51 protein-coding genes and 2 pseudogenes (2 of these 53 cut by a window edge) are annotated in these 57671 nt (G+C 58.6%); 44 read left to right on the forward strand and 9 right to left on the reverse strand.

What is annotated here, in order from left to right:
- Window positions 1-1073: the start of a LuxR C-terminal-related transcriptional regulator gene (locus T3A99_RS05810; RefSeq protein ID WP_322834077.1), read on the reverse strand. It extends 1579 nt beyond the left edge of the window; 1073 of the gene's 2652 nt are visible here — the first part of the coding sequence; the start codon lies at window positions 1071-1073; its stop codon lies off the left edge, out of view.
- Between the two features lie 393 nt (window positions 1074-1466).
- Here T3A99_RS05810 and T3A99_RS05815 point away from each other — a divergent pair, with 393 nt between their 5' ends.
- A complete protein-coding gene (locus T3A99_RS05815; RefSeq protein ID WP_322834078.1) occupies window positions 1467-2708 on the forward strand; it encodes a thiolase family protein in 1242 nt (413 codons plus the stop codon).
- A gap of 320 nt (window positions 2709-3028) precedes the next feature.
- Window positions 3029-3826, forward strand: a complete 798-nt coding sequence (locus T3A99_RS05820) for an SDR family oxidoreductase (RefSeq protein WP_322834079.1) — start codon at window positions 3029-3031, stop codon at window positions 3824-3826.
- Between the two features lie 374 nt (window positions 3827-4200).
- On the opposite strand, the pseudogene tnpC reads toward T3A99_RS05820, so the two are convergent.
- Both tnpC and T3A99_RS05830 read right to left on the reverse strand, forming a co-directional pair.
- A pseudogene (gene tnpC / locus T3A99_RS05825) lies at window positions 4201-4788 on the reverse strand (IS66 family transposase); the annotation flags it as partial.
- Between the two features lie 655 nt (window positions 4789-5443).
- The gene (locus tag T3A99_RS05830; RefSeq protein ID WP_322834080.1) at window positions 5444-6106 is read right to left on the reverse strand and encodes a GntR family transcriptional regulator; all 663 of its coding nucleotides are present in this window, start codon (window positions 6104-6106) and stop codon (window positions 5444-5446) included.
- 149 nt (window positions 6107-6255) lie between these two features.
- On the opposite strand from T3A99_RS05830, the gene T3A99_RS05835 reads away from it, so the two are divergent.
- The 5 genes from T3A99_RS05835 (at window position 6256) to T3A99_RS05855 (ending at window position 10621) form a co-directional block, all read left to right on the forward strand.
- Window positions 6256-7197: a 3-carboxyethylcatechol 2,3-dioxygenase gene (locus T3A99_RS05835; RefSeq protein ID WP_322834081.1), complete on the forward strand. Its 942-nt coding sequence runs from the start codon at window positions 6256-6258 to the stop codon at window positions 7195-7197.
- Window position 7198: 1 nt separating this feature from the next.
- Window positions 7199-7636 (forward strand): nuclear transport factor 2 family protein, encoded by a 438-nt coding sequence (locus T3A99_RS05840; protein WP_322834082.1) that lies wholly within the window; start codon window positions 7199-7201, stop codon window positions 7634-7636.
- Window positions 7637-7654: 18 nt separating this feature from the next.
- On the forward strand, window positions 7655-8053 hold the full coding sequence (locus T3A99_RS05845) for a cupin domain-containing protein (RefSeq protein WP_322834083.1): 399 nt from the start codon (window positions 7655-7657) through the stop codon (window positions 8051-8053).
- A gap of 46 nt (window positions 8054-8099) precedes the next feature.
- On the forward strand, window positions 8100-9701 hold the full coding sequence (locus T3A99_RS05850) for an FAD-dependent monooxygenase (RefSeq protein WP_322834084.1): 1602 nt from the start codon (window positions 8100-8102) through the stop codon (window positions 9699-9701).
- 62 nt (window positions 9702-9763) lie between these two features.
- Complete coding sequence (locus tag T3A99_RS05855) at window positions 9764-10621, forward strand: fumarylacetoacetate hydrolase family protein (RefSeq protein WP_322834085.1); 858 nt, start codon at window positions 9764-9766, stop codon at window positions 10619-10621.
- Between the two features lie 612 nt (window positions 10622-11233).
- On the opposite strand, the gene T3A99_RS05860 is transcribed toward T3A99_RS05855, so the two are convergent.
- Window positions 11234-12247, reverse strand: a complete 1014-nt coding sequence (locus tag T3A99_RS05860; protein WP_322834086.1) for an AraC family transcriptional regulator — start codon at window positions 12245-12247, stop codon at window positions 11234-11236.
- A gap of 307 nt (window positions 12248-12554) precedes the next feature.
- Here T3A99_RS05860 and T3A99_RS05865 point away from each other — a divergent pair, with 307 nt between their 5' ends.
- The 9 genes and pseudogenes from T3A99_RS05865 to T3A99_RS05905 all read left to right on the forward strand — a co-directional run.
- Window positions 12555-14471 (forward strand): FAD-dependent monooxygenase, encoded by a 1917-nt coding sequence (locus T3A99_RS05865; RefSeq protein WP_322834087.1) that lies wholly within the window; start codon window positions 12555-12557, stop codon window positions 14469-14471.
- Window positions 14472-14481: 10 nt separating this feature from the next.
- On the forward strand, window positions 14482-15279 hold the full coding sequence (locus tag T3A99_RS05870; protein WP_322834088.1) for a 2-keto-4-pentenoate hydratase: 798 nt from the start codon (window positions 14482-14484) through the stop codon (window positions 15277-15279).
- A 16-nt stretch (window positions 15280-15295) separates the two neighbouring features.
- The gene (locus tag T3A99_RS05875; protein WP_322834089.1) at window positions 15296-16234 is read left to right on the forward strand and encodes an acetaldehyde dehydrogenase (acetylating); all 939 of its coding nucleotides are present in this window, start codon (window positions 15296-15298) and stop codon (window positions 16232-16234) included.
- A 20-nt stretch (window positions 16235-16254) separates the two neighbouring features.
- Window positions 16255-17331 (forward strand): 4-hydroxy-2-oxovalerate aldolase, encoded by a 1077-nt coding sequence (gene dmpG, locus T3A99_RS05880; RefSeq protein ID WP_322834090.1) that lies wholly within the window; start codon window positions 16255-16257, stop codon window positions 17329-17331.
- A 23-nt stretch (window positions 17332-17354) separates the two neighbouring features.
- A complete protein-coding gene (locus tag T3A99_RS05885; RefSeq protein ID WP_322834091.1) occupies window positions 17355-18290 on the forward strand; it encodes a SphA family protein in 936 nt (311 codons plus the stop codon).
- A 50-nt stretch (window positions 18291-18340) separates the two neighbouring features.
- A complete protein-coding gene (locus T3A99_RS05890; RefSeq protein ID WP_322834092.1) occupies window positions 18341-19231 on the forward strand; it encodes a VOC family protein in 891 nt (296 codons plus the stop codon).
- On the forward strand, window positions 19224-20048 hold the full coding sequence (locus T3A99_RS05895; protein WP_322834093.1) for an alpha/beta fold hydrolase: 825 nt from the start codon (window positions 19224-19226) through the stop codon (window positions 20046-20048). The genes T3A99_RS05890 and T3A99_RS05895 overlap by 8 nt, the downstream gene beginning before the upstream one ends.
- Window positions 20045-21586 (forward strand): bifunctional 3-(3-hydroxy-phenyl)propionate/3-hydroxycinnamic acid hydroxylase, encoded by a 1542-nt coding sequence (locus T3A99_RS05900; protein WP_322834094.1) that lies wholly within the window; start codon window positions 20045-20047, stop codon window positions 21584-21586. The genes T3A99_RS05895 and T3A99_RS05900 overlap by 4 nt, the downstream gene beginning before the upstream one ends.
- A gap of 383 nt (window positions 21587-21969) precedes the next feature.
- Window positions 21970-22173 (forward strand): annotated as a pseudogene (locus tag T3A99_RS05905) (conjugal transfer nickase/helicase domain-containing protein); the annotation flags it as partial.
- A 52-nt stretch (window positions 22174-22225) separates the two neighbouring features.
- Here T3A99_RS05905 and T3A99_RS05910 read toward each other — a convergent pair.
- Window positions 22226-23275 (reverse strand): patatin-like phospholipase family protein, encoded by a 1050-nt coding sequence (locus T3A99_RS05910; protein WP_322834095.1) that lies wholly within the window; start codon window positions 23273-23275, stop codon window positions 22226-22228.
- A gap of 117 nt (window positions 23276-23392) precedes the next feature.
- Entirely contained in the window at window positions 23393-26845 is a 3453-nt protein-coding gene (locus tag T3A99_RS05915) for an adenylate/guanylate cyclase domain-containing protein (RefSeq protein WP_322834096.1), read from the reverse strand.
- 862 nt (window positions 26846-27707) lie between these two features.
- Here T3A99_RS05915 and T3A99_RS05920 point away from each other — a divergent pair.
- The 11 genes from T3A99_RS05920 (at window position 27708) to T3A99_RS05970 (ending at window position 37449) form a co-directional block, all read left to right on the forward strand.
- On the forward strand, window positions 27708-28457 hold the full coding sequence (locus T3A99_RS05920; protein WP_322834097.1) for a hypothetical protein: 750 nt from the start codon (window positions 27708-27710) through the stop codon (window positions 28455-28457).
- A gap of 115 nt (window positions 28458-28572) precedes the next feature.
- Window positions 28573-28803, forward strand: coding sequence for an AlpA family transcriptional regulator (locus T3A99_RS05925; RefSeq protein ID WP_322834098.1), 231 nt, complete (start codon window positions 28573-28575; stop codon window positions 28801-28803).
- A 4-nt stretch (window positions 28804-28807) separates the two neighbouring features.
- On the forward strand, window positions 28808-29650 hold the full coding sequence (locus tag T3A99_RS05930) for a ParA family protein (protein ID WP_322834099.1): 843 nt from the start codon (window positions 28808-28810) through the stop codon (window positions 29648-29650).
- An 86-nt stretch (window positions 29651-29736) separates the two neighbouring features.
- Window positions 29737-29946 (forward strand): hypothetical protein, encoded by a 210-nt coding sequence (locus T3A99_RS05935; protein WP_322834100.1) that lies wholly within the window; start codon window positions 29737-29739, stop codon window positions 29944-29946.
- 14 nt (window positions 29947-29960) lie between these two features.
- Window positions 29961-31547: a ParB family protein gene (locus T3A99_RS05940; RefSeq protein WP_322834101.1), complete on the forward strand. Its 1587-nt coding sequence runs from the start codon at window positions 29961-29963 to the stop codon at window positions 31545-31547.
- Window positions 31544-32092 (forward strand): DUF2857 domain-containing protein, encoded by a 549-nt coding sequence (locus T3A99_RS05945; RefSeq protein WP_322834102.1) that lies wholly within the window; start codon window positions 31544-31546, stop codon window positions 32090-32092. The genes T3A99_RS05940 and T3A99_RS05945 overlap by 4 nt, the downstream gene beginning before the upstream one ends.
- Window positions 32089-33417 (forward strand): STY4528 family pathogenicity island replication protein, encoded by a 1329-nt coding sequence (locus tag T3A99_RS05950; RefSeq protein ID WP_322834103.1) that lies wholly within the window; start codon window positions 32089-32091, stop codon window positions 33415-33417. Before T3A99_RS05945 ends, T3A99_RS05950 begins: the two co-directional genes overlap by 4 nt.
- A gap of 101 nt (window positions 33418-33518) precedes the next feature.
- Window positions 33519-34274 (forward strand): PFL_4669 family integrating conjugative element protein, encoded by a 756-nt coding sequence (locus T3A99_RS05955; RefSeq protein WP_322834104.1) that lies wholly within the window; start codon window positions 33519-33521, stop codon window positions 34272-34274.
- Entirely contained in the window at window positions 34271-34789 is a 519-nt protein-coding gene (locus tag T3A99_RS05960) for a DUF3158 family protein (protein ID WP_322834105.1), read from the forward strand. The genes T3A99_RS05955 and T3A99_RS05960 overlap by 4 nt, the downstream gene beginning before the upstream one ends.
- Entirely contained in the window at window positions 34786-35241 is a 456-nt protein-coding gene (locus T3A99_RS05965; protein WP_322834106.1) for a single-stranded DNA-binding protein, read from the forward strand. The genes T3A99_RS05960 and T3A99_RS05965 overlap by 4 nt, the downstream gene beginning before the upstream one ends.
- Before the next feature lie 240 nt (window positions 35242-35481).
- The gene (locus tag T3A99_RS05970; protein WP_322834107.1) at window positions 35482-37449 is read left to right on the forward strand and encodes a DNA topoisomerase III; all 1968 of its coding nucleotides are present in this window, start codon (window positions 35482-35484) and stop codon (window positions 37447-37449) included.
- Between the two features lie 33 nt (window positions 37450-37482).
- On the opposite strand, the gene T3A99_RS05975 is transcribed toward T3A99_RS05970, so the two are convergent.
- Window positions 37483-37740 (reverse strand): hypothetical protein, encoded by a 258-nt coding sequence (locus tag T3A99_RS05975; RefSeq protein ID WP_322834108.1) that lies wholly within the window; start codon window positions 37738-37740, stop codon window positions 37483-37485.
- Between the two features lie 209 nt (window positions 37741-37949).
- Here T3A99_RS05975 and T3A99_RS05980 point away from each other — a divergent pair, with 209 nt between their 5' ends.
- The 13 genes from T3A99_RS05980 to T3A99_RS06045 all read left to right on the forward strand — a co-directional run bounded on the left by T3A99_RS05980 (window position 37950) and on the right by T3A99_RS06045 (window position 49249).
- Complete coding sequence (locus T3A99_RS05980; RefSeq protein WP_223510747.1) at window positions 37950-38291, forward strand: helix-turn-helix domain-containing protein; 342 nt, start codon at window positions 37950-37952, stop codon at window positions 38289-38291.
- Between the two features lie 899 nt (window positions 38292-39190).
- Window positions 39191-39772: an STY4534 family ICE replication protein gene (locus tag T3A99_RS05985; protein WP_322834109.1), complete on the forward strand. Its 582-nt coding sequence runs from the start codon at window positions 39191-39193 to the stop codon at window positions 39770-39772.
- A gap of 70 nt (window positions 39773-39842) precedes the next feature.
- The gene (locus T3A99_RS05990; protein WP_322834110.1) at window positions 39843-40100 is read left to right on the forward strand and encodes a hypothetical protein; all 258 of its coding nucleotides are present in this window, start codon (window positions 39843-39845) and stop codon (window positions 40098-40100) included.
- A 100-nt stretch (window positions 40101-40200) separates the two neighbouring features.
- The gene (radC, locus tag T3A99_RS05995; RefSeq protein WP_322834111.1) at window positions 40201-40695 is read left to right on the forward strand and encodes a RadC family protein; all 495 of its coding nucleotides are present in this window, start codon (window positions 40201-40203) and stop codon (window positions 40693-40695) included.
- A 52-nt stretch (window positions 40696-40747) separates the two neighbouring features.
- Window positions 40748-41494 (forward strand): ABC transporter substrate-binding protein, encoded by a 747-nt coding sequence (locus T3A99_RS06000; protein WP_322834112.1) that lies wholly within the window; start codon window positions 40748-40750, stop codon window positions 41492-41494.
- 106 nt (window positions 41495-41600) lie between these two features.
- A complete protein-coding gene (locus T3A99_RS06005) occupies window positions 41601-42143 on the forward strand; it encodes a PilL N-terminal domain-containing protein (RefSeq protein ID WP_322834113.1) in 543 nt (180 codons plus the stop codon).
- Window positions 42140-42811 (forward strand): chemotaxis protein, encoded by a 672-nt coding sequence (locus tag T3A99_RS06010; protein ID WP_322834114.1) that lies wholly within the window; start codon window positions 42140-42142, stop codon window positions 42809-42811. The genes T3A99_RS06005 and T3A99_RS06010 overlap by 4 nt, the downstream gene beginning before the upstream one ends.
- Before the next feature lie 9 nt (window positions 42812-42820).
- Window positions 42821-43540, forward strand: a complete 720-nt coding sequence (locus T3A99_RS06015; protein WP_322834115.1) for a TIGR03759 family integrating conjugative element protein — start codon at window positions 42821-42823, stop codon at window positions 43538-43540.
- A complete protein-coding gene (locus T3A99_RS06020) occupies window positions 43522-44070 on the forward strand; it encodes a lytic transglycosylase (protein ID WP_322834116.1) in 549 nt (182 codons plus the stop codon). The genes T3A99_RS06015 and T3A99_RS06020 overlap by 19 nt, the downstream gene beginning before the upstream one ends.
- Window positions 44067-44582, forward strand: coding sequence for an integrating conjugative element protein (locus T3A99_RS06025; protein ID WP_322834117.1), 516 nt, complete (start codon window positions 44067-44069; stop codon window positions 44580-44582). The genes T3A99_RS06020 and T3A99_RS06025 overlap by 4 nt, the downstream gene beginning before the upstream one ends.
- Before the next feature lie 9 nt (window positions 44583-44591).
- Complete coding sequence (traD, locus tag T3A99_RS06030; protein ID WP_322834118.1) at window positions 44592-46697, forward strand: type IV conjugative transfer system coupling protein TraD; 2106 nt, start codon at window positions 44592-44594, stop codon at window positions 46695-46697.
- Window positions 46698-46785: 88 nt separating this feature from the next.
- Window positions 46786-47517 carry a TIGR03747 family integrating conjugative element membrane protein gene (locus T3A99_RS06035; protein WP_322834119.1) on the forward strand — a complete coding sequence of 244 codons (732 nt, stop codon included), beginning with the start codon at window positions 46786-46788 and terminating at the stop codon, window positions 47515-47517.
- A gap of 1447 nt (window positions 47518-48964) precedes the next feature.
- The gene (locus T3A99_RS06045; RefSeq protein ID WP_322834120.1) at window positions 48965-49249 is read left to right on the forward strand and encodes a hypothetical protein; all 285 of its coding nucleotides are present in this window, start codon (window positions 48965-48967) and stop codon (window positions 49247-49249) included.
- Between the two features lie 32 nt (window positions 49250-49281).
- Here the strand turns inward: T3A99_RS06045 and T3A99_RS06050 are convergent, their stop codons facing one another.
- A complete protein-coding gene (locus T3A99_RS06050; RefSeq protein WP_322834121.1) occupies window positions 49282-50457 on the reverse strand; it encodes a sensor histidine kinase in 1176 nt (391 codons plus the stop codon).
- A gap of 5 nt (window positions 50458-50462) precedes the next feature.
- Window positions 50463-51152 carry a response regulator gene (locus tag T3A99_RS06055; RefSeq protein WP_322834122.1) on the reverse strand — a complete coding sequence of 230 codons (690 nt, stop codon included), beginning with the start codon at window positions 51150-51152 and terminating at the stop codon, window positions 50463-50465.
- Between the two features lie 97 nt (window positions 51153-51249).
- On the opposite strand from T3A99_RS06055, the gene T3A99_RS06060 reads away from it, so the two are divergent.
- The 4 genes in view from T3A99_RS06060 to T3A99_RS06075 are tightly spaced (at most 16 nt apart) and all read left to right on the forward strand, a layout consistent with a single transcriptional unit that may run on beyond the window.
- Window positions 51250-52731 carry an efflux transporter outer membrane subunit gene (locus tag T3A99_RS06060; RefSeq protein WP_322834123.1) on the forward strand — a complete coding sequence of 494 codons (1482 nt, stop codon included), beginning with the start codon at window positions 51250-51252 and terminating at the stop codon, window positions 52729-52731.
- Window positions 52728-53537, forward strand: coding sequence for a MipA/OmpV family protein (locus T3A99_RS06065; RefSeq protein ID WP_322834124.1), 810 nt, complete (start codon window positions 52728-52730; stop codon window positions 53535-53537). The genes T3A99_RS06060 and T3A99_RS06065 overlap by 4 nt, the downstream gene beginning before the upstream one ends.
- A 16-nt stretch (window positions 53538-53553) precedes the next feature.
- On the forward strand, window positions 53554-54672 hold the full coding sequence (locus T3A99_RS06070) for an efflux RND transporter periplasmic adaptor subunit (RefSeq protein ID WP_322834125.1): 1119 nt from the start codon (window positions 53554-53556) through the stop codon (window positions 54670-54672).
- Window positions 54669-57671, forward strand: partial view of an efflux RND transporter permease subunit gene (locus tag T3A99_RS06075; RefSeq protein ID WP_322834126.1) — the 5' portion only. The gene runs 48 nt beyond the window's last position; 3003 of the gene's 3051 nt are visible here — the first part of the coding sequence; its start codon is at window positions 54669-54671; its stop codon lies off the right edge, out of view. Before T3A99_RS06070 ends, T3A99_RS06075 begins: the two co-directional genes overlap by 4 nt.

The raw sequence follows: 57671 nt of genomic DNA on the forward strand, positions 1-57671 counted from the left end.
GCGACGTACCAGTTGGAGGCCCTTTTTGCCATGTTCTGCCTCTCAACCTCGGGTAGCTGTATCAAGCGTTCGTGCAGCACTTCACGTGCAAGGGGGTGAAAGCGCATCCAATCGCTGTCCTCAGCCTGCAACAACAGAGGCGTCTCATCCTGAAGCCGATGCAGGTGCTGAACCATCTCTTCGCCGCCCAAGACCGCTGAACACAGCTCTGGATGTATCAAGTCAAAATGAGCCAACCGAACTAGCAGGTGAACTGCTTCGGTGGGTTGACGATCAATCAAGCTATCGATGAAGTAACGGCGGATATCCGCCGTTCCTGATGAAAGAAGCTCTTCCATATTTCCGCTGCGATGCGCTGTCGCCGCGGCCAGTTGAACACCTAAAGGCCATCCTTCGGTCAGTTCGTGAAGGCTGACACCTGCTTCCGGATTGCAGCGGCTACCAAGCGCCGCCGACAGCACCGTCATTGTTTCATCAAGGCGAAATCGCAGGTCGGAAGCCGTCAAGCGTGTGACTGTGGACGCGTTAAGGATTCCGCTAGACATCAGGGCGCTTGTCGGGCGAGCGGCTAATGCGACATGCAAATTTGCGGGGGCATTCCTCAGTAAATATGTCAGAACCTGATGGTGGGTGGCGGTGGGTAAAGATTCGGTGTCATCAAGCAGCAGTACGACATCAACCGCGAGCATTGATACTTCTGCCAACCAGCCGGTCGTCGCTTCCTGCGGGTCGGAGCATTTCTCTATCCATCGCATAAATGGTTCCGCAAAACCACGCTTGCCACAGGATGCCTGAGCGGATTGGGCAAGCCCCTGAACCAACCTCAATGGAGTATCGCGACTGTCGAGACTAAGCCAGAAAGCCAAGCCTCCCTGGGCGAGCACCTCACGCCGCCACTGGATCAACTGAGAGGTTTTTCCGAAGCCGGTAGGCGCCAAGAGAATAGTCGCATTGCGTCCAGCCAGCTCAATGCGGCTCAATTTCAGACGTTCGCGATCCAGGAAGTTTCGAGCAATACGCGGTGGGGTAGATTTAAGCACTGTAGCTGGATCTCGGCGCAGAATACTGATCACCGTCTTCTCCGTTACCTTTACTAGCCCTTTTTGTCGACCTGCCCTAAGACTTAGATGCGAATCATCGGTGCAAGGATGTGGCAGAGGCTAGCTATTGTTATTTTCGACAGCCTGCACTGCCTCGAATCAATGTCCTTCGTTAGCAGTCTTGCTCGAAGCATTACAGGCGTGCTTTTTATCATCCTATAGTACGAAGACTGAACATAGAAGCCGGTAAATTCAGAGCCTTCAGATGGTTCCTCAAGGCTGACCCCACCCGTTAATGGGGGGGGCGATAAACGCCAAGTAATTATAATTGACGTAGCACGCTGTGGTCAGCGAGCTGCACCGCGGGTGTCGCCGTCAGGCTTCTGCGGTGGGTGTTTTCACGCTGTCGCATGGAACCTTAAAATAATGAACTCCTCCGTGTATATCGTTGGCGTTGGTATGACTCAATTCGGTCGCCATCTGGAACGTAGTTTACAGTCGCTGGCTGATGAGGCGCTCAGTGCGGCTCTACGCGATGCTGGTGCGACGCTGACTGACATTAATCAGGCCTTCTATTCGGGCGTTACGCAGAGTCCGTTGCAAGGTCAAATCGCTGTTCCGGGTCAGGTGCTGTTTTCCAAGCTCGGGCTGGTCGGGCTACCTGTCTGGAATGTGGAGAATGCTTGTGCATCGGGGACCAGTGCCTTTCAACTGGCCGTTCAATCTCTACGGGCCGGTGCCTGCGATGTTGCTCTGGCTCTAGGGGCAGAGAAAATGAACGTCGAAGATAAAAGGCGCGCGCTGGCTCTGTTCGAAGGTGGTTGGGACGTGCTTACTGCCGATGAAAATGCCGAGCGGCTGATCGAGCTTGGTGCGGGTGTCGAGGTTCCGCCGGGAAGTGAATCGGACCGTCCATACAGCCGCTTCATGGCCATCTACGCTGCTATGTGCCGATACTGGATGAAGACCTTTGGTACAACGCAACGGCAGATCGCGGCCGTTTCTGCAAAAAACCATATGCACTCGGTACACAATCCCCTGTCGCAGTATCGCCAGCCCTTCACTATTGATCAGGTTTTGGCAGCAGCGCCTATCACCTATCCGTTAACGATGCCGATGTGCTCGCCACTATCAGACGGAGCGGCTGCCGTAATCGTATGTACCGAAGCCGGCTTGAAGAAGCTAGGTGTAAATCGGCGGCGAGTGATTCGTGTGGACGCTACCGCTATCGCCACCGCAACGCCTAGAGCAGCCGATGAGTTCGACCAGGCGGTTTGCCGACGCGCTGCGCAATCGGCTTACGAACAGGCCGGGATAAGCCCTGCAGATGTATCGGTGGCTGAGGTTCACGATGCAAGTGCCATGGGCGAAATCATGGCAGTGGAATACCTCGGCCTCGCCCCGATGGGGGGAGCCGGCGCAGCAGCAGAGGCCGGCGAACTGTCCGTCGGCGGGCGTATTCCAGTCAATCCGTCGGGAGGGCTTGAGTGCAAGGGGCATCCGATCGGAGCAACGGGACTTGGTCAGATACATGAATTGGTCACCCAGTTGCGTGGTGAGGCAGGCGCTCGTCAAGTGATGGATGCAAAGGTGGCCTTGCACGAGAACGGTGGCGGTTTGATTGGTTTCGAGGAAGCCGTCGTGACGGTCAACCTGTTAACGCGCTGAAACCCATTGCTTAAAAGCTATTCATTACTGCATCAGTTGCCCGGCAAGAGTTCTGAGAACTCTTTCGTATGCTCGATGCATACGAAGGAGGTGCGGGACTCTTGTCTATCGAGCGTCAGCACGGCATGTCCCGCTACCCCTCGTATCCACCAGAAACGTTCAGTCACTGACTTCTAAATATGTTCCTCAACTGCTGTAGTCACCTTAGACGCGAGCGTATGCCTGAGTGCAGGCATCCATCCTTTGGATCAGCAGGGTTTAGTTGATGGGCATATGACGTCGCACGCAGACTTTCATATCAACAGAAAAAGGAGATTGCAGTGTTCCAGAATAAAGTCATAGCCATTACAGGCGCTGGATCCGGGATCGGACGCGCGCTAGCCATTGAATTGGCTGCTCAGGGCGCCCGACTGGCGCTAGCAGATGTCAACGACGTAGCTTTGGAAGAGTCGATGACACTACTCCCTCAGGGTATAGAGGCAAAGTCCTATATCTTGGACGTTTCCAATCGCGAGGCGGTTTTTCGATTCGCCGACAATGTGCTACGCGACTTCGGACGTGTGCATTTCATCATCAACAACGCAGGGACCTCGGTCTTGGCCACGGTTGAGCACACGACGATTGAAGAGTTCGAAAAAGTGCTGGCAATCAATCTGTGGGGCGTGATCTACGGCACCAAGGCTTTCCTCCCAATCATGCTGCAACAGCGAGAAGGGTGCATTGTGAACGTTTCCAGTGTCTTCGGGCTGGTAGCTACTCCCTGCTCAGCAGCATATACGATCACCAAATTTGGCGTTCGCGGACTCACGGAGACGTTGTGGCAAGAATTGGACGGTACCGGCGTGCGCGCCGTGCTAGTGCACCCGGGCGGCATTAATACCAATATCAGCAAAGTGCAGCAGGCCGTCTGCGAAGGAGAAATGGAGCGCACAATAAAAAACGCGAACATTCGTCAGATGACCACTACACCACAGGAATGCGCAAGACAAATCATTGATGGATTGCGGCGTAGAAAACCTCGACTTTTGGTTGGCAACGGCGCAAGCATTCTGCATTGGATATCCCGACTGCTCCCCAATAGTTATGGGCGCCTGGTACGTCGAAAACTTGGCGTTTAAGCAATGATCTTTTTGCTACGCCCCCTCGCCAAGTACCAATGCGATTGGAGCCAATGGCAGCGAAAAAGTGCCAAAAGCGGCGCGAATGCATAGTAGGTATAAGGATTCGTTCGGAAATGGGTATCATCGCCCGGCAAGCATCGCCGGGCTTGGAACTGTCGGCACACTCTCCCTCCCGCTCAATGGCGGATAACGCCAGCTGACGCGGTGTCGATCACAGATACGATGCCTTCGTTAAATGACTCTGTGGGTGCGGCACAGTCGGAAGGGAACGCATCCTCCCTTCGGTATTTTATCCGAACCCGCATGGTCATCTCATTACGGCGCCGATCAGCCGAACTGCCACGTCAGATTGATACGGACGTGCGCTTCACAGCGCTGTAGCCAGCGAAATCGTCGCACACCAACTCGCCATTCCACGGGCGGAGGAAGTTGCCCGCATGCTCGCCCGCCTGGCTTGGGCTGAAGTTGTAAACGACGGCCTTGAGTGCCGAGAATGGCGTGGTGCTGTAGGCTCAGACGTAAGCCCGATGAGTTTTCTTCTCGCCTGGCGCAAGCATTTGAACCGAGGTCTCATCGGCGTGGATCACACCCTGGGTCAGCACCGCTTCGCGCAGCGCATCGACCAAAGGTTGGGGCTGAACGCCGGTTTGCCCAACCCACTGCGCCAGTGTCGAGGGAGTAATCGTCAGCCCGGCGCGGCCAAAGATCTTCTCCTGCCGGTATAGCGGCAAGTGGTCAGTGAACTTCGCCACCATCACGTGGGCAAGCAGGCCTGCGGTCGGGATGTCCTTGTCGATCACCTGGGCCTACACTGGTGCCTGGATCAGTGTTTCACACGTGCGGCAGACCCATTTCTCACGCACGTGCTGCTCGACGCTGAACACGCCCGGCGCGTAATCCAACTTCTCGCTGACGTCTTCGCCAATACGCAGAAGCTGGCAGCTACAGGCGCACTGGGTGCAACGCCTCAGTCGGCCGTTTAGGCGAAGCCCTCAAAGGAACAAACGCCGGCAGCGCCGCTGCTGACTGAGCCCGGTAAAGCGGCAACCACCTGCGAATGACATTGGCGTTGATGCCGTGGCTGATGGCACGCTGGAGATGGTCGCACCGGGTTGCAGGCATTCCTGAACAACTTGGGCTTTGAACGGTTTGGGGTAAGTGCTTCGTTGGTAAGGGCTATCGCGTCCGCTTAAAATACGCGGACACCGTCGTCCTTAATGCTGGAGTTCGGAAGGTATGTTGGCTGGACGCTTACCCTACATCCTGCTCGGTGTCGCAATAAACCCGAGTAGATCCTGACCGAAGACAACATTGACCGCTCGCCCCTAAGCTGCGCACACCACTGCAAATCCAACTGCATCTCGGGGGCTGCCTGACCCGGCGAGTAGCCCTGCTGGCAGATCTCATACTCTCGGTGCTGTCGCGCCACTGGATAACCTGAAGCCGCCCTCTCACGTCTCGGTTACCGCTTCAAGGACCTGGTGGAACAGTTCGATGCCAGACCCACCAACATCAAGGCGTTGTTCAGCAACACGCTCGCCCCGACTCAGGCGCCGTCGAATAACGCGAAAAATGTTTGGCCTAGCTCTTGCCTCGGCAGAAGCGTCAGCCCAATCAACTCACCAAACCCGCAACTAGTACCATCCGCGCAGTTTCCTCATAGTGATTGCGCAGCAATTCACCAGCTCGGGCCGCGTCCCGCTGCAGAACGGCATCGAGGATGTCGCGGTGCTCCTGCTCCACATCCCGCTGCAAGGTAGCCGGGGCTGGCGCAGCCCAGCACCGGTAAAGGTCCGTCGACTGCGAAAGGTTGTTGGCGATCCGTATCATCGGCTCGCACTGGCAGCCAATGATAAGAGCTTGGTGAAACGCCCTGTGGGCCACCGACCAGTCATCGCTGATCCGCTCGGGATCACTACTGTTGCGGCGTGGAGTACGAGCTAGGCGGTGGTGGGCGGCAATCAGCTCAGTCTCCCACTGCAGGTCGCCGCGCTCGATGGCCAGGCGCAGCGCCAGCGCTTCGGTAATGCAACGCAATTCGGTTATATCCCGGAATTCCCGCAGCTCAAGCTTGGGCACAAAGAAGCCACGGTTTGTCTTGGACACCACCAGATTCTCTCCGACCATGCGGGTGAGCGCTTCCCTCACCACTGGCGTGCTGGTATCGAAGCGCTGCGACAGCGCGACCGGTGCCAGCCTGTGACCAGGTGGCCAGACACCTGCCAGGATCGCGTGGCGAATTCGTTCAAAGACGGATACATCGGATGAAATGCTCATTTAACATTCTACCATCGACAAAATAATATATTATTCGTTGACCAGTATTGTTTTGCTGGCTTAGTATTTATTCTATCACGCAGCAGCGATCGACCGCCAAGCCATCGCGGCAGGCGCACGATTAGAGACAATAAGAATAAGGAGACGCAATGACACTGGCCCTTTGTGCATTGTCACATTCACCACTTTTCGGGATCAACAACCCTGGCCCGGAGACACTGGACTGCGTGGAAAGCGCGCTCGGCACGATGCGCGCATTTGTGCGCGACTTCGATCCGGAACTCACCGTGATCTTCGGCCCCGACCACTTCAATGGTGTCTTCTATGACATGATGCCGGCGTTCTGCATCGGCTCCGGCGCCATCTCCGTCGGCGATTGGGGAACCGAGCCGGGCCCCCTGCCGGTCGATCGAGAGGCGGCCCGTAAGCTGGTACGCGCCGTACTCGACGCGGGTATAGATGTAGCTCAGTCGGAACGCATGCAGGTCGACCATGGCATCGTCCAATCGCTTGAATTCCTGTTCGGCAAACAGATGGTGCAACCGCTAATCCCGGTCTTTGTCAATGCCGTCGGGCTGCCGCTGGGTCCATTACAACGGATACGGCTACTGGGAGAAGCCATCGGCCGCGAGATCGCTTCCTGGGACCGCCGAGTATTGGTAGTCGCATCCGGTGGCCTGTCGCACGATCCGCCCATTCCGCGCTTGGAAGGCGCAACGCCCGAAGTCGCCGCGCGCCTGATCGACGGTCGTAATCCCTCGCCCGAAACCCGCACACTGCGGCAGCAGCGCGTCATCGCGGCCGGCAAGGCTCATGCACTGGGTGACAGTGCGTTCCAACCGATCAACCCAGCGTTCGACGCCCAGATCATGGCCACCTTAACTTCAGGCTGCCTGACCGACGCCGACCATTGGAGCAACGAATGGATCGAGAGTAGCGGTGGCCATTCCGGTCACGAGATCCGCGCATGGCTCGCTGCGTTCGCCGCGCTTTCGGCGCGTGGTCGTTACCAAGTGACAAACCAGTGGTACTGGCCTGTCGATGAATGGATGACGGGCTTCGGAATGATGATTGCCCAGGAGGACATCTGAGATGAAGAGTACCGCAAAGGACCGGCCGGATCCGAGCCTAGAACTGCGCCTGGAGATCCAAGCGCTCACTGCGGAGCACGCCTATCGTCTGGACCACGGTGCGGCGGACGCCCTACACCAACTGTACACGGCGGATGGCCAACTGCTGGGCCTGCCGCCGCGCGACCTGATTGGCCGAGAAGCTATCGCCACCTGGGGCACCGAGCGCGTCAAGCTCCCCCGCGTCTCGCGCCATGTCGAGACCAACCACCGGCTGTGGTGGAGCGACGAGGGGTTGTGCGCAACCCTGTACGCCAGCGTCTTCCGCAGCGAGACAGTTGATGCCGTCGACACCACGCCACTGATGGTGGGCGACTACGAGGACCTATATGCGCAGGAGGATGGCCAATGGAAGATCCGTCGCAGGGTCATCCGCAAAGCCTTTCGCGCCGCCCGCTAAATCCAACGGTACTCGACCATGACTCACACCAATAACAAGATCAGCCCGAACAATACCGCCCGTGTGTTTCACCTAGACCAACTGCCTCTAACCAAGGTCCGCCCGGGCTTCGCCAGGACCGGGCTTCGCTCAGACGGTGCGGTCACCACCATTAACTGGTTCGATCCGGGCTACCGTTCGGCAGGCCCGCATTCCCATCCATTCGACCAACTTAGCTACGTGCTGTGCGGCGCCATGCGCTTCTGGGTCGGCGACGAAGTCTTCGACGTGGAGGCCCCCTCTGTGCTCTATGTCCCGAGGGGCGTTCCCCACTGCGCCGAGCCGCTCGGCGATGTGCGCGCCCTAAATGTCGATGTCTTCGCACCGCTGCGCGAGGACTATCTCCCCCTCTGTGAGCACCAGAACTTCATAGTCTGAGAAAGGCGCCACGAGGCGTCATTTCACAACTCTACCGGAGAACCCCATGGAAACCGACGTACTAGTGATCGGGGCAGGACCTGTCGGCCTGATAGCAGCCAACCTGCTCGCGGATCAAGGCATTCGAGTAACGCTGGTCGAGCGCAATCCCGGCATCACTGACGAACCGCGCGCCATTAGCATCACCGATGAGTCGCTGCGTGTAATGGCCGAAATCGGCGTGCTGCAAAAGCTCCTGCCGGAAATGCTCACGGATACCGGCGCACGTTATTTCGGGCGCAAAGGGCAATTGCTGGCGGAGGTGCCATCCCGCCACTCGTGTTTGGGCCAGCCGGGTAAGTCACAGTTCGACCAACCGATCCTTGTCGCGTTATTACTGGAGGCGGCACAGGCGCAACCGGGCATCGACCTGCGCTTCAACACCGAAGTCCAAGCTGTCGAAAACCACCCGGAGCATGTCGAGGCGCATCTGTTCGAGGCCAATGGCTCGCAACGCCTGCACGCGAAGTGGGTGCTGGCCTGCGATGGCGGCCGCAGCCCGGTACGCACGCAGCTCGGTATCTCACTCGAGGGCTCGACCCAGATTGAAAAGTGGATCGTGGTGGACGTCCTCAACAGCCCGGGCGAACCAGAACGCTTCTCGCAGTTCCATTGCAACGGCACTCGCCCTTGCGTGGTGGTGCCCGGCGTCAAGGGGCGTTGCCGCTATGAGTTCATGCTTTTGCCGCGCGATGATCCGGACACGGTGACCACCCCTGAGTTCATCATCGACTTGATCGCGCCGTACCAGCGTATTGTCGCCACGGACATCCGCCGTGCCGCCGTCTATCTCGCACAACAGAGGATCGCCACCAGCTTCCGCTGCGGTCGCGTGCTGCTGGCCGGAGATGCGGCCCACCTGATGCCACCCTTCGCCGGGCAAGGCCTCAACGCCGGAGTCCGCGATGCGGCCAACCTGTCGTGGAAGATCGCCGCCCATGTCCGCGGCCAGGCCTGCGACGCGCTAATCGACAGCTACCAAACCGAGCGCCGGCCTCACGTCGAACAGATGGTGCGGCTCTCGCACCGGATCGGCAAGGTGGTGATGAGCACACATCCCCTGCTCGTCGCCCTGCGCGACAATGCTGTCACGGCCCTAGGGATCTACCCGCCAGCCAAGCGCTGGCTGGTTCACATGAAATTTTTGAAGCAGCCGTACTTTACCTCAGGCTGCATCGTGCCGCCGGACGCGGGCCTGCTTCCGGCTGCAGCTGATCTGGTAGGACGTCCACTGCCACAGCCTCGGGTGCAGCGCTCGAACGGCGAGCACGTCGCGCTCGACTCGGTACTGGGCCGAGACTGGGCGATCCTGCGCTTTCGTAGCGGCACGTCGCTGGAGATTCAGCTTGCTTCGATAGGCGCAGCCGGGTGGCGTGAGAGCGTCGTCGATCTCAATGGCGCCTTCGTCGGGCTGCTCGGCAGCGGCATCACGCTAGTGGTGCGACCTGACCGCTACGTGGCCGCTGCCACCAACGGCCCAGGCGAACGAGCGGCATTCCAGGCACTGGCAGCATTCCTCCCCGAGCTACCCGCCTGCCTGGACGACGCGTCTCTGTCTGACAGTGCTCCTCCCTGCACGCCCTTGGAAACCCGGTCGCTGGCGTCTTGAACTACGGCGATGCAACCCATGCCTCCATGTAGCAACCTTCACACAACCAACCTGGAATTCCTATGAAACTCATGAGCTTTGAACACGCCGGCAAGGCAAGCTTCGGTGTCGTAGTCGGCGACGGTGTATTCGATCTACAGCGTTTACTGGAGAGGCGCTTCCCCGACCTTAAGAGCTTGCTGGATGGCGATGGCATCGCCCTGGCGACAGAGATCATCAAGGGGCGCACGCCGGACCTGAAGCTGGCGGATGTACGCTTCCTGCCGGTAATTCCCAACCCCGACAAGATCTGGTGCGTGGGCTTGAACTACGGCGAGCACGTCCGCGAAACTGGCCGCGAGATCAGCGAAAAGCCAATGTTCTTCCTGCGCGTTGCAGACTCGCAAGTCGGTCACGGCGAAGCGATCACGCGTCCCCCGGAATCGATCAAACTGGACTACGAAGGCGAGATCGCGATCATCATCGGCAAAGGCGGCCGGCGCATCCGCGAGGAGGACGCCTGGGATCACATCGCAGGCTATGCCTGCTACAACGATGGCTCCGTGCGCGACTGGCAGTTACACACTGCACAATGGGCACCCGGTAAGAACTTTTGGCGTACCGGTGGCTTCGGCCCTTGGATGGTGACAACCGATGAGATTGAGCCAGGCGCCACGTTGTCGCTGGTAACGCGACTCAACGGCCAGGAGGTGCAGCGTGCCACCACAGATATGATGCTGCACAGCATCCCGCGCCAGATCGCCTACGCCTCGACAGTGGCACCACTTCGCCCTGGCGATGTCTTCGTAACCGGCACCCCAGGCGGCATCGGCGCCAAGCGCACGCCGCCGTTGTGGATGAAGCCAGGCGACGTGGTCGAGGTAGAAGTCGAGCGAGTCGGCACCCTACGCAACACAATCGTCGACGAACACCCCTACTGATAGCCAGGCCGGCCCCGGCTGGGGCTGGTTTTTACCCATTACAAGGACAATACCGGTGGGTCAATTAATCAATCGCCTTTCGCTGCACCACACACCTCTCCTTTCCTGCCAAGGGAGGACGTCATGACATCAATCTAAGCAATACTTCGCAGCCAGCCGTGGTTAGGCCGCCCAATAGGCCTGTGCTCTCTGGTCGCCTTGGTGGAAGGTGTGACTCTTCTCGCTGCCAGTATCGTCGCACCGGCCGCCGCGGTAACAGACTGGCCTGCATACCGTCGTCGGGAAACGCCCCCCCCTACGGACAGGATGCTCCGCTAGAGATGCTCACAACCGTTTTCGACGGCAGTTTCTCGCTCGCCTAGCGTCACCTCGAACTCGAACAGCATCATCGAAAGGTAGTGTGCGAAGCCGATGTTCTATTCACAATGCACAACAGATTCCTGTTTGGCTAAATAGTCGGCACGCCCAGGTAGCGAATTCTTCACCTCAGCACCAAGCCAAAGTCGCCCAGCCCCTTGCCGCCTTGGATCAACTGGTGTTCGAGCCAGATGCCCCCCGATGAGGCGGACCTTCCGCCCGCCGGACAGACGCGATTCCGCTCCACCGCCACTCCTAGTCTCTGCGTCTCTTGACAATGCCCGGCGTCGTGCCTGACCAACGATGGTACGCACGCGAGAATGATGCTTCCGATGCGTAACCAACGCTTGCAGCGATCTGAGCAATGGAATCATGGCCGTTCTCAAGCAGCTCTGTTGCTCGCATCATCCTGAGCGAAGTGATGAACTCGTTTGGCGTTTGACCAGTCACGCTGGCAAAGCGCTTGAGAAATGCTGAGCGAGACAGGCTGGCCTTATCGGCCAACTTGGCGATATTCCAGTCGCTCTCCGGAGCCTGATAAATGGCACTAAATACTTTCGATAGAACCGGATCATTCCAACCACGATGTGACTTCGAATCGTGTCTGGATACGTGATCCAGATAGTATCTGATGGCAGAGGTCAGTACCGCTTCGGCGAGCCGGGTAGCAATCGCCTGCCCGATAAACCCCTGTCTTCCGTTCTCACTGAGTTGATGGAGGGTTTGCGCGAGGAATTCCCGATTCTGAATTCCAAAACCACGCAGGAGAACCAAGCCCGGCATGTCCTTGAGCAAAACGATCGGAAATTTTTTATCCACATAGCAGTTCATCGATACAAGCTGGGTGATGTGACCACCTCCGCCGTAGCTAATCCCCGTACTGAAAAGACCGGCGAGGAAATCGTTCGCCGAATCCGCGCTCTTCAGTCGTGATGGAATAAAATTCTCCATGGGCTGCAGCGGCGTCTCAATGGCGTCAGCTATCGCGAGCGAACTCGACATGGGCTCGAGAAGCGCGTCGCCTGCCGCAAGCCAGATCGAATCCGAAGCCCCCTCTCGATACACGACACAGCTACCTGCCAGCACAAGATGAATCCTGATGCAGTCGTTTACTCGTGGCAGTTTGCACCCCCACGGGGAAGCCAACTGAATCAACCCCTGTAAGACGCCCGTCAGGCGAATGGTGCGCAGAAGATCGTCCAGCGGGAGAGGTGGACGGTAATCGTTGGGGTTTTCCATAACATCTTTTTTCTGGAACACAGGTGGCATGGATCCTCCTGATGGGCGATTTGCGCCAATGCACTCGCTCTATATCAAACACGCAAGTGCAAACGCAGGCAGTCTTTAGATACGACGTTATTCATAACCGCATTCTTGCACTCCTGCTTACAACAAGCACGTTGCACCTCAGTAGAAAAAGCCGAGATATCCGAATTGCCCCATTTTGAATGGAGGAAACCACCGACGTTGCATTGCGCCATGAATTGAAGACTTTCGGTCAATAGATGTGAATTTGTGGACAGTGACGAGTTGCCGCACGGAGACCAAAATCCGCCTACGCCGAGAAGGCTCATCGATGCAGGAGAGTATCACTAACCCCTCGCATCGACTGGTCGTTTCGGCCCATGCCGCAAGCCGCATCTCCTACAAAAAAAATTCTCAAGATCGGAGAGGAAACTCAGTGAGTTCTAATAACAATCCCACCGAATCCACGCCTGTTTTGATCGTCGGTGCCGGCCCAGCCGGAATGATCGAAGCACTTGCACTTGCCCGGGTTGGTATTCGCAGCACCCTACTCACCCTGTACCCATATACCGCACACACTCCACGGGCGCATGTGATCAACCCGCGCACGATGGAGATTTTCCGGGCACTGGGCATCGAGGATGATGTCGTTGCTGTCGCCGATACCGCCGATTACATGGAGAACAATGTCTGGGTCACCACGATGGCGGGCACTGAAGTCGCACGCATCAGTTCATGGGGCACTGGCCACGAACGGCAGAGGTACACCGATGCCAGTCCGAGCAAGATGTGCAACTACCCGCAGCACCTGCTCGAACCCATCATCATGAAGGCGGTAGTCGAGACCGGCCTTGTCGACGTGAGATTTGGTCACGAGTACCTCGACCACGTCCAAGACGAGCATGGCGTAGTAAGCCGCATCAAGGTGTGTGAGTCTGGTCACGAATACTCAGTCTCTTCGTCCTACCTCATCGGAGCCGATGGCGGACGCAGCCGCATCTTGGATCAGTTGGGAATCAAACACGAGGGCGTGCAAAACGCAGGCAGGGTGCTTTTCGTCTGGATTGAGGCGGACCTGAGCAGGTATGTCCAGCACCGGCCAGGTATTCTCTTCCACTCGGTAATTCCCGATGGCAGGGTTGGTCTCATCCTCGTACGCCCTTGGAATGAGTGGATTGCAGGCGCGCCCGTCGACGATTCGTTCGACCATACCGATCACAACGCCGTCCTTGCCCTGATCCGAAAGTTCATAGGGGATGAAACGATTCCAGTACGGATCAAGCACGTGTCTCCGTGGTCCGTGAACGGTTGCTCGGCCCCTCAATATTCGCAAGGCAGAGTCTTCTGCATGGGGGATGCAGTCCATCGCCACGCTCCGTGGAACGGACTGGGGTTGAACACGGCCGTGGCAGATGCATTCAACCTCGCATGGAAACTTAAGCTCGTGCTCGAAGGCACGGCAGCGCCATTGCTATTGGATAGCTATGACGCCGAGCGGGTACCCGTCGGCCGCCAAGTCATCCGGCGCGTGGGTGAGACGACCGCACAGATGATTAACCTGCCCTCCTCTATTGGCAATCACCCTGGTATCCCCGTATCGGAGATGTTGCGTAACGCGGAGACGTTGTTCGACGACACCACCACTGCCGCGCAAAGGAGAGAGAATCTTGATGCGGCACTGACTCCGTTGAGTACGACCGGTTTCAACGCTCTTGGTGCCGAGATTGGCTATCGGTACCGCGCCGGAGCGATCTTCGCCGATGGCACCTGCGAGCCACTTCCGGATGGCGACCCCGATCATGCATACAGAGCCACTACATGGCCAGGCGCAAGGCTTCCGCACGCTTGGCTGGAAACTGGTCGCAGACGCATCTCGACCCTCGATATCGTGAATGCCGCAGCTTTCACCCTCATCGTCGGCATCGAATCGTCGGCATGGCGAGACGCCGTCGCAAAGTTGCCGCACGTGCTGGCATCGGCTGTCGAAGTCGTGCAGGTCGGCGGCTCTTATGGTGTTCGCGACATCTACGGCAACTGGCGCCGTATACGCGAGGTGGGAGATAGCGGTGCGGTACTCGTTCGCCCAGACCATCACGTTGCCTGGCGTGCTGCGGACGAGACAGGAGCCCAGCAACTGGGCAAAGTCCTGGGTCATCTTCTTGGGTCGATGGATTGGCAGCCATTGTTGGTAGCCACCCAGCACGGCATCGCCGAACCGAAACATGCCTTGCCCGCCATAACCCAGTGAGCACACGCACATGTCCCTGAATCAAAACAGCATCGCCAAGGCTGCCGAACTGCTGCGTAGCGCGGCAGCCACGGGCAAGTTCATTGCCCCGTTGCGCGAAACCTTCAAAGGCTTGGGCGCGAACGACGCCTATGCGATCCAGAACCTCAACACCGAGCTCAAACTGCAGTCCGGGGCACGTCTGATCGGGGCCAAAATCGGTCTGACCTCACTCGCTGTGCAGCAGCAGCTTGGCGTGGATTCTCCTGACTACGGCGTTCTGTTTGACGACATGGCTTTTGCAGAAGGCCTGCCGATCCCGATGGCGGGCCTGCATCAACCGAAGATCGAGGCCGAAGTCGCCTTCGTGCTTGGCCGCGACCTCGACATGCCCAACCCGACCCTGATCGACGTCGTCAACGCGATCGATTACGCCTTGCCAGCCCTGGAGATCGTCGGCAGCCGCATCGCCCAATGGAACATCCGTCTGGTCGATACCGTTGCCGACAACGCCTCGTCCTCGGCCTTCGTTCTCGGCGGCTCGCCGAAGAAGCTCGACCAGCTTGATCTGCGCAACTGCCGGATGACCCTGGCCCGCGAAGATGAACACAACATCTCCATCGGTTCCGGTGCTGCTTGCCTTGGCCATCCGCTCAACGCAGTGGTGTGGCTGGCGCGGACTCTGGCACGCCACGGCGCACCATTGAGGGCCGGCCATCTCGTCCTTTCCGGGGCGCTTGGTCCGATGATCGCCGTGGAAGCCGGCAAAACCTACACCGCCCGCATCGATGGTCTTGGCACCGTAGCCGCCACCTTCGACAACCAATGAACAACAGGACATTCCCATGACCGCAAAGATAAAGGCTGCAATCATCGGTTCGGGAAACATCGGCACCGACCTAATGATCAAGATACTTCGCCATAGCCAGCGTATCGAGATGGGGGTCATGGTCGGCATTGACCCCAACTCCGACGGCTTGGCCCGTGCCGCGCGCCTAGGCGTGGCGACCACCCACGAGGGCGTCGAAGGCTTGACCCGCCTTGACGCATTCAAGGATGTCGACGTGGTATTCGATGCGACCAGCGCCGGCTCCCACGTGAAGAACGACGCATTCCTGCGCGCCATCAAGCCGGGCATCCGCGTGATCGACCTGACCCCGGCAGCAATTGGCCCGTACTGCATTCCGGTCGCCAATGGCGACGAGCACCTCGACGCACCGAACGTCAACATGGTCACCTGCGGCGGACAAGCCACCATCCCGATAGTCGCGGCAGTCTCGCGCGTAGCCAAGGTCCATTACGGCGAGATCATTGCTTCGATCTCGTCAAAGTCTGCCGGTCCGGGTACTCGCGCCAACATCGATGAGTTCACCGAGACCACGTCGAAGGCGATCGAGGTGATCGGCTGCGCCACCAAGGGCAAGGCGATCATCGTCCTGAACCCGACCGAGCCACCGCTGATCATGCGCGACACGGTCTACACCTTGTCCGACTTTGCCGACGAGGACCAGATCGCCCGCTCTATCGAGGACATGGTCAGGGGGGTGCAGGACTACGTCCCCGGCTACCGGTTAAAGCAGCGCGTGCAGTTCGAGCGCATTCATACGCCAGTGCGTATCCCCGGTGTGTCCGATGCGATCACCGGCCTTAAGACCTCGGTATTCCTCGAGGTCGAGGGTGCCGCGCACTATCTTCCGGCCTATGCCGGCAACCTCGACATCATGACCAGCGCCGCTCTGTGCATCGCCGAAAAAATGGCCGGACGCCTGCTTGCCAACCGCTAGGCCGCCTGAGGAAAGTTACGATGATTACCGATCCCAAGACTCAAAAGCTGTACATCTCCGACGTGACACTGCGCGATGGCTGCCACGCCATCCGCCACCAGTATTCAATCAACCAGGCAAAACAGATCGCCAAGGCTCTCGATGAAGCCAAGGTCGACTCCATCGAAGTCGCCCACGGTGACGGCCTGAATGGTTCCAGCTTCAACTACGGCTTCGGCGCCCATAGCGACCTGGAATGGATCGAAGCGGTCGCCTCCGTAGTCAAGCACGCTAAGGTTGCCACCCTGCTGCTGCCTGGCATCGGCACCGTGCACGACCTCAAGGCTGCTTACGACGCCGGCGCTCGCATTGTCCGCGTCGCTACCCACTGCACCGAGGCCGACGTTTCCCGCCAGCACATTGAGTACGCGCGCATGTTGGGCATGGACACGGTGGGCTTTCTGATGATGAGCCACATGACCACACCCCAGAAGCTAGCGGAGCAGGCAAAGCTGATGGAGGACTTCGGGGCGACCACGGTGTATGTGGTGGACTCGGGTGGCGCACTGAGCATGCAGGACGTCCGGGACCGCTTCCGCGCGCTCAAGGATGTATTGAAGTCAGAGACGCAGACCGGCATGCACGCTCACCACAATCTCAGCTTGGGCGTGGCCAACAGCATCGTCGCGGTCGAGGAAGGCTGCGACAGAATCGATGCGAGCCTAGCGGGAATGGGGGCCGGAGCCGGCAATGCGCCGCTGGAGGTGTTCATCGCTGCGGCCGAGCGCTTGGGCTGGAACCACGGCACTGATCTGTACCGGTTGATGGACGCTGCCGACGACATCGTTCGTCCGTTACAGGACCGGCCGGTGCGGGTCGACCGCGAGACGCTCGCGCTCGGCTATGCCGGCGTGTACTCGAGCTTCCTGCGACACAGCGAGGCGGCGGCGAGGAAATACGGACTGAAGACCGTCGACATCTTGGTCGAACTGGGCAACCGCCGCATGGTGGGCGGTCAGGAGGACATGATCGTCGACGTCGCGCTGGACTTGCTCAAGGGCAAGTCCACAGAGAGCAATACGCTGTCCCGCTCAGCAACGGAACGAACTGATTCATAAATCATGTTTTGATGGGTGCAACGATGAATAAGAACAAGAAGAACGGCCCTGTTTTGAACATTACGACGATGACAATGCCACTGTCGTTAGCGGTTTGCCTTATCGGCACAACAGTACATGCCAGCGAGGGAGGCGGGTCGTTGTACCCGCTGGGCATCGAGAATTTCTCGGCCGCCGGAATACCGCCGCCGGGGTGGTACGGTTCGCTCTACTACTATTCGTACTCGGCGGACAAGCTACGAGACGATGCCGGCAACAAAGTGCCGAACAACATCAAGCTCAACGTTGACGTGATCGCGCCACGACTGCTGCTGATCGCCGATAAGCAAGTGCTTGGTGGCACGCTTTTGGCGCAAGTGGTTCCGTCTTTTGTCGATACGCGCGTCGCGTTTGATGCTGCACCGGGCGTGCGCCTGAGAGATAGCAAGCTCGCGCAGGGCGACCTCCTCGTCGGTGTGGGTGTCGGCTACCGCTACAGCGATAAATCGTTCGGGGCTATGGGGCTGGATGTGTTCGCACCGACAGGTAGCTACCACGTCGACGACCTTTCAAACACGAGTCGAAATTACTGGGGTGTGGCGTCCACGTACACGTTCGACTACGTCGATCGGGCCGGTTTCAACTTCTCGACTAAGGTCTCGTACGGGTTCAATTTCAAGAATACCGACACGAACTACCGATCGGGTCAAGAACTCATCATCGATTACTCCACAGGCTGGGGCCTGAACAATGGCTGGACCCTCGGCCTGGGAGGCCATATTTACCAGCAGACCACCAATGACGAGCAGCACGGACAATCGCTGTCCGACAGCAAGGGTCGCGCTTTCGCCATCGGACCCTCGTTGAAGTACGACAGCGGCAAGGGCTGGTTTGTCACCGCCAAGTATTCACCGGAGTTCGACGTCCGTAACCGTTCGGAGGGTGCGGTGTTCGTTGTCAGGATTGGCAGTCCTTTGTAACCATTCCTCCCCTGCCATGTGTCCACCAACATTCAAGAATGGAGAACAATATGTCCGTTTCATCATTAGGTTATGTGGTCGTCGAAGCCAACGACCTGAACGCATGGACCAACTACGCACGAGACATCCTGGGCGCAGAAAGCAACCAGGTCGGTGATGCACTGGAGCTGCGTGTCGACGACAGAGCCTGGCGCATCCGTGTCGAACAAGGGCCGCTGAACGATCTCAAAGCCATCGGCTTCGAAACCCTTAATGCTGCCGGTTTCGCCGACGTACTGGCCAAATTGGACGCCGAGGGCGTCAAGTACACCGTCGACCTCGAACTGGCCAGGGCGCGGGGCGTAGTGGAACTGGCACGCTTCACCGATCCCTCCAACGTGCCTATCGAAGTTTTCTACGGCGCGACCTCCATCTTTCAAAAACCGTTCGTCTCACCTGTCGGTGTGCAAGGCTTTATAACCGGCGAGCAGGGCCTCGGCCACATCGTCGTCGCGGTGAAAGACGACGTCGAGTACCAGGCGTTCTGGAGCAAGCTCGGTTTCAGGCTCAGTGACTACATCGAGTTCGAGCCGATGCCAGGCCTAAAATCCAAGGTGACATTCATGCATTGCAATCCGCGTCACCACTCGCTTGCGTTTGCCACCGTTCCAAGCCCGAAGCGGATCATCCACCTCATGCTGCAAGCCCAGCGTTTGGACGACGTCGGATTGGCGCTGGACCGTGCCAAGAAGACTAGCGTACCGGTGGCCTGGGATTTGGGTCGCCACACCAACGACCACATGACCTCGTTCTACATGCTTACGCCGTCGCAATGGGAGATCGAATACGGCTGGGGCGCGCGCGAAATCGACGACAACACCTGGACTGTCGAGCGTCACGACTCGATGAGCATCTGGGGGCACGAATTGAAGATCAAACCCGAGGACCGAATCCATGGCTAACGGAAGAATCATCGAAGTCAATGGCATCAAGGTGCACTACCACGACGAAGGGGTTGGCCCGGCGCTAGTGCTGCTGCACGGGTCCGGCCCCGGCGCCAATGGCTGGTCCAACTTCGTGCGCAACATCGCGCCTCTGGCCAAGACGTTCCGCGTCATCTGCCCCGACCTGCCGGGCTTCGGCAAGTCGGATATGAAGCCAGCATCGTCGCCTATCCCCGGCTGGTGGGGCGACATCATCGTCGGCCTACTGGACAAGCTCAGCATCGAAAAGGCGCACTTCGTCGGCAATTCGATGGGGGGGATGATCGCCCTGAAGATTGCCTTGGAGATGCCTCAACGCGTTGACCGCCTGATTCTGATGGGGCCCGGTGGTGGCTTCCCGGTTAGCTCAGTATTCCCAACCGAAGGCATCAAGACGCTGGCAAACTTCTACGACGGTCCCGGCCCTTCACTCGAACGACTCAGAGGTTTCATCAATCAATTCGTGTTCGACCCCTCGCAGATCACCGAGGAACTGATCCAACAACGTCTCGAAGCGGCACTGGACCCGCGCATAGTGGCGCAACCGCCCATGCGTCCGGGACCCGCGGGCATGCCGGAAGAACTATGGCGCGATGCGCGGCTTGCCAAACTTCCGCATGAAACCCTGATTATCTGGGGCCGCGAAGACCGCGTACTGCCGCTGGATACCGGATTCGTGTTGATGAAGCAGATCCCTCGCGCCCGATTTCTGGTGATGCCTCAGTGCGGTCACTGGGTGCAGTGGGAGCATGCCGATGAATTCAATCGCACAGTCCAGGGGTTTCTTACGCCATGAGCAACCGTACGGAGTTCGACGCCGACGTAGCCATCATCGGATATGGCCCTGGCGGCGTGGTCGCGGCCAATGTTCTGGGTAGGCTTGGGGTAAAAACCATCGCCATCGAGCGATTCCAGGACATCTACTCTCGCGCCCGTGCCGTGACAGTGAATGACTGGACCATGCGCATCTTCCAGAACTTGGGCTTGGCCGAAAAAATGAAGGACATCATGGACGTCACCCACTCGCTGCGCTGGGTAGATTACGAAGGTCGAGAGTTGACCTCACTGTCATTTCCGCCGGGCGAGTTCGGCCACGCCACGTCCTATGCCATCTACCAGCCGGAGATGGAGCGCGTGCTACGCGAGGGCGCCAAGCGCTACAACAGCGTAAGGGTGAAGTTCGGCCATGAGATGACCGGCCTAGACCAAGATCCGGATGGTGTGACAATCCAGGCCAAGAATCTCGAAACCGGTACAATCGATACTATCCGAGTACGTTACATGCTGGGTTGTGACGGTGGTTCCAGCTTGACCCGCGAGAAACTTGGCATCAAATTGATCGGCGACACCTTGCCAGTACGCTGGGTGGTGATCGACTGCCGCGTGAAGCGCTGGTGGCCTAACCGACACAAACTCACGTTCTGGTCAGACAAGAAGCGCCCTGTTGTTGATATTGCGCTGTCGATGGGCAACCACCGCTGGGAGTTTCCGCTCAACCCGGGTGAGTCCGATGCCGACTTCCAGACGCACGAGCAGTTGTGGAAACTTCTCAACTCACTGGGCGTAACCGAAGATGAGGTAAAAATCCACAAGCATGCCTTCTACAATCATCACGTACGCCATGCCGAGCGTTGGCGTGAGGGTCGCATCTTCCTCTGTGGTGACGCCGCGCATCTGATGCCGCCATGGGCCGGCTCCGGCATGCAGTCCAGTATCCGCGATACACAGAACATCAGCCTCAAGCTGGCAGACGTGCTCGCCGGACGCGTTCCCCAGTCGATTCTAGACACCTACGAGGTTGAACGAGCTCCCGACGTGGAGCGCTATACGCAGATCTCAGTCAGCCTGGGCATGATCATCAAGCGCGAACTCGGCGATGAGCAGATCAACGCGATGATAGAAGCCGAGCGCGCGTCCAGCGATCTACCGGCGGTATTGCGTCCGCCCCACTACCAGCGCGGTTGGCTTCAGAAAGGCAACGGCTGTAAAGAAGTGGTTGGCAAGCTGCTACCGCAACCTCGAGTGGCGAACTGCAGAGGCCAATATGGCTTGTTCGACGAGGCGCTTGGCAGCGGCATCACGCTGCTGGGCGCCAATGTCGATCCGATCAGCCGGCTCAGCGCAGAGCAAAAAGCAGCATGGGAATCGCTGGAAGCCCGCTTTGTCACCCTGCGCTCCGTTGATCAGCATGTTCAATCCGACACTGACCTGATAGATATTGATGGTCATCTCATTGCTTGGCTCGACAAGCACGGAGTGGATGTCGTAGCAGTGCGCCAGGACAAGATTATCATGGCTGCCAACGGCAACCTGAACTTGCCTACTCTAGCCTGAGTGAGTGTATCCGAGGAACATGCACCCGTGCTTCGCTGCCGAGGATCAGAACCCCTCGGCGGCCAGAGTTAGGTGCACCCGCACAGCCATCCTGCTACTGCACTGGGGGGGCACGCTGGATATGAACGTGGTGCGCGATCACTTCAGGACATTCTTCGGCCGGAAACTGAAAAAGACATACATGCATATCACAACCGGAGCCTACCCATGGCAACTTCGTCGCGATAGAGGAAAATTGCGACCATATTGATACACAGCCTTTCCGGCACGGGCGCGAGTGCCGTAAACGGGTAGTTGGAGGGCACAGCCGCAGCCAACCGACTCGGCCACCGTCGGAAAATCGAATATGGCTGGGGCGCGCACGATCGACGACCACGCTAGGAGAGATTGAAGAATGGCGTTGGGTGCAGAAGCAGTTCGAAAAGCTGAAGCTTCACAGGAAACATGGCGACGGCATTAACATCTGGACCTGTCAGGTCAAAGGACCTCGGAAGAAAGCTAGACTCAAATGTTACTTGCTAGAAAAACCAACGCTGTTGTTCGAAACCATACTTGCCGACAATCCTTTTCTTAAAAATCGAGCTTAAACTCCATAGCATTCAGACGAGCGCGGCGACGCTTCCCCTCTCATGGCGGCGTTCAAAGAAATTCCTTTCGGATATCGATACTCGACCGTTCGCCAATATTGCGGTAGTTCTCCGTGAGCCACGCCTCGGCCTCCCGTCGTCCGTTGTCGCGCAGTCCGCAAAGGAAGTCCCAGCCTGCGTTGTACTTGCTGGACACGCTGAGCGCGCACATCGCTGCGTCGGATCGAATGGAGTGGATCAGCATCTCCTTCATCTCACCGCGATCGACTTTGCCTTGCTGGATGAGGTCGGTGACAAAGGCGATGGTGCGCATCTCACGCATCAGCGAAGAGTTGAAGCTGATTTCATTGATGCGATTAAGGATGCTGGCAGCTGTAATAGGCACGCCCGGGCGGACGAGTGGGTTGATGTGGACAATCACCACATCGCGCGTATTGCAGTGGTAGATCAACGGGAAAATGGCCGGGTTTCCCATATAGCCACCATCCCAGTAGTGCTGGCCGTCGATCGTGATCGCCCTGAACAATGTTGGCACACAGGCCGAAGCAAGCACCGCTTCGACGCAGACGTCCTCGTCCGAGAAGATGCGTATCTTCCCCGTCTCGACATTGGTTGCGCACAGATAGAGGTGGAACGGGCATTGCCTTCGCAAAGCAGCGAAATCGATCTGCCCCTCCAGCACCTCCCGCAATGGATTTAAGTTTTGGCGATTGAACTGGTAAGGCGAGAAGATACGAAGCGCCATGTCCGCGAACGCATACATGGGCGAATGGTCCAGCCCGAAGCTGTGCGTCCCTTTCAGCCATGGCGTCCAGCGTAACGGATTATGACGCTCGGCGGACTGCGCCACGGCGGACCAGAAATTATGCAGCGCCTGGCGTGCGCCAGCCTCGTCACCCTGCAGCATACCGTAGGCCAGCGCAACGGCATTCATCGCACCGGCACTGGTTGCGCTCACCCCCTCAATGGCAAGCCTGCCGTCCTCGAGCAACCGATCGAGCACACCCCAGGTGAACGCGCCGTGCATGCCGCCGCCCTGCAAAGCCAGCGCGACCGGCTTGCGCTCATCATTGCCCCGATGCGCTCCGTTCTTCGTGGTCATTCTTGGGCTCCTCGCCGGTGCTGAGCGGCATCGAGCGCTTGGCGCGGTGCTTCGCTCCGTTACACACTTACCGACGACACGCCGATGCTTGATTCAGCGCCCTGCGTCATCGATCGTTCACCCCCCGCTTGGTGCCCATGCATCGAGCAGCGCCTTGGCTTGTAACAAATCAACGCTGTCGAAGCCTTCGGTGAAGAAACTATAGATGTCGGCCAGCATCTGCCTGGCCGCCTCCTTGCCTTGTGTTTCCCATAGCTGAGCAAGGCTCACTGTGGCTCGTAGCTCGAGTGACTTTGCCCCTTGTTGTCGAGCGACCGAGATTGCCTTGTGAAAGCATGCTTGCGCTTGCTGCTGCACGGAAGAATCCAGTCTGGCTTCGCCCGAACATTGGAGAATAAGCGTTCCCTTGAGCCGGTACAGTTCTGCTTCGTAAAAGTGCTCGCCTGTTCTGTTCACCATCGCCAGGGCGTCGGTCACGGCATCCAGTCCTGCCTGCGGTTGCCCTACACGCCCGTGAGCTTCGGCAAGCAGGGCCAGAAAATAAGAACATCCAAGCTCTGCTCCGGCTGCCTGGTAAGTGGCGATACCCTTGGTTATCTGAGTGACTCCCTCGTCAACATTTCCCTGCTCGGCGCAAGCCCAACCTTGGAGAATAGTCCCCCACGCCAAAAAAAACGGAAACCCTCGTTCGAGTGAAAGCTTGATGGCGGCATCAGCGCACTCTTCGGCGAGTCGTACGTCGTGCCGAAACTGTCCTAGTACCGACGTAGTAGACAGGGTGCAGGCCAAGCTGAACGGGTGGGAAATCTTCATGGCCAGAGCAAGGGCCTCCCGGCTGCGTATGCTTGCCTGATCGGGGAAACCCGAGTACCAAAGGCACCAGGCCGAAAATGTCAGGGCATAGCCCGGATCCATGCCGTACGTAATGGCATGTGTGCGATGACGGTCCGGGTTGTAGAGGATACGCGCCCGCTCCAGGTATTCATGGGCATTGCGCAGATCACCCTGAAAAAGCAATGCCGAACCGAGTGCGCCATGGGCTTCCACGAGCAAGTCCGGATCTTGCGCAGTTTGCGCAATACTGAGCAATCGTTCACCCAGTTCGCATGCAGTTGAGTATTGCGCACGCAACTCGTAGTAAGTCCCCAGCCCCAGCAGCGCAGGGAAAAGCACTGAGTCGTCGCCTACTTGTGCACATAACGCCAGTGCGCGGGTGTAGGTGGCAGCCACCTCGGGCGCACCATAGCCTCGCACGGCCATCAAGGCCAGCCCCAGGGCGAGTAGCAACGTCAGTTCCTGATGATCACGCGCGGGCGTGTCCGGCAAATGCTCGAGCAATTCCAGCGCCGCGCTGAGGTGGTGCATCGCATCGAGATGGGCGGAGTGCTGCAGGGCCTGTTGCCCGGTACGGTACAGATATTCTACGGCCTTCGGGACATTGCCACTCAGCCTGTAGTGGTGCGCCAGTTCGCTGCAGTAATCCGCGATGCGGGTGGGGAACAGTGCCTCGATGGCCTGCGCCGTGCGTTCGTGCAGTGCACTACGCCGCTCCGTGAGTAGCGAGTAGCCCGCGACTTCCTGGGTCAGCGCATGCTTGAACGAATACTCCACCTCCGGATATGCGGGTCGCTGGTAAATAAATTCCGCAGCCTCCAGTCGGGCCAGCAGATCACGCAAATCGTCGTCCATCCGAGCGCCCCGTCCATCATAGATGCGCTGGATCAGACTGAACGCAAACTCCTTGCCGATGACGGAGAGCGTCTGCAGCAATTCCTTCTGCGCAACGGGGAGCCGGTCGATACGGGCGGCGAGCACACCCTGCACAGTGGTGGGAATATGCAGCGCGGCTGGAGTCTGCTCGATCCGGTAACGACCGGGTTCGCCGAGCAGCGATTTCTCCTCGACCAGCGTTTGGACCACTTCCTCCATGAAAAATGGGTTGCCCTCCGTCTTCTCCAGGATGAGCTGTTTGAGGGGGACAAGAGTGGGATCGTCCCCAAGCAGGGCCGCGAGCAGTCCCTGGGCTTCGGCCGGGCCCAGCGGTTCGAGCCGCAGCTGGCTGCATTGACCCGCGCGCGTCCACGCAGGCTGGTACTCGGGCCGGTAGTTCACGAGGAGCAGGATCGGGACACTTGCCACGCGGTCGATGAGGTACGCGAGGAATGCTTCGGTCTCGCGGTCCAGCCATTGCAGGTCCTCGAACAGCAGTTCGATCGGTTGATCGCGGCTCTCGCGCGCCAGAAGTTGCGTAATCGCGTCGAAGATTCGATCGCGCCGGATCTGAGGATCCATTTCTGCAAGCGCCGAACTGTGTTCGCCAATACCCAGCAGATAGAGCAGGTAGGGCACGAGATTCTCGAAACTGCGCTCAAGCGTCAGGACCTTGCCCATAACCTTTTCCCGGCACCGTCGCTCGTCGTCCAGGGCAGTGATCTGAAAATAGCTTTTCAGAAGCTCGATGAGCGGAAAATAGGCAAAAGCCTTGCCGTGCGACACCGAGAACGTCTCCAGCACCAGACAGCCGCGCCACGAGCGTTCCTTGAACTCATGGAACAGCCGTGACTTCCCGACCCCGGCTTCGCCTACCACCGCGACGACCTGTCCGTGGCCCGCCTTGGCCTGATCGAGCGCCTGATGCAGGTGGCCCAGCTCTACCTGGCGGCCGATGAATCTGGCCAGTCCGCGATGTGCCGCCAGTTGCAGACGCGTGCGCAGCGCGCCGACACCCTGCACTTCGTACACGACGAGCGGCTCGGGGATGCCTTTGACCTGGGTGGCCCCCAGCGTTCTGAACTCGAAATAGCCCTCCGCCAGCTTGTGGGTGGACTCGCTCACCAGGATTGACGATGGCGTAGCGATTCCCTCCATTCGGGACGCAATATGAATCGTGTGCCCGACCGGATCGTAATCGGTGTGCAAATTGTCCGTGCGGATCGAACGCACAACGACCTCTCCGGTGTGGACGCCAACACGGATTTGCAGAGGAATGCCCCTCTCCAGACGAATGCGGTCGCTATGTCGATGTATCGCCTGTTGCATGCGCAACGCTGCATACAGCGCCCGCTGCGGATGATCCTCGTGGGCGATAGGGGCGCCGAACAGCGCGAGGATGCCATCGCCCAGCGACTTGGCCACGTAGCCTTCGTAGTAGTGGACGGCTTCCATCATCAGCGCGATGACGGGTTGGATCAGGTTTTGGGCCTCTTCCGGATCGAGGTTGTGGATCAGCGCCATTGAGCCAGCCATATCGGCAAACAGTGCCGTAACGGTCTTGCGTTCGCCGGCGGTCTCGCCCCGGGCTTCCATGGCCGCCTGTTCAGCGCGGATGCGCTCGGCAAGATGGTGAGGTGTGTAATGAATGGGCTCTGAAGAAGGCCCTGAAACAGGCCGCGAGCGTGGTGATGACACAGCAGGCGCATCGGTCAGCGACGCGCCACATTCACTGCAGAATTTGGCGGACAGGCCCGCCTCGTGGCCACAGCGCGGACAGCTACGAGACGGCCTGGCGCCACACACTTCACAGAGGCTGGCCCCGGAAGGATTCTCGAATCCGCAGTTTGCACAGCGCATACGACCTCCTCCCTTGCCTGGTACCTACTACTTAACATTAGGCGCCGGACCCGCTGGCCGCAAGACGCGACCGGACAAGACACTCTCTCCCCTTGTACCTGACGTCGATCTCCGCACAGTAAAGGGGCTGAGACATTGCAAACGCCGAAGCCCACTGCAAAATTCGCCATTCAGAAACGCTCATATCAGTGCCAAATATTTCGCGCAGTTACTATAAAACCGTGTTCGGCAATGTCGCCTTCGGCCTACGCATGATATGCACTTAGCCAAAAGTCTACCAACAGCCGATTGCCGCCCTCTGATCAAAGTAACTCGGGGTGATCGGCATTTTTGGTAGCCGATCGCTTATGGTTTGGTATGCCCACTAGGCGCTTACGAGACCATTTATCATCACAGCTCTATCCGGCCCTTAATTTTTTATACATTTTTAGAATGACATAGAAATATTCCTTATTTCCTCTATTCCATCTCGAAGCGCGCGCGATTCTGGGATCTATTTCGACCACACCACCAATTATTAACCACCATGACCGTGTTACTTGATTGATCTCGAGCCAAATAAGAGCTCGCTACGTCATCCTCGCTAAATCGCGTTGGTAGCGTGAACGCATTACAAAAGTGATAGTCTCCACATTGGATCCATTACCGCTGATAAACCAACCTGAGATAAGATCTCGCCCCACTGACTTGGGACGAGGCCCTAAACAAAAAAGGCACCACGTTAGGAACCGGATAGATGGAATGACCTCATCGAGCAAAAGATCCGAATAAAACAGCCACTGCCAACAGCTTCCCGGCAGGTAGGTGATGTAGAGATGTTTCGCGAGAGGCCTATCCATCAGAAATGGAGGTCCGTTCGCACATGTCTTCGACCAACTTTAATCCGCTGGCTAAAATTTTCTATCGCCCCATCGACGCAGCATTGCGTTGGTGCAATCTCATTCGATTTGAAACACAAATCGTGCAGGCTGCTTGGTCCTATCCAGAGGAACTCAGGCTCCTATTTCCCCAGTGGCCATGCCTAAAAACCAATACCGAGGTAATTTATGACGCCGTCCGCAATGGAGAATTGCCATATGGCTGTTTAGGTATTTCGGTGCCCCGAGGTACCCCCGTGGAGCTCACTCTGTTGACGGTTCGACATTCAGACCTGCGTCATTGGATGCAGATCTACTACCCCGACCAGAAGCCCGACTTTCTATTCGAGTCAGGCGACAACACTCGAGACAAAATTAGCTTGGGTGTTTACTTTGCACTCCAGGCCGAGCGGGATACCCTCCTGAGAGAGCGGAATACTCTGCAACGTCAGCTCCAAGATGTCGAAGCTGACCTTCGGAAGCTGGGACTTGAACAGGAAAGCCTTAAATTGTTGGTGACTACTCAGGGGCAGCTCAGCGAGCGAAGCGAACACACCTACCTACAGATCATCGGCGCCTTGCTCAACACCTTCTTGGACTCGTCACCTGCGGGCAAGCCCCTCTCCGTATTCAGGAGCCAATCCGCAATCGTCGATGCTATTACCGCACGCCACAATGACATTCCCGGTCTCAGTAAACGGACACTGGACGCGAAGTTTGCTGCAGCCAATCGTAGCCTCAAAAAAAATACCTGAACCATCGCATTGCGCTGCAACGTCTTGACTTGCAGTGCAATGACTCTCTCCCATTTCAGGTATTCAATTCAGGTCACTTCCCACTACGCGCCAATTGGCGCCAGGAGTGACCATCATGTCCAACCAGCTCTCACCTATTGCAGACCTACTCCAACCACCGCTCGAACGTCACATCATGCGTCGTGACGAGGTAGAACGTAAAACCGGCTTCAAGCGTGCACACATCTACAACTTGATGAAGGAAGGTAAATTCCCTCAAGCCAAACGCATTGGACTGCGCGCAGTCGGCTGGGACTCACTGGAGATCGAACAGTGGATCACTGAGCGTTTGGCGCGGCAGGCCTGATGCCATGCGTGTAGTATCGGTGGTGTCCACCAAAGGTGGCGTTGGCAAAACCACAGTAGCTGCCAATCTCGGCGGTCTGCTGGCGGATGCTGGCCTACGCGTCCTGCTGCTCGATCTGGATAGCCAACCCACCCTCTCCAGCTATTACGCCTTGAGCCAGAAAGCTGTTGCTGGTGCGTACGAGCTCATTGCACTCAACTTAACAGCGCCTGCGCAGATTGTTTCCAGGACAGTGATTGCAGGGCTCGACCTGATAATCTCCAATGACGATCAAGGCCAGCTGAGTACCTTGCTGCTGCACGCCCCTGACGGGCGATTACGGCTGCGCAATTTGCTCGACACGTTCAGCCCCCGTTATGACCTGCTTTTGATCGATACCCAAGGCGCACGTAGTGTGCTGCTGGAGATGGCCATCCTGGCCTCCGAATTCGCCGTCTCGCCCATCACGCCAGAAATGCTCGCCGCCCGCGAACTGCGGCGCGGCACTTTGAGGCTGCTGAGCGAACTCGAACCGTTCCGCCACCTGGGCCTTACACCGCCACCCTTGCGATTGCTACTAAACCAGGTGAATGCCATTCGGGTGGACACACGGATGATCACCCGCGGCCTACGCGAAACCTTTGCCAAGACTGCGAATATCTCGGTTCTAGAAACCGTAGTTCCAGACCGAGTGGCTTATCTCAATGCCGCCACCCTTGGCCTGCCGGTCCACCGAATCGAGACGCGCCAGTCACGTGAACGACGCTCGCCATCAGCGCTGGAAACCATGCAAGCGCTGGCCACCGAGTTGTTTCCGGAATGGCGCGAAGCGATCTCTACGGTGAGCAGATACACGGAGGTTCGATGAGACGAATCGATAAGCCCGCATTTCTCGCCCAGTCATTTTTTTTTGTTCGACCTTGAGGCCAACAGTGTTTGGCAAGGAGTCTTTTGATGTTGGATCAGTTTCCCATCATCGCTCAGCCATCCATTCGACCACACCACCCACCTTGCGAGGAGTACTGCACCGTGGTCTTCCGTCTGCAAGGGGGACGCTCGGCGATGGGTTGGTTCCTCGCAGAACTGTCCCGACACTTCGACGGCTCGGGTACTGCCGAGATCGTCAAGTTCGAGGTCGGTGACCATTTGCGTAACCGGCGTTAACTGAGGCGGTTCCGATGAAGAAGCTCAGTCAGGAGGAAATCACCGACAAGCTGCACCAGGACCACTTCCCTCGGAGTCCAGAACTGGAGCGGCTGTCCGATCCAGTCATTGACACACCGATGCTGGTCACCTTGGAGCAGTTGCGGCCCTACGAACACAACCCGCGCTTCATCCGTAATCCGCTTTACGACGATATCAAGGCCTCCATCCGTGAACGCGGGCTGGATCAACCACCTCCGATTACCCGCCGTCCGGGTGAAACCTATTTCATTATCCGCAATGGTGGTAACACTCGCTTGGCGATTCTAGGCGAGCTGTGGCAGGAAACCCGCGACGAGCGCTTCTTTCGCATTCATTGCCTGTTCAGACCTTGGAGCAATGAAATCACCGCGCTGCTCGGCCATCTGGCCGAAAGCGATCTGCACGGCCAACTCACCTTCATTGAGCGCGCACTGGCCGTAGCCAAACTCAAAACCATGCTCGAACCGGATGGAGCTGTGCTCTCGCAACGAGAGCTGGCACGACGTCTTGCCGCTGGAGGCTATCCAATTTCGCAGTCGCACATCAGCCGAATGCTGGACACCCTTGAACACCTACTACCCGCCATTCCACAAACCCTGTATGCCGGATTGGGCAAGCCCCAGATCGAACGCCTGATCGCTCTGCGTAACCAGGCAGAACGAACCTGGAACCGTTATCCAACAGTCACCGTTGTGTTTACCGAGTTTTGGCTCGAAACCCTGGGTCACTTCGATACAGCCCCTGAGTCCTTCGATCTTGAGCAAATCCAGGATGAACTGCTCGAACGCATGAGCTGCTTACTCGGACAGTCCTACCGTATGCTGGCCCTGGAGCTGAGCGATACCCAACGGGTCATCTCGACGTCAGGCGTTGTCGTCACCACGCCCTCGGAGAACATCCATCTGCCGCGCGTTGATGAAGCCGCGGCAGGACCTCCCGCCTCCGAGTCCCGTCCCAAATCAACTGAAACCAGAACCCAGACCGAAACAGCGGGAGAGGAACTACTCACAAAGCCCGAAACGAATGTCGTATCAGCAGTCAGCCCGCCGTCACGTGTCCAACAGATTCGCGAACAGATTGAGCGCGGCACTGCCGCTGAAGTAACACCGACCGTCGAAACCTGCGCGATCGACGACATCTGGAGCATCGCACCAGCACTGGATACCCCCGAACAACTGCGTTTAGCCATCGCAGGACTGGCACGGGAAATGGCGGCCTATGCCGGACATCCCGAGAACATCATCGATCAGAAGCTTGGCTTGGGCTTTGCCTTAAATATGGAGCAACTGGACCTTTCAACACCGCGCGCGACTGGCGTTCACCTGCTGCTCCTGGCCCTGTTGCGCGCTCAAGACGAGGTGAACTGGGAAGATCGCCAGCAACTGCCCTCAGCCCTGTTCGGCCAGCTGTTGCTGGGGGTTTACCAACTTCCGCTGCCAGAACGTCCCGCCGTGGACGTAGGATTGGAGCGACTGCCCGACAGTCTGTTAATCAAACTGTATCGCCTGATCCGCCTGGCCCGCCGCCTGATCGACTTAACGCTTACCCCTAAAGACAACTCACCGAGGGAGCTGCCATGAGCCTGTCCTTCAATGTGCTCAACCAAGCCATGCTGACCCAGGTGCTGCACGAACTGCGCCTGGGTAATCTGCAACGCTGCAAGGCACTCGGACTGGGTGAGGACGACATCTACCTGTTGCAATCTTTACCGCCCACCACCCTCTCGCGCCTGGCCCATGCCACCGTACCCTGGGTTGAGGTCAAGATTGACTCGCCGGTGCTGCATCGCTTGATCGAACAAGCCGAACGCGACGAACAGAACGAACGATTGATCAACCGAGCGCTCAAGCTCGGCGCCAGCAGCACCATCATGTATCAGTGCTTCGGTTTGTCGCATTCGGAAACCGCTCTGCGTCGACGTCTGCTAAAGATAGAAACCCGTAAAGGCCGCCCTCAGCATTTGAGCGAAGCGCAGGAACATGCGCTCTGGCAGCGTTGGTGCCAGCTGCGCGCTCAAGACGGTACCGGGGATCAGCTCGACGCCATGATGATGCTGGCGGAGGAGCAACAGATCAGCTTGACCATCGTTTGGCAGCAAATCGACCATTTCAGCAACGGAACATGAACACTGCCCCTTCCAGTCGCTGGCAGCGTGTCCTGCAGCAATGCACCCAGCAGCTGAGTGAACGTTGGCCCGCACGCCCGACCACTGAGCAACCCTCCAACCAGGCTTTGCAGGCTGGCTTCCTGTTCAGTGGTCAATCACACGAAGTCGTGCCGCGTCGCCTGCTGTTGGACAATCGGCTGACGCCATTGGAACGTAATGCCTGGCAGGTATTTCGACTCATGCTGCAAGGCCAGGGCATAGTCACTCCACGCTATGAAGATTTGCAGCCTTACCTGTCGAGCGTGCCCTATGGTGCGTCAGCCTCCCGTGAAACCATCGCTCGCGTGTTGACGATGCTCAGACTAACCCGCTGGCTCAGCTTGGTGAGTCGCGGACGCGATCAGCTCAGCGGACGTCTTCAAGGCTCGCTGTATATCCTGCACGATGAGCCGTTAACCCCTGCCGAAGCCATGGAACTGGATCAGGACTACTTGGAACTGGTCGGACATTGCCTCAGCCATAACACCAAGGCGGTGCGTATTGTCGCGCAGCACATTCTGGAAGAAATTCGCCAGGATGCCCATATCGATCTGGGTCAACTCCCCACCCGGCTCGACAGCTGGGGCGAACACTGGACGCAGCAAGGATTGGATCAGGCAACCGATGGCGCGATGCACGATTCCGAACTGGGGGAAAATCTCCTCGTTCGGAATCGTGCAGACCCTCGTTCGGATTCCGAACCGGGATTGAATGCCAGTGTTTCCGGCACCGTTCGGAATCCGAACGCCGCCTGTACTGTATTAAAAGAAAGTACTTGTACTGTACCGCGCGCGACCCCAGCGGTGGATAACCTGCACTGGCCCGATCCGCTGCACCTGAGTCCAAGCGAGCGTCAGGCCGTCGCCGTAGCGTTGAACAAGCTCAAGCCAGCGGATCGTCAGGCGGTGCTCAACGAAGCCGGCGTACGCTGTGCGGCCGGAGGTATCCGCAAGCCAGCGGCCTATCTGATGGGCCTGATCCAGCGTGCATTGAAAGGCGACTTTCGTCCTTGGGCCGGTCAGACGGGACCCTCACCCGTTGCAGAGCCGCCCTCAACAGCACCGTCACGCCCGTCCCGGCAACAGGGAGAACCCGCTTCCGTCCTCGCCCAAGCGTGCCTGAATGAGTTGCGGCAACTGCGCAGCAAACGCTCTGGGACGTCAGTAGATTTGATGCCAGTGGCATCAAATCTACTGAGCTCTACTGTGAGATCGCAAAAGGCCGAACCTGCGCCGACCGATACAGCCATCGCCATCCTTGGAAATGATGCCACCGGCGTCACTCGTGAACGTCTACGAAATTAACCCTCTCACACCAAACCGAACAGACCGCATTCAGCTTTTTGGCTGCCCTTGACCCTCATCTGTCGCAATGTTCCCGTCCAAGCTTATGCGAGGACAACACCGTGGCCGATCACTATCAACTCAACCTGGGTTCATTGCGCAGCAGCATCACCCTGACCCTGCACACTCACCACGCTGCCCGTATCTGGCAAGGTCGGACCGCACGCGAAGGCGTCCACTCGATCATGGGCATGGCCGGCTACATCAGTGTCACCAACCTGATCAAACAAACCGCGGCCCAGGACGACCCCTATGCCGACTGGGCCATCGTGCAACTAGAAGAAAAACTGATGCAGGCCAAAGCTGGGATGCTGGAACTGACCCAACAGCTGGATCGGATCAGGCAGGACCTGCCGACACAGATCGACATGGGCGACAACCTCAACATCCACCCCGTTACCTTGCCGTTGTACATCGGCAGCCAGCTGGGTTTTCTGGCGGTCTACCTGCTGACCGATTACGACACCCTGGTGCGTCGTACCCTATTGGCCCATCACACCGCCTTGATCGGCCGTGTCGACATGGAAGCCTGGATCGACGACGGCGCCCATCTGCTGCGCAGCCTGTTCGGCCAAGCGCAACGCTATCGGCATGCTGGCGTCACCCGCGACGACATGGCGGCGAACAATGCCCGTGCCCTGGCGGCCATCGAGAAACTGGGGTTGCCTCCGATGGACATCCTTGAGGGGCATCGCCGCTCCCAGTTCGCGCCGCCAATCGTTCGTCGTGGTGCTGTGACAGTGGATGACGCTGACGCGTTGGCAGAGCAAGCGAGAGTGCCATCTGCGACAGTGGATGAGCCGGAGGACGACGCATGAATCCCCTGACTTCGGCTCAACCAATGCCCCTCGAAGCGTTGACACCGGATGCCTATCGACAGCTCGAACACGCCGCCTCCCTAAAAGGCCTTTTAAAACCTTTTAAGGGTAAGGGGGAGTTGGAGCACCTGGCGCAGGTGGCGAGGGAAATCGAGGCGCAGTTATGTCACCTGATGGAGGCTGTGGTGCAGCAGGCCGGACAACCTCCTTACTCACTGCTGGATATTCGATTGGTGCTGCAGAACACCAGCGCTGGCAGCACCTTTTTGCGTTGGCGCACCCGTGACTTCGCCCGTATGGGGATTGCGGTCTGGGAACGCCAAGTCGGCAACCAAGCCCTGCCGCAGATGGTGCGTGAGGGTTTGCACCGTTTCGAATGCGAGCGCATTGCACTGAACCTACAGATGAGTGTGGTGCATTCGCTCTACCGCCAGGCCACGACCTGCGCGATCAAAATGGCCAGTGCCCAACAGTTACTGCGCCAATTCACAACCGCAGTGGAGGTATCAGGATGAGTACTTTTTTCGTCGGCGAAGGCAATATCGGCAGTGCGCCAGAGTTCCAGGAGTTCCCATCAGGCAATGACGAGCCACGGCGTTTGCTACGGCTGAATGTGTACTTCGACAACCCCGTACCACGCGAGGGCAGCTATGAAGATCGAGGCGGCTATTGGGCGCCGGTTGAGCTCTGGCACCGCGAGGCTGAACACTGGAGCACGTTGTACCAGAAAGGCATGCGTGTGTTGGTCGAAGGCCGTACCGTGCGCGATGAGTGGGAGGACAGCGAAGACAATGCGCGGGTCACCTTCAAGATCGAGGCCCGTCGAGTCGGCATCCTGCCTCATCGGGTGCACAGTGTAGTCATGCGGGAACGATCCAGTGAACCGGCGTCATCTGCGACACCCGCCGGGCAAAATACAGAGCAGGCCAGTTCACCTGCGTCGAAACTCAAAAAACGCAGAGGATAGCCACCTACGGTCTGACAGAATTCAGGCATAAAAATTGCGCCTTTGCGCGAAGTTGCTGGCCTACTGTTACTCGCTGCTCGTGAACACCCACCCTGTCGCCCACGCTAGAACGAGATAGTAGCCTCGGATCTTCAAGGCTGCCTTCACCGACTAACATGAGGTACCTGCAAGTCAGGTTTCTCATATCTCACAACGGCTGCTTCCAACAACGCTGCTTTGAACTCAATCCGGAGCAGTTCTATGCGTCTCTTTCTCTGCGAGAAACCTTCCCAAGGTCGGGACATTGCCAAAGTACTCGGAGCCACCCGGCGCGGTGATGGCTGTCTGATCGGTATCGACTCAACCGTCACCTGGTGCATTGGCCATCTGCTGGAGACGGCCCCACCCGAAGCTTATGGCATTCAGTACAAGAACTGGTCATTGGATCATCTACCGATCATTCCCAAGCAGTGGCAAGTCGAGGTCAAACCTAAATCTGCGACACAGTTCAAAGTCATCAAACGCCTGCTCAGTGAAGCCACCAGCGTCGTCATCGCGACCGACGCCGATCGCGAAGGTGAGATGATTGCCCGGGAGTTATTGGAGCTCTGCAAGTATCGAGGTCCCGTTGAGCGCCTCTGGTTGTCCGCACTCAACGAGGCCTCGATTCGCAAAGCACTGTCCTCGCTGAAGTCTAGTCAGGAGACCTTCCCGCTCTATCATTCAGCCCTCGCCCGCAGCCGCGCCGACTGGCTGATCGGCATGAACCTCAGTCGCTTGTTTACTCTCCTCGGACGGCGGGCGGGATACGATGGCGTACTGTCGGTCGGACGCGTCCAAACACCCACTTTGCGCTTGGTGGTCGATCGGGATCGCGCGATTGCCAGCTTCGTCTCAGTGCCCTACTGGGACGTAAATGTGCACCTGTCCTCAATGGGGCAACCATTCATCGCGTCGTGGCAACCACCCAGCTCAGGACGAGATGAGGCCGGTCGTTGCCTGCAGCAGACGCTTGCCCGTCACGCGGTCCAAGCGATCTCTAGCGGTATGACCACCACAGTACTCTCGCTGCAGACTGAGCACTCCCGCGAAGCGCCACCGCTGCCCTTCGACCTGAGCACACTGCAAGAAGTCTGCTCGCGCAAGTTGGGTCTCGGCGTCCAGGAAGTCCTGAACATCGCCCAGGCTCTGTACGAAACTCACAAAGCCACCACCTACCCGCGCAGCGATTGCCGCTATTTGCCAGAGAGTATGTTCAACGAGGTACCCGCGGTATTCGAAGCCCTGCTCAAAACGGATCCCGCGCTGCAGCCCTCATTCGGAAGACTCGATCGATCACTGCATTCCCGCGTGTGGAACGATGCCAAGGTCACCGCGCACCACGGCATCATCCCCACCATCGAACCGGCGAACATTGCGCGGATGTCCGAACAAGAACGCCAAGTCTACGAACTGATCCGTAGCCACTACCTCGCGCAATTTCTTCCGCATCATGAGTTTGATCGAACCCAGGTCGTACTGCAGTGTGGCGAAGAACGATTGACTGCTGTTGGCAAACAGATCCTGGTCCAGGGCTGGAAAGGCTTGCTCTGCGAGAACACCGAGGAGGATGAGCCCAATCACAAGTCCCAAGTTTTACCCGTCTTGCAACAGGGTACTCAGTGCGCAGTGGACGACGTCGAACTCAAGGCCCTGCGCACCGCCGCTCCCAAACCTCTCACCGAGGGCGATCTGATCAAGGCCATGAAAAATGTGGCCAAGCTGGTCAACGACCCACGCCTGAAACAGAAACTTCGGGACACCACCGGTATCGGTACCGAAGCCACGCGAGCCGGCATCATCAAGGGGCTGATTGATCGCGGTTATTTGCTGAAGAAAAAACGTGCCTTGATGGCCTCAGCAGCGGCCCATACCCTGATCGAGGCGGTACCCGCTGCAATCGCAGACCCCGGCATGACCGCGATCTGGGAACAGGCCCTGGACGAGATCGAAGCGGGACGCCTGTCCCTAGATGCATTCATCGACAAGCAGGCGAACTGGATTGCGCAGTTGGTCGCACACTGCGGAGCACTCACCTTGGCGGTACCTGTCGAAGCCGGCCCGACCTGCCCCATTTGCAACGCCTCAATGCTCAGGAGAAAGGGGAAATCAGGGCTGTTCTGGTCATGCTCCCAGTACCCCGGCTGTAAGGGTGCAATTCCGATCAGAAAAAATACGCGTCGCCCATGACGAGCCATTGGAGATCGACAGGAGTATTACTGATCAGTGCATCATCAGCGGCGGCTGATCCCTCTCCAAGTCGCTTAACGGTTGTCCGATTTCACGGGCCAAGGCGATGCCTGTCGCAATCCATATCTGCCCCAGTTCGTTAAACGCTTTCAGGTGAGCAGGATCTTCGTTGAGCCAATGGACAAGATTGTCGAAGTGCTCAGGGTTATCCGGGCAATCATGGATCATGATGAACAGCTCCAGTGTTCGATCCCAAATCAGATCCATGACGTTCTCGCTCTTCTCTTCCATGCTCAACCGTTCCTCAGCTTGGCCCTACAAGACCGTTCATTCTCACTGACCACCTCGGACTCTGATTCCTGGAGGAATAGAAGCCACGTCGCAATACACAGCAATTTCAGCCAATATAACAACCTTATAAGTCGATACTCAACCTTTAAGGATGTTCATGTCAACGAGTCTTTGCTCAACCATTCGGGTTGAACTGGAGAACTCATCACTTGGCACATAAACATCCAACCCAAGCCCAAATCGGGCGCATGATCGCGAAGCACCGGACCGAGCGTAATCTGACCCAGGAAGAGGTGGCTGAACGCATGGGGATCGGCAGTGAAGCCATATCGCGCCTAGAGCGGGGTGTGGTGGAGCTTTCCGTGGTCAAGCTGATGCAGTTAGCGGATATTTTCGACTGCCGGATGGATGAACTGCTGACGGAGTCGAGTAATCGTCCCAATGACCAGGGCCAGATGATCGCGGGTCTGCTGAACGGTCTGAAAGAAAGCGACCGTGCCTTTATCCTGGCTACCGTCGAACAATTGGCTGCTCATCTCGGCAGTAAGTAACCTCTTTCATCGCGCTCAATGTAGTGTCCCATGAGGGATCGCCCACTGGCTTGACGTCATCCCGCCCTCTCTGCTGTAGTGCCTCAGGATCATCGCCAACGGCGACCCAAGACCGATTCGCTCCGGGCAGCTCGGTCGAACTCATTGAGTTCGGAGCCTTCTCTTCTGTGGGATTTCGCTCCCGTTTTGTGCTCGACCTGATCGTGGTGGCGGATGACCACTGTTGCCTCTAGGGCAACAGCGGTCATCCGCTTCGGCGATCGTATTCAGTCCCGGAGCCCGCCGGGGAAACACCGGGCACCCTTTGTGCGCGGATGCGTGCCAGTAGCTTCCGACCCAGGCCACGACAAGGGTCGGTTGGCGAATCATGGCGCAATTAAACCAAGTTTTGCGAGGAGCTTGTCGACTGCGTAAGAACGCCAAAGGTGGCTTTTCTCTTCCTCGCCTGGCTATCCGTCAGGCCCACTCTTCATTTTTTCATTCCAATAACTGCCACTGTATTCCGGCCTTAAAAAATCGGGTTGCAGCGTCTTGACGCTCCCCTGTGACAGGCTTATACAAAGGGCGTGGTTCGCTGTCGTTGACAGCCCAGCCCAGGTAGCTTGAACCTTCAAGGCTACGCCACGTTCGTGGTGGTTTACCCAAGTGCGATCAGCGTTCGGAAGCTCGCGCGGTTACCGCTTCAGCGGTGATGAATGCCCACTACTCTATGCCTGCGGATCACCACCGCAGACGCTCCTCTGCTGCACTGCTATTCCCCAGACGCATGTTCTGATCGTCATCGGCTTGCCGGTGCCGAGTCGTTCATTGCTCGCCTTCACCTTACCCACCCTGACGGGGGCTCACTTCCCCGTCAGGGACTGTGGGTCGCCGTTTTCCCTTGAAACAGGAGAACCACCATGGCCCACGCCAACCAACCCCAAGAAGCGATCACTTACTTCAATCTGCACACCGTCGGTATCGGCTACCTCAACCGTGTTCGTGAAGTACAAGTCCGCCGCGGCCAACCATTCATGGCCTGCGATATCGCAGCCCTGCACGGTGCCACCGATGCTGTGGAGTACACACGCTTCGACTGCAAAGTCGCTGGGGGCGAAGCTGAACGCTTGATTCGTCTCAATATGGACGCCGTCAACGCCGAGAAAAAAGTCTTGCTGTCGTTCCGTATCGGCGATCTGTGGATCGACCCGTTTCTCTACGAGAAAGGCGATAAACAAGGTCAACCGGGCGCCAGCCTGAAAGGTCGTTTGCTGTTCATCGACTGGATCAAGGTCAACGGCACGTTCGAGTACAAAGCGCCCGCCAGGCAGGAAGCAACAGCACCTGCTGAGCAAGCGCCAAACAGTGAGTCATCCCCACCATCAGCTGATGCCGAAGCTGAGGGGATCGAAACCCCAACAGACGCTCGGGTCGAACCTGAATCTCCATCCACTACCCGCACGGCTCGCCGTGATGCCACCCGTACCGTTCAGTCCGTCTGAACAGTCCACGATGCTCCTCATCAAGGCGCTCCGTCGAGCGCCTTTTCTTCAATCAGCACAGGAGAACCTTATGGAATCCTTCTGGCTTTGCGACGAGTGCCTGTTCGCAACGGCTTACGAGGACTACAGCACGTTGTCGCTCTATTTCACGACGAATGAAATCGAGAAACGCATCGCTGACATCCATCGTGGACTGGTTCGCTTAATGCCCATCAGTGCCGACTTCGACCCCGAAGCCGGCTGGGGAATAAGAGCCTTTTCCCCGTTGCCCTGCGACGGCTGTGGTTCGCCCCTACACGGTCAACGCCACCGATTCACTCGGCTGTAAACAGCGCGCCAACGACTAACACCCGCGACTCTACATCCACCTCGGGGACACCGCTCCCCTCGGGTGTGTACCCCTGATTGTTCCCTTCGGAGGTACCACCATGAGCACCCAACTCACACTGATTGAAACCTCGGATTTCGAGGCTGATCGTATCGTCCAAGAAAACCAGGTGATCGACGAAGCGCTGCATATTCTGGATCGTCGGCTGTTCAACCGCGGCCCTATCCTGACCGCCCCAGACACCGTAGATGCTTACCTAAAACTGCATCTTGCGCACCGAGACCATGAAGTCTTCGGTGTGATCTTTCTCGACGCCAAGCACCGTGTGCTGGCGTTCGAAGTGCTCTTTCACGGCAGCATTGATGGCGCCAGCGTTTACCCCCGCCAAGTCGTTAAGCGCTCCTTAGCGCATAACGCTGCGGCCGCCATTTTTGTTCACAACCACCCCTCAGGGTGTACCGAACCCAGCCAGGCGGATCGCGTCTTGACCGCACGGTTGAAAGAGGCCTTGGCCTTGATCGAAGTGCGCGTACTGGATCACTTCATCGTGGGTGAAGGTCGTCCGCTCTCCCTTGCCGAATACGGCTGGCTTTAACCCTCACAGGCGTCTTCGGGCGCCTAGTTCATTTTCATTCCGGAGCCCCCTCATGAATCTCACACCCCAAGCCGTAGCCCTGCTGGCAGCCTCAAACCCATTTGCTCGCGGTTACGACAACCTGCATATCGAACGGCTGCTACTGATCACCTACGAAAACGACTGCCCTCCCTGCTTTCGACCCGTGCATGACGCACAAGCCCATCTGCCCGACGATGAGCTGCAACTGTTCCCCTGCCTGTTCAATGACGATTTCGCCTTGATCACCGAAGGCCAATCCATTCCGGATGAGTTGGATGAACGCTGTCAGTCCACCGGGCTGGTGCGCCAAGTGATCTACGCCGTGATTGGCGAGATGCTCAACGAGCAGCATCATGTCGGCGATCTGTACTCCCAGGAAGAAGCCCAAGCCATGGTCCATCGCTTGAGCTTCGAAACGGGACACTACAGTCGAGCCTGGGAGATCAGTACCGCACACCTTCCTGAAGAAGCGATGCTCTATCTGGAAGGGTGGATCAGTCACTCCGCTCCGAGGCAAACCGGCCTCTTGTTCGAGCTGTTCACGTTGTCGGATTGCTGTGGCATCGGTTGCAAACTGATCGGCACGCCATGGACCGACGATAACCTGGTGAAGATTGAGGGCCGTCCTTACTCATCGCTGAGGCAAGAGCAACTCGATGCCGGTACGCCAGTAGCGTTGATCGAGGTGCTGTACCTCGCGGCATTGGCGGATGTGCGATTATTGATCTTCGATCCCGACGCTGCCGTCTTGGATGGGCTCGCCATTTTTGATGAATAACAACGTGTTCAGCGTTAACACGACCCGCCTTAAATCAACTTTCTCACTGAATCGCTCCTTCACCTCATGTCAGGTTCTGCACTGAATCTGACATGAGGTTTTTTCCATGGAGCGTTTTTTCACGCCTGCCTGCCTGCTGGGTTTGTTGAGCGCCTGCACCGCGCAAATCCCCAACCCATTGCCGACCCATCCAGAGATCAACGGTGGTTTCAATCGAGCCCAACTCTCGAAGGGCACAGCCGAAGCAAGCGATCCGACAGAACTCCGCTATGGCCGCTATACGCTGGTCAGCACTGAGCCCACCACGGAACAACGCGATCTTCTCGCCCAAATCATCGACGTGAGTATCCCGTCCAACCTGAATCCTTCGGTACAGGATGCGTTGCAGTACGTATTGCAGCGCTCGGGCTATTCGCTCTGTCCAGCTTCCGCGTCGGTGAAGGTGCTGTTTACCCGGTCTCTGCCTGCAGCCCATTACCGGCTCGGCCCGATCTCTTTTCGCCGCGCGCTACAAGTGCTGGTTGGCCCCGCCTGGCAACTCACGACCGATGAAGCCAGCCGTTCGGTCTGCTTCGAACAGCAGAAAACGGATGTCGGCGTCGCGCTGCTCACACCCGTCTCGCCCCATCAGTCGGAGCCACGCCCATGAAAGCCACAACGTTTCAAACCCTTATCGTCGGGCTCCTTTGCCTGGCAATTGCCGGCCTGAGTGGTGGTTTGTATAACCAGTATCAACACGTGGCCGACCTACAGAGCACGAACACGCAATACCGACAAACCCTGGACACCCTGCAACGTGATTCAAACGCCCTCAAGGATGCACAGGAGCAGCTGCAGTTCGCGCTGAAAGACCTGAAGCAGATGGTCGATAGCGGTGAGCAACAGGCCAATACCCTCGATCCGATGTTGGATCAATGGGCGCAAGAGATACAGGAACTGCGCGATGGTCTGGCAGCCCGTGCCACCGCGGCCGACATGACAACGCTACGCGCACGCCTCGAGCACGTCGAGCAGCAGCTCATGGACCTCAAGACCCAGCCATCACTCCCACCACCGACGTCTTCCGCGACCAAGCCGAAACAGACCACTCGCCCCAAGCCCATCCCCCTCTCACCACCGTTCTCAGTGCTGGGTGTCGAGTCCCGCGGGGGTGAGCGCTTTCTGGCGGTCGCACCCCATGGCAGTCGCTCGCTCAGGGATGTTCGGCTACTGCATAGCGGCGAGCAGCTCGGAGCCTGGCACCTGAAAGTACTGGAGCCGAACTCAGCCATCTTCGCGGTGACCGCTCAGCCAGACCAGACCGTGCACCTCCCTTGAGAAGCGATCATGAACAGAGCGCCACTACTCCCCGTCGCCTGCCTGGTTTCGCTACTGACCACAGGTGCTGCGATGGGTAACCCCATCACGACACAGTCACAGATCCAGGACACACCGTCCGCTCCGCTGGGGCGCTCTCACTCTGAACAGGCGGCAAGCTGGGGCCTGACGGAGCAGGAGTGGACGCGCTTCGAACAGATCCAAGCCGGCCCGCGCGGTTTCTGGAGTCCGGACCTCGATCCGTTGACCGCACTCGGGGTTGAAGCCCAGACCGACCAAGAGCGCCAGCGCTATGCCGAATTACAGGTAGCGCTGGAAGCCAAACGCGCCGAGCGCGAATTGGCCTACCAAAACGCCTACACCGCGGCCTGGGCCAAGCTGTTTCCCGGGCTGCTGCCGATCCAGGGCATGGCATCCCCGTCCCCTGTCAGCTCATCGGTCGTGCCGCGCCAATCTCTATTTGTGGAGGACCACTGCCCAGCGTGCACCGCCGAAGCGCAGCATCTGCAAAGCAGCGACACGACGTTCGATATCTACCTGGTGGGCAGCCAAGGCGAGGATGAACGCGTCCGTAGCTGGGCTCGGCAAGCAGACATCGATCCGGCCAAGGTTCAACGCCGGCAGATCACCCTAAACCATGACCGTGGTCGCTGGTTCAGCCTGGGTGCCCCGGGGCCATTGCCTGCCAAATTTCAACAGGTGAATGGACGATGGCAACGCCTCGACTGAGTGGTATTGCGCTCCTGCTGACGGTGCTCGCCGCCCCGGCTGACGAACTTCCGCCTCCGGCCTACCAACTGGCGGCGCATGACGCCGATATCCCTTCTACGGTGCTGTTCGCGATTGCCCTGCAGGAGAGTGGTATCCGCGTCCGGGGTCGACTGCTGCCCTGGCCCTGGACCCTGAATATTGCCGGTAGCCCTTACCGCTTCGCTACTCGCCAAGCCGCCTGTCACGCCTTGCTTCAGGCGCTTGCCCGACATGACGCCAAGCGGGTCGATGCCGGACTCGGCCAAACCAACCTGGGTTATCACGGGCAACGCTTTTCCAGCCCTTGCGAAGCCCTTGATCCCTACCGAAATCTCGCCGTAACCGCCGCGCTGCTGCAGGAGCATCACGCTTCCACCGGTGATTGGGTGTTGGCTGCCGGGCGCTATCACCGTCCGGCAGGAGGCGCGCCGGCAGCACGCTACCGTGCTGGCTTTTCCCAGAGACTCGAACAGCTGCTGATTTCCTTTGAACAGGGCACACCACCATGAAGCGAATCCCCCTTACCTACTATTTCACCCTGCTCTTGGCACCTTTCGCCCAGCCGGAACTGACCGTAGCCGGGGATCAGCCTAGCGACTTCACCCGACCCCATTTTCAAGTTGCCGGGCCGTCATTAAACAACAAGACCCAGCCTGATCGGACCATGCGTGCGGACCTGTCCACGTTTGCCGATGAAGCCTGGATATTGCCCGTCCGCAGCTCTCACTTGAGCCCCGGCCAGATCACGTCTCGCGCCCTGAACATGCCGGGCTTGCGACCATTTTTCCTGGTCGGGGAGGATCCCCAGTCACTGGCTTGGTTGCGTCAACGTGCGGCCGAACTGCACGAAATGGGCGCGGCCGGCCTCGCCGTCGAAGTGGCCGACACCGAAGCTTTGGCGCGGATTCGAACAGCCGCTCCGAACCTCACCATCCTGCCGATCAACGGTAACGACATCGCCACCCGCTTGCAGATCGAGCACTACCCCGTCTTGATCACTGCCACCTCACTGGAACAGTGAGTCCAGGTCATGGCCGAGCATGCGATGGAATCCAAGCTCCGGCCAGCGGTGGAGCTGTACACCGTAGCGATCTGCATCGCGGCCGCAGTGCTGTGCATGGCCTCGCCCTGGGCCGTGGCCCTGTCACCCGAGATCGGGCAGGTTGCGGCGCTGGCCTATGCCCTGTTCGGCCTGATCCGCCTGCGACAAGCCTGGGAGGTGTTGCGCTATCGACGCAATATCCGCCGGCTGCCCCGCTACGAACTGACCAGTCGGCAGATTCCAGTCAGCCGCAAGCGTCTGTTCATGGGCCGAGGATTTCGCTGGACCCGCCTGCACACCCAGCGCTTGGTCGAGGCCCAGGATCCGGGGGTCGCCCACTATGTCGACCAACCGACCAGCTACCGCCTGGCCCGTGGACTCGAACGGCGCCTGGAGCATGCACCGTTTCCACTCTCGATACTGGCCCGTGTCACGGCCTGGGACAGTGCCTTCAATCCGCTGCGCCCTTTGCCCCCGGTCGGTGGCTCGCCGCTGTTGCATGGGGTCGACCCCGACGAAACGGAAGTCAGTCTGCCGCTGGGCGAACGGGTCGGACACACCCTAGTGCTCGGCACTACCCGTGTTGGCAAGACGCGACTCGCCGAGGTGTACATCACCCAGGACATTCATCGCATCGAACATGAGGTGGTCATCGTCTTCGATCCGAAGGGCGATGCCGACTTGCTCAAACGGATGTACGTCGAAGCCAAACGCGCTGGTCGGGAAAAGGAGTTTTATGTTTTCCATCTAGGCTGGCCGGAGATCTCGGCCCGCTACAACGCCGTGGGACGTTTCGGACGCATTTCTGAGGTGGCGTCTCGCATTGCTGGGCAACTCAGTGGTGAAGGCAACTCTGCGGCCTTCCGTGAGTTCGCCTGGCGTTTCGTCAACATCATCGCCCGCGCACTGATCGAACTGGGCCGACGTCCGGACTACCTGCAGATCCAGCGACATGTGGTCAACATCGACGCACTGTTCATCGAATACGCCCAGCAATTTTTCGCCAAGACCGATCCGAAAGCCTGGGAAGTGATCGTCCAACTTGAAGGCAAGCTCACCGAGAAGAACATTCCCCGGCATATGATCGGGCGCGAAAAGCGTGTGGTGGCCATCGAGCAGTACCTGGCGGCCAAACGGGTATTTGATCCGGTAATGGACGGACTGCGTTCGGCAGTGCGCTACGACCGTACTTACTTCGACAAGATCGTTGCCTCGCTACTGCCGCTGCTGGAGAAACTCACCACCGGCAAGACCGCCCAGTTACTGGCCCCCAACTACACCGACCTGGATGACCCGCGGCCGATCTTCGACTGGATGCAGGTCATCCGAAAACGCGGCATCGTCTACGTCGGTCTGGATGCGCTGACCGACGCCGAGGTGGCCGCCGCGGTGGGCAACTCCATGTTCGCCGACTTGGTCTCGGTCGCCGGACACATCTACAAACACGGCATCGACCATGGCCTGCCCCAATCGGGTAACAACAGTGACAAGTTGCCGATCAACCTCCACGCCGATGAGTTCAACGAGTTGATGGGTGATGAATTCATCCCGCTGATCAACAAGGGCGGCGGGGCCGGCATCCAGGTGACGGCCTACACCCAGACCCTTAGCGATATCGAAGCGCGAATCGGCAACCGGGCCAAGGCCGGCCAGGTCATCGGTAACTTCAACACCCTGCAGATGCTCCGCGTGCGCGAGACCGCCACTGCGGAGCTGCTCACCCAGCAGTTGCCTAAGGTCAACGTGCTGACCAAAACCCTGGTGTCGGGCGCCACCGACACCTCCGATCCTGAGGCCAACACGGACTTCACCTCGTCCTCACAGGACCGTGTCAGCAGCACCAGTGTGCCGCTGATCGAGCCGGCTCACATCGTCAGTTTGCCCAAGGGGCAAATGTTCTCCTTCCAGGCTGGTGGCCAACTGTGGAAAGTCCGCATGCCATTGCCAAAACCTTCCAACGATGATGCCATGCCTAAGGACCTGCAGGAGCTAACACAGCGGATGCGGGCCACCTACAACGCACAGGCGGGACAATGGTGGAGCGCCAGCGGTGGCGGCCCAACTACCAACTTCGATCTGGATCAGGTGGGGTAGCCCTACCCCACCACAGGTTTCGATTCAGCAGCAAGCTATTCAGAAGGTTTCCTGACGATACCAAATGCAAAGCACAATGGAGTGAACGATGGCGACTTCCGTCCGGAACACGCCGCCACAACCGACCCAGCGCCCGGGATTGATCATCTCAGCGATCGGCTTAGTATTGCGCATCATCAGTTTGTTAATTGCCTCATTGCTGTTCTCGATCTTGATCGAGTGGGCTGGCCTGCTTTTCTTCTGGGGGGATCAAGGCTGGAGACACAGCCAAGGCATGCTGACTAATGAACTGGGTTGGCTTAGCGAGCACTTCAAATCTTCATTCATTCTCCAACAACCTGGGCAGATGATCGTCCAGATACTGGATCTCCTCACCGAGCGGCTTTTGGTCAAAACTGGATTTGCGGACTTTGCTCATCAGGCCCGGGTGTCGAGCCAGGGAAATAGGTTCTGGCACTGGACCAATCAGCTCTATGTGAGTATTGAAGATTTCGTGCTGGCCGCGGTATACATTACCTTCACCTTTGTAGTGCGTCTGACCATTCTGGTCTTAGCCACGCCACTGTTCTTGCTGAGCATGCTCACTGGCTTTGTTGATGGGCTAATGCGCCGTGACCTACGCAAATTTGGCGCAGGGCAAGAAAGCAGCTTTGTCTATCATCGTGCTAAGCAAGCAATGTTACCACTGCTGATCGTGCCCTGGATTATCTACCTGTCCTTACCGTTTTCGCCCAATCCCATGGCGATTTTTTTGCCTTGCGCGGTGATGCTCGGAATAGCAACTATGATCACCGCGGCAACCTTCAAAAAGTACCTTTGATAGAACGTACTGGTAGAGTGTAGTGCATGAGATTGCTACAGCCAAAAAGAAAGGAACGGGGCGCCGGGCATGGGATGGTCGTGGTACGAAAGTGGTACGGATAGCCTAGTACAGTCCCTCAAATGTAAAGAACATGCAAGTGAGTAGGCGATTTCTCCAGATAAATGATACCGGGCACGATACTCAATATTCTTAGCGCAAAAACTACCAAGAACAAGGCAGGGAAACCGCTTTGGCGAAACTAATTAGTCCGATATTCAGGGATCATTGGACGACATCTGCTTGCGAACACTTTAAGCGTACGGACATCACGCTTTGCGTAATTAATCGGCTGCCACTTATGTGGCAACAACTGATTTCAGTTGCCCGTTTCGTCGGCCGCTCGTTGCGCGCCGTTTGAAACGCCGGGAGTATGAGGCTGTAGTCGACGCGATGCAGGGTCTCCTAGAACATGATCCAGCGATGGTGAGGGGTGAGCTGCCAGACCGTTGAACATCTATTTGGAACGCTCAAATACTGGATTGATAATACCCACTCCCTGACCAAAACCCTGCCGAGGGTGAGCGCTGAGAGGAATGCACCACCGAGCAACTGACAGAGTTTGCCGCCCGGCACATCGGTGAGCGAGCAGCGATCCCCAAGCGCATTGCGGTGGTTGATGCCTTGCCGGTGATGCCGGATGGCAACATTTTTAAACCGGCGCTGCTGCAGCGAGAAATCTAGTGTGGTGCGTCAGGAAAGTGCGAGTTGTGAGATGGGTGAAGTACACGTTTAGGTTGTGCCGGACCCGAGGCGAGGCCTCGTCACGCAAATTCGTTGTGGACCGCCACGGGACCAATTGGCGCGCCGCCTGGGGTGCTATAGTTCCCCATTCGAATGACTTGGTTAAAGCCATAAAAAGTGGCGCTTGCGAAAAAGCAATACCTAGCCAAATGCGACATCCTAAACGGCTACCACAGGTCCTGACAACGCTGGCTCACAGTTAGAAAATGCAAAACTCGTTTAACCTAACAGCGCATATTTTGGAGATTTCTACGTATAGCATTCATAAAAAGATCTTTTTCTACCATCTTTTTTTTGAGCCTTTGAATCATCCATTTTTGTGATTTTCGGCAAACTCTAGGGAAAGATCGTTAGGGATGAGTCACTCATATGAGTACAAATCCGCAGTTTGACGAATATTGAATAATGTCGGGACAGCTACAGGCTCTCTAAGTAGCTGCGGTCGAATCTAACATTCTATCCCAACAAGCCCCGAGCTAGATCACTCTCGGTAGCCGAGCTCTTCGTCATTGCACCGATGTGGAAGGGGTGGCTACGCATACGGGCACTCGTCGAAAGCGATAGCTAGTGAGCGGTACCGGGGCAAATAGTCGTTCAATCTGGCGTTTGTATCGCTCGGCAGCGAACATCCGCAGTCAATTTGACTTCTCTGGCTCGGTGCGAAATGCTCAAGCATCAGCTGCGTACATTTGCTTACATCAACGCCAATATGATCCGCAATTGGATGCCGCGTTACCAAGATCAACTGCCAGCGGCCTTGCCGGCTTTCTTTCCACTGAGAGCTACACCCAAACGGCCAGAGGAAGCGCTGGGTACTATCGAGCTGTCGCTGCTATCAATCACTTTGAAAAGGCCGACTTCCGATCCGAAGGCTGGGCTCGCTATTGCCGCGATCACTAAGTGCAGCGTGCAGGCACCGCTTCAGATGTCAAGTAACGAGAATCGTTAATCTAGGGCTGCAACAGCATCATAACTAAGGCATTAAACAGGAACTCTCACGCTAATGAGTGCCCCCCCAAGGGCGCGATTTTCCGCCGTTATCATGCCGCCATGGGCTCGGCAGATCGCACGGGCAATCGACAAGCCCAACCCGCTGCCTCCCGAATAACGCGCCCTGGAGCGCTCCGCCCGCCAGAAGCGGTCAAATACGCTGTCCAGGTGCTCTGCCTCGATCCCTGGGCCACGGTCACAGATCTCAATCACCACCTGGTCTTCGACTCGACGCGCCATCACGCTCAATTCGCCCCCACCAGCCGCGTAACGCAGCAGGTTATCCACCAAGATATTGATCACCTGGCCCAGGCGATCACGATCGGCATGGAGACGAACCCCATCGGCAATACTGACCTGCGTGCACACGCCGGCCCCATCCAGTTGCGGCTGGAACCAGGCCAGCCGCTCGGCGACCAGGGCCGCCAGGGAAAAATCGCTGCGCTCCAGCACCAACCGGCCGGCACGGGCCATCGACAACAGGTGCAGGTCATCCACCAGTTTGCGCAGTTGATCGAGCTGACGCTTGACCATGCCCAACTGCGCGGCATCACTGGGGAACACCTCATCGAGCATTCCCTGCACCCGGCCCATGGCGGCGTTCAATGGCGTGCGCAATTCGTGGGCGATGACCGCACTGGAATCGCGTACATCGCGCTCATAGCGCTCCAGTTGCGTCGTCATGCTGTTGAAGTCGCTGATCAGGTGCTGCAGCTCATCAGGTGCGTCGCGATGAACCGGCAGTCGCGTCAGGAAATCACCGCCGGCGACCCGCCGCGCGCCCTGGGCAATCGCCGAGAACTGGCTGGACAAGGGTCGCGAAAACCACAAGCCAAAGACGATGATAATCGGGATGGCGGCCAGCACCAGGCAAGCCAGAATCAGCCAGTCACGGTTGGCAATGTCCGGCTGGAAGAATTCCACCGGATAATATTCGGCAACCAATTGACGCAGACGTTTTTCGTTGAGCTGCGGCTCGGCGCGCAGCTGCAGCAACTCCTCGCGCGCCGGCGGCGGCAGGTGCTGCAAAAAATACCGGTCCGACAGCCTGAAGTTGATCCACATGCAGATGGCGATCACCACCACCGCGCCAATCGCCAACAGGCTCATGCGCATGCCGATCCAGCGCCACAAGGGTTTATCGTTGACCCGTGATGTCTCAAGCATGCTGTTCACCTGAATCGATAGCCAATGGAGCGCACCGTCACCAGCACCCCGGCGATGCCATGGATCTCGAGCTTGCGCCGCAGGTTATGCACATGGGTGTCGACGACGCGAGCCAGGGCTTCGCTTTCCGGCAGGCAGATTTCCAGCAGCTCATCACGGGTGAACGCCTTGGAGGGTGTCTTGAGCAAGGTGACCAACAGTTTGAACTCCGTCGGCGTCAGATCCAGCAGCTGCGTTGGCGCATCGCGGTGTTCAATAGCAGCGGTAAAGGCGACGAGGTCCACTCGCAGGTTTTCATGGCGCAACAGCTGTTCCACCGGCTGGCTGCCCGTGGTGCGCCGCAACACCGCGTGCACGCGCGCCACCACCTCGCGCGGGCTGTAGGGCTTGACCACATAGTCGTCGGCGCCATAGCGCAAAGCGCCGAGTTTCTCCGGCTCGTCGCCCATGGCCGTGACCATAATCACGGGCGTGTCACTGCTGCGACGCACCGCGGACAACACCTCGGTGCCACTCAAGCGCGGCAGCATCACGTCGAGCAATATCAGGTCGGGCCGCCAACTTTTGTGCAGGTCCAGACCGCGCTGGCCGTCTTCGGCCAGGGCCACCTCAAAGCCATCCCGGCGCAGATAGGCTTCGAGAATATTGGCGCTGTCGGCATCGTCTTCGACAATGAGGATACGTTTTCCTGACACAAAGAAGCCTCTTGATGAAACCTTGATAATTCACGAACGGTTTATTGAAAGTCCACTGCCAGTATTGCCCTACGCCCGACTTTCGCGAACCGATCCTATGCCCACCACCGTACCGCTGTCCAAGCCTATCCAGCTGCCCGAACGCCTCGGCGCGGTTTTGCTGTTGGTCGGCATGTTGGCCGGCTGTTCGCTGGCGCCTGCCTATCACACGCCTGTGTTGCCGGTACCGGACAACCTGCAAGGCACACGGGTAGCGGACGCCCCCTCCTCCACGATCAACGATGTAGAAGCGCTCAGCGAAGAAGAGAAACAGCTGCTGGGCAGCCTGGACTCATCGGCGCAGTTGCTGCACCTGGTTGAACAGGCCCTGGACTACAACCGTGACCTGCGCCTGGCGTTGCTGCGTGTCGAGCAAGCCCGCGCCCAGTTCGGTATTTCCCGCGCCGATCGCCTGCCCACCGTGGCCTTAGGCCTGCAACGCAACCGCCAGCACTTGCACGACAAGGCCGCCGACGAACGCTATGGGCAGGACATCGCGGTGGCGTCCGTGGGTATTTCGGACTTTGAGCTGGATTTTTTCGGACGCGTGCGCAGCCTGTCCGAAGCGGCGCTACATGATTACCTGGCCACGCGCTACGCTACCCAGGCCGCGCGCAAGGCGCTGATCGTCGAAGTGGCGCGGCTATATTTGCAGGAACGCTTGCAGGCCGACGTGAGGGCCGACACCCAGTCCATTCTCGACAACCAAAACCAGCTGCTGAGCGTACTCGACGGCCAGCAAAAAGCAGGTCTAGTGGCACAGGACACGGTTGACACTCAGCGCATGCAGGTCCGTCGTTTCGCGCTGCAACTTGAGGATGCGAGCGCTGAACATGCGCGTGCGCAACAGGCGTTGTCGTGGGTCACAGGGTATCAAGTCGCCCCTCTGGCAGCGGCGGCACAAAGCCCAGTCATCGATCTCAACCCGCCGTCATGGCTGGTCGATCTGCCGTCCCAGCGGCTTTTGCAGCGCTTCGATGTGCGCCAATGTGAGGAAACCCTGCGCGCCGCGAATGCCAACATCGGCGCCGCGCGAGCAGCGTTCTTCCCCTCGATCACCTTGAGCACCGGCGCGGGCATCGCCAGCCCGCGCTTGAGCAACTTGTTTTCATCCGGAAGCGGCGCCTGGCTGTTCACCCCGCAACTGAACCTTCCGCTGTTCGACGGTGGCCGCAACCAGGCCAACCTGGATCTCGCGACCGCTCGCCAACAGTCAGCCGTCGCCCAGTACCAAAAGACCGTGCAGGACGCCTTCCGCGAAATCGCCGACCTGTTGACTCAACGTCAGCAAGCGTTGGCCAACGCCAACACGCAAATTGATCTGGCGGCATTGACCGCATTGAAGGCCAAGCGTCTGGACCAACAGATTGCCTCCGGTGCGGCTGCACGCTCAGAACACCCGGCCGTCTCAATTCGTCTGGCTGAATCCGCCATCGAATTACGCAAGGCCACCTACCAGTTGTTGTTCAACCGCCTGGCGCTGTATCGCGCGCTGTCCGGCGCACCGCTATTTTCCTCCGCTGAAAGGGTTTCACCATGAACTTGACTACTCCCACTACCCGCACCGCGCTGTGGGGCGCCGCCTTGGTGGCCTGCACGCTCGCAACCCCAGCACAGGCGGCCGACGCCAACCCCGCAGCCGACAAAACCACCGCCACCTTGGGCCTTGGCATGGGTGTCACGCCGCGCTACATGGGTGCCGACCGCTACCGCGCGCTCGTGCTGCCGATGTTCAGCATCCAGCGCGGCGTGCTGTTCGCCGACACCACCCGTGGTGTCGGCCTGCAATTTCAATCCGACAGCGGCTTTGGCGCCAGCGCGGCGATCAACTACGACCTGGGCCGTAAGGAAAAGGACAGCACCAGCCGCCCGGGCGACCGCGAGCTGAACGGCATGGGTGATGTCAGCGGTGCCACCGTCGCCGACTTCACCCTCAGCCAGCAACTGCTTGACTGGCTGTCGGTCAGTGGCGAAGCCGAACTGCGCATGGCCGGCGAACATCGCGGTAACCGCTACCGATTCGGCCTGGAAGGCATCCTGTTCCACTCCGACAGCGACACCCTGGCCCTGGACATCGACGCCCATGCCGGTGATGGCCGCTACAACCAGACCTTCTTCGGCGTCACCCAGGCACAGAGCCAACGCTCACTCTACGGGCGATACGAAGCCGACGCCGGGATCTATGCCTACTCCGCCGCCTTGAACTGGCAGCACAGCCTGGACGCGCACTGGTCGACACTGGTCAGCCTGACGCTGACCCAGTACGCCGACCAGGCCCGTAACAGCCCGCTGGTCCGACGTGAAAGCGCCGGCCTGGGCATGTTCGCCATCAACTACACCTTCTGATAACGAGGCGCCAGGCATGCAGGGTTTTGCTCAGTTGTTCCGTCCTTGGGGCCGTCCCCTGCTGCTCGGCGTTGCCTGCCTCATGGTGGCGGCCTGTTCGCGCGAGGAAGCGGTGTCGCAGCCAGCCGTAAGGTCGGTGAAAATCACCACCGTACACGCCGCAGAGGCCGACGCTGCGCCATTGACCGGTGTGGTGCGCCAACGCCAACGCGCAGCCCTGGCCTTCGAAGGCGCGGGCCGATTGGTGACGTTGAACGTCGACGTCGGCGATACCGTAAAACAAGGCCAGGTGCTGGCAAGCCTGGACACTGCAGCCGTGCGGTTACGTCTGAAACAATCGCAGGCGGCCTTGTTCGCCAGCGTGGCGCAAACCAGCGAGCGCAAGCGCAACAAGGTCCGCCAGCAACAGCTGTTTACCCAGGGCAGTGTCGCGGCCAGCGCTGTGGAGCAAGCTGAAGCGGCGTGGCAAGCGGCCGTCGCGCAGCAGACCGCCGATGAAGCGGCGCTGGACCTGGTACGGCGCGATCAGCGCCAGGGCCAACTGATTGCGCCGTTTGACGGCCGCGTCGTGGCAAGACCCGCGCAGTTGTACAGCGAGTTGTCGCCCGGCCAAGTGGTGATGGAGCTGGAGGCCGGCGGCGCGTTGCAGGTCATCGTGCAAATCCCGGTAGAACAGGCCGCGGGCCTCAAGCCTGGGGACCACGCCGTCGCAGCCGACCCGGCCGCACCCGGCTCAACCCTGCCGTTGGTGCTCGAAGGCTTGTCGGCGCGGGCGCAGAACGGCCTGTTGCAAAGCGCGCGTTTCCGCCTGAACGCCCGCGACCTCGCACTCCCCAGCGGCGTAAACCTCAACGTGCGATTGGCGGCCCCTGCCGCGCCCGCGTTGTCGATTCCAACCCAGGCCCTGCGCATGGGCGGCGACGCCAGCCAGGTGCAGGTATTTGTCTATGACCCGACCCAGGGCAAGGTCGCCCTGCGTGACATTACGATCGGCCTGATCGACCAGGGCCGTGTCGCCATCGACAACGGCCTCAAGGACGGCGAGCAAGTGGTCGTCACCGGCGTCGCGTTTCTCAGTGACGGTCAGCCCGTCAACCTGCTAGCGCCTTCCAGTCGCTTGAGCACAACCGAATGATCAACCTGACCCAACACGCCTTGGGCGCAAGCCGCCTGACGCTATTCACCGCGCTGTTGATCCTGATCGCAGGCGTGGCAACGTTCCTGAGTTTCCCGACCCAGGAAGAACCCTCGGTGACCATCCGCGATGCGCTGGTGAGCATCCAGTTCCCCGGTCTGCCCAGCGAACGCGCCGAAGAACTGCTGGCGCGGCCAACGGAAGAAAAACTGCGCGAGCTGTCGCAGATCAAAAATATCGTGACCACCGTTCACCCCGGCAGCGTGGTGATCCAGGTGACGGCGCGCGACGAAATCAAGGACCTGGGGGTGCTGTGGCAACAAGTCCGCAACAAGGTCGCCGAAGCTGGCGCCGGCTTTCCACCGGGCACCCAAGGGCCGTTTGTCGACGATAATTTCGGGCGCGTCGCCGTCGCATCCATCGCGATTACCGCGCCCGGCTACAGCATGAGCGAGATGCGCGGGCCGCTGAAGCGCCTGCGCGACCAGTTGGGCGGGCTACACGGCATCGGCCAAGTGACGCTGCACGGCATGCAGGACCAGCAGTTGTCGATCGACTTCAACCCTCAGCGCCTGGCGGGGCTGGGCTTGTCTCCCCAGCAACTGTTCCAGCAATTGCAGCAACAGAATGTGTTGGCCCCCGGCGGTATCGCCAACATTGGCGGGCAGATCACCACCCTGACCGTAACCGGTGAAGTGCTCAGCGTGGAGCAACTGCGCCAGCTGCCGATCCAACTGCCCGGTGTAGACGGCACCACGCAATCGGTAGCACTCGGCGCCATCGCGCAGATCTCGGTGATGGCTGCCGACCCTCCGCAGACCGCTGCGGTGTATCAAGGCCAGGACGCGGTGGTGCTGGCGGTGTCCATGGCACCAGGACAAAACGTTCACAAATTCGGCGTGGCATTGCGCGCGCGATTGGGCCAGTTGGAACAACAGCTCCCGTTGGGCTTCGCAGCCCATGTGGTGACGTTCCAGGCCGATGTGGTCGATCAACAGATGGCCAAGATGAAGCACGTGATGCTCGAGACAGTGGTCATCGTCATGGCGGTGGTGATGCTGTTCCTCGGCTGGCGCACCGGGCTGGTGGTCGGCGCCATTGTGCCGCTGACCATCCTCGGTACCTTGATCGCTATGCGCATGCTGGGGGTCGAGCTGCAAACAGTGTCCATCGCCGCGATTATCCTCGCGCTCGGCTTGCTGGTGGACAACGGCATTGTGATCGCCGAGGACATCGAGCGCCGCATGCATGCCGGTGAGGACCGACGCCAGGCCTGCGAAGATGCCGGGCATACCCTGGCAATTCCGCTGCTGACCTCATCACTGGTGATAGTGCTGGCCTTCTCGCCGTTCTTCCTCGGCCAGACCAGCACCAATGAATACCTGCGTTCATTGGCTATCGTACTGGCACTGACGCTGCTCGGCTCGTGGTTGTTGAGTATCACCGTTACACCGCTGCTGTGCCTGTATTTCGCCAAAGCCGCTCCCCAGGACACGTCAGAGGACAGCTATGACAGCGGTTTTTACCGTGGCTATCGGGCGGTCATCCGCCGGGTGCTGCAGCACAAAGCGCTGTTTCTGATGGCGATGCTGGTGCTACTGGCCGCCGCGATCTTCGAACTGATGCGCGTGCCCTATGACTTTCTGCCTCAGTCAGACCGCTTGCAGTTCCAGGTGCCTATCAGCCTGGAGCCCGGCAGCGGTTCGCGCAAGACCTTGCAGAGCGTGCGCGAGATCAGCCTATGGCTGAGCAAGGAGCCGCAGGTGGCCGACAGCATCGGCTACGTGGGCGATGGCGGGCCGCGTATTGTGCTGGGCCTCAACCCGCCTTTGCCGGCACCGGAAACTGCGTACTTCACCGTCAGCGTCAAGGCCGGTACTGATATCGACGCGGTGATCGCCAATACGCGTCGCTATCTGCTCACGCAACGCCCGGAACTACGCGCCGAACCCAAGCGTTTTTCCCTGGGCACCACCGAGGCCGGTGTCGCGATCTATCGCGTGCTGGGCCCGGACGAACAGATATTGCGTAGCCTGGCCGGTCAGATCGAAAAAGCCCTGCGTGCCTTGCCGGGCACCCTGGATGTGCGCGATGACTGGAGCACCCGCCTGACGCGTTATACCGTTGAGGTCGATCAGCACAGTGCGCGCCGCGCCGGTGTCGACACCCAAGCCATTGCCCAGGCCCTGCAACTGCACTTCGGCGGTCTCCAGGTGTCGTCATTGCAGGACAACCAGACCCGCGTCCCGCTGGTGGTGCGCGAGCCTTCGACGACAACCGATGCCTCCCCCGATCTGCGCGGCATCCTGATTTACCCGGCCGACGGCTCGTCCCCCTTGCCGTTGGCGGCCGTTGCCCGCATCGTCGCGTCGAGCGAACCCTCCACCCTGATGCGGCGCAATCAGGAACGCGCCATCACCGTGGTCGGTCACAACCCGTCGTTAACGGCGACGTCCATCGTCGAACGGTTGGCGCCGCAGGTGGCAGCACTGCCCCTGCCGCCGGGATACCGCATTGAGCTGGGCGGCGAGATCGAAGACTCGGCGGACGCCAACCAGGCGCTGCTGCAATACCTGCCGCACGCGCTGATCGCCATGCTGTTGCTGTTCGTCTGGCAGTTCAATTCGTTTCGCAAGTTGCTGATCGTGGTCTCTGCGATCCCCTTCGTCCTGATCGGTGTGGCCGTTGCGCTGCTGATCACCGGTTACCCGTTCGGCTTCATGGCCACCTTCGGCCTGTTGTCACTGGCGGGGATCATCGTCAACAACGCCGTGCTGTTGCTGGAGCGTATCGAGGTCGAACTCCACGAGGGCCTGCCGGTATACGAGGCGGTGGTGAACGCCGCCGTGAAGCGCCTGCGCCCTATCGTCATGACCAAACTGACCTGCATTATCGGGTTGATCCCCCTGATGCTGTTTGCCGGGCCTCTCTGGGAGGGTATGGCAATAACACTGATGGGCGGCCTGGCGCTAGGGACGTTGGTTACCCTGGGGTTGATT

It is taken from the genome of Pseudomonas sp. N-137 (genome assembly GCF_034555295.1).
Classification (GTDB): Bacteria; Pseudomonadota; Gammaproteobacteria; order Pseudomonadales; family Pseudomonadaceae; genus Aquipseudomonas; species Aquipseudomonas rhizophila.

Bases quoted from the DNA above. Each gene is read 5' to 3' on its own strand.
- T3A99_RS05815 (WP_322834078.1), top strand. From the start codon at position 1,467: ATGAACTCCTCCGTGTATATCGTTGGCGTTGGTATGACTCAATTCGGT.
- T3A99_RS05830 (WP_322834080.1), bottom strand. From the start codon at position 6,106: ATGAGCATTTCATCCGATGTATCCGTCTTTGAACGAATTCGCCACGCG.
- T3A99_RS05835 (WP_322834081.1), top strand. From the start codon at position 6,256: ATGACACTGGCCCTTTGTGCATTGTCACATTCACCACTTTTCGGGATC.
- T3A99_RS05840 (WP_322834082.1), top strand. From the start codon at position 7,199: ATGAAGAGTACCGCAAAGGACCGGCCGGATCCGAGCCTAGAACTGCGC.
- T3A99_RS05845 (WP_322834083.1), top strand. From the start codon at position 7,655: ATGACTCACACCAATAACAAGATCAGCCCGAACAATACCGCCCGTGTG.
- T3A99_RS05850 (WP_322834084.1), top strand. From the start codon at position 8,100: ATGGAAACCGACGTACTAGTGATCGGGGCAGGACCTGTCGGCCTGATA.
- T3A99_RS05855 (WP_322834085.1), top strand. From the start codon at position 9,764: ATGAAACTCATGAGCTTTGAACACGCCGGCAAGGCAAGCTTCGGTGTC.
- T3A99_RS05860 (WP_322834086.1), bottom strand. From the start codon at position 12,247: ATGCCACCTGTGTTCCAGAAAAAAGATGTTATGGAAAACCCCAACGAT.
- T3A99_RS05865 (WP_322834087.1), top strand. From the start codon at position 12,555: ATGCAGGAGAGTATCACTAACCCCTCGCATCGACTGGTCGTTTCGGCC.
- T3A99_RS05870 (WP_322834088.1), top strand. From the start codon at position 14,482: ATGTCCCTGAATCAAAACAGCATCGCCAAGGCTGCCGAACTGCTGCGT.
- T3A99_RS05875 (WP_322834089.1), top strand. From the start codon at position 15,296: ATGACCGCAAAGATAAAGGCTGCAATCATCGGTTCGGGAAACATCGGC.
- dmpG (WP_322834090.1), top strand. From the start codon at position 16,255: ATGATTACCGATCCCAAGACTCAAAAGCTGTACATCTCCGACGTGACA.
- T3A99_RS05885 (WP_322834091.1), top strand. From the start codon at position 17,355: ATGAATAAGAACAAGAAGAACGGCCCTGTTTTGAACATTACGACGATG.
- T3A99_RS05890 (WP_322834092.1), top strand. From the start codon at position 18,341: ATGTCCGTTTCATCATTAGGTTATGTGGTCGTCGAAGCCAACGACCTG.
- T3A99_RS05895 (WP_322834093.1), top strand. From the start codon at position 19,224: ATGGCTAACGGAAGAATCATCGAAGTCAATGGCATCAAGGTGCACTAC.
- T3A99_RS05900 (WP_322834094.1), top strand. From the start codon at position 20,045: ATGAGCAACCGTACGGAGTTCGACGCCGACGTAGCCATCATCGGATAT.
- T3A99_RS05910 (WP_322834095.1), bottom strand. From the start codon at position 23,275: ATGACCACGAAGAACGGAGCGCATCGGGGCAATGATGAGCGCAAGCCG.
- T3A99_RS05915 (WP_322834096.1), bottom strand. From the start codon at position 26,845: ATGCGCTGTGCAAACTGCGGATTCGAGAATCCTTCCGGGGCCAGCCTC.
- T3A99_RS05920 (WP_322834097.1), top strand. From the start codon at position 27,708: ATGTCTTCGACCAACTTTAATCCGCTGGCTAAAATTTTCTATCGCCCC.
- T3A99_RS05925 (WP_322834098.1), top strand. From the start codon at position 28,573: ATGTCCAACCAGCTCTCACCTATTGCAGACCTACTCCAACCACCGCTC.
- T3A99_RS05930 (WP_322834099.1), top strand. From the start codon at position 28,808: ATGCGTGTAGTATCGGTGGTGTCCACCAAAGGTGGCGTTGGCAAAACC.
- T3A99_RS05935 (WP_322834100.1), top strand. From the start codon at position 29,737: ATGTTGGATCAGTTTCCCATCATCGCTCAGCCATCCATTCGACCACAC.
- T3A99_RS05940 (WP_322834101.1), top strand. From the start codon at position 29,961: ATGAAGAAGCTCAGTCAGGAGGAAATCACCGACAAGCTGCACCAGGAC.
- T3A99_RS05945 (WP_322834102.1), top strand. From the start codon at position 31,544: ATGAGCCTGTCCTTCAATGTGCTCAACCAAGCCATGCTGACCCAGGTG.
- T3A99_RS05950 (WP_322834103.1), top strand. From the start codon at position 32,089: ATGAACACTGCCCCTTCCAGTCGCTGGCAGCGTGTCCTGCAGCAATGC.
- T3A99_RS05960 (WP_322834105.1), top strand. From the start codon at position 34,271: ATGAATCCCCTGACTTCGGCTCAACCAATGCCCCTCGAAGCGTTGACA.
- T3A99_RS05965 (WP_322834106.1), top strand. From the start codon at position 34,786: ATGAGTACTTTTTTCGTCGGCGAAGGCAATATCGGCAGTGCGCCAGAG.
- T3A99_RS05970 (WP_322834107.1), top strand. From the start codon at position 35,482: ATGCGTCTCTTTCTCTGCGAGAAACCTTCCCAAGGTCGGGACATTGCC.
- T3A99_RS05975 (WP_322834108.1), bottom strand. From the start codon at position 37,740: ATGGAAGAGAAGAGCGAGAACGTCATGGATCTGATTTGGGATCGAACA.
- T3A99_RS05985 (WP_322834109.1), top strand. From the start codon at position 39,191: ATGGCCCACGCCAACCAACCCCAAGAAGCGATCACTTACTTCAATCTG.
- T3A99_RS05990 (WP_322834110.1), top strand. From the start codon at position 39,843: ATGGAATCCTTCTGGCTTTGCGACGAGTGCCTGTTCGCAACGGCTTAC.
- radC (WP_322834111.1), top strand. From the start codon at position 40,201: ATGAGCACCCAACTCACACTGATTGAAACCTCGGATTTCGAGGCTGAT.
- T3A99_RS06000 (WP_322834112.1), top strand. From the start codon at position 40,748: ATGAATCTCACACCCCAAGCCGTAGCCCTGCTGGCAGCCTCAAACCCA.
- T3A99_RS06005 (WP_322834113.1), top strand. From the start codon at position 41,601: ATGGAGCGTTTTTTCACGCCTGCCTGCCTGCTGGGTTTGTTGAGCGCC.
- T3A99_RS06010 (WP_322834114.1), top strand. From the start codon at position 42,140: ATGAAAGCCACAACGTTTCAAACCCTTATCGTCGGGCTCCTTTGCCTG.
- T3A99_RS06015 (WP_322834115.1), top strand. From the start codon at position 42,821: ATGAACAGAGCGCCACTACTCCCCGTCGCCTGCCTGGTTTCGCTACTG.
- T3A99_RS06020 (WP_322834116.1), top strand. From the start codon at position 43,522: ATGGCAACGCCTCGACTGAGTGGTATTGCGCTCCTGCTGACGGTGCTC.
- T3A99_RS06025 (WP_322834117.1), top strand. From the start codon at position 44,067: ATGAAGCGAATCCCCCTTACCTACTATTTCACCCTGCTCTTGGCACCT.
- traD (WP_322834118.1), top strand. From the start codon at position 44,592: ATGGCCGAGCATGCGATGGAATCCAAGCTCCGGCCAGCGGTGGAGCTG.
- T3A99_RS06035 (WP_322834119.1), top strand. From the start codon at position 46,786: ATGGCGACTTCCGTCCGGAACACGCCGCCACAACCGACCCAGCGCCCG.
- T3A99_RS06045 (WP_322834120.1), top strand. From the start codon at position 48,965: ATGCTCAAGCATCAGCTGCGTACATTTGCTTACATCAACGCCAATATG.
- T3A99_RS06050 (WP_322834121.1), bottom strand. From the start codon at position 50,457: ATGCTTGAGACATCACGGGTCAACGATAAACCCTTGTGGCGCTGGATC.
- T3A99_RS06060 (WP_322834123.1), top strand. From the start codon at position 51,250: ATGCCCACCACCGTACCGCTGTCCAAGCCTATCCAGCTGCCCGAACGC.
- T3A99_RS06065 (WP_322834124.1), top strand. From the start codon at position 52,728: ATGAACTTGACTACTCCCACTACCCGCACCGCGCTGTGGGGCGCCGCC.
- T3A99_RS06070 (WP_322834125.1), top strand. From the start codon at position 53,554: ATGCAGGGTTTTGCTCAGTTGTTCCGTCCTTGGGGCCGTCCCCTGCTG.